Below are 57,671 nucleotides of genomic sequence, written 5' to 3' on the forward strand. Positions count from 1 at the left end.
CCCGCCACTAGCGACAGCCATCTGCCTCAATCCCCGCAAAACAAAGAAGAAACTTTACAACGCATGGAGCAGGCCACAAAAAAAGTACAGGAATGCCGCCAAGCCAAACAGGAGCTTCCGCGCTCCCCATACAGTACGGCCGATAAGGCGCGTATTGTCGATGAGGGATTAAGCGATAAGTTTATCGTGCGTGTCATTGAGTCCAAATACGCGGGTGATAGCGGTACCATTGGCTATATGCCAGAGGGAGCAACCACCGCCACCTACTGGACAACCACTTACACACAACTAGAGCATGCCGATAAGGACGCTGAACTGATTACCAAGGCCGTTGGTATTGATTACAACCCCGAGGCCGATTACACCTTATTGCTTATTGACCAAGAACAGGCCAACGCCAAAGGCGATATGGTGAGTTTTATTCCCACCTATGGCAATTTAAGCGAGTTTTCACAAAAAGAAATTGCCGATGAATTTGAAGGCCGTGAATACCTCATCGAGCCCTGCATGACACCGGAATACAGCGAAGCCTATGAGCATATTCATGGCACCGCTAAGCGTAAAGGTGTAGACCTTAATAATAAACAGCAATTTAACAAGCACGCCAAAAGCCTCGGCTTCGATGAAGATCAGACTGTGTTGCTGGATATGCGCCACCAAATGAACAAAAAGCTCGGTGCTAACGAACAGTTTTTGGGTAACGGTATGACCAAGGACAATACCGCCAATAACCCGGTTACGCCCTTTGGTGAACCTAAGACCGGCCAAGACTATGGCCCACTGGAAACCTTCACCTACGATAAAAACCCTCAAACATTGGGCAAGCTGGAAAAAGACGGCATTGTTACCCGCATTCCACTGAATAAGTCCTAAGGAACAAACATGAAGCAATTTAATGAGATAGACCCCTTAACCATTTCCCAAGACCCCCGTGTGGTTGCCAGCATTCAAGATGACCGAAACCCTAATATTACTTATTACTTCTTAATTGATGCCGATCACTTAATATTGGCAACTGCTGACTACTTCACCGACCTTGAGACACAAGAAAGTGAATGGCTGCATTACCAAATCGAATTCCCCAAGCGCGGCTTACAGTGGTACTTGGATACCTTGCAGCACAAATTCTTTAAAACCGAGGCTGAAGGCGGCCTGCCCAAAGGCCAGTTTCATGATAAAACTGAAATTGACGGTGAGCGACTAAAGCTTGGGCGTGCTTTCAACGCCGACGGTAACGGCGGGGGCGGGTATTCTTTTGTGACCCTTGATCGTAAAGAGAGCTATGGTTCGGCAAAAGAGCACACCTTCACTGACGCGTTTTTATTCAAAGGCGGGTTGATTCAGATTCTGCTAGATATTGCCGGTAAAATTAAGGCTGGTCAGCTATAAAAAGCCATAACAAACGCAAGCAGCCGGATATTTATTCTGGCGCTTGGCTTGTGCTTATCGCTACGCTAGCACAAGCCAATCCCCTCCATAAATACCGCTGTTGCGGGCGTTACTGTATTTGAGAGTTATGGAATTAAACGAAGCAATCACATCTTACAATGAGCTATTAGGCAAATACGGTGTTCGCAATTGGAGGCTTAGTGATGTTCGTTCTGCGTCATCAGCACGAACTGTACTTAAAAAGTTTGGAGGAATGGGAAGTATAAATGATTTATATATTTGTTTTGCCAATGGTCACAATATAAATCCAGATCAAGAAGCAGCAGTAAATAGTGAGCTTCATGAATTATTAGAGTGTATTTATCAGCATTGTAAAGCAAAGGCTAAGTAGTGAGAGATACATCACAAAGTTAAAAAGTTTAGGTACCCACGCACTTCGTGCTGGTCCTACGTAAACTGTTACGTTTTTTGTTTCCAAAAACACCGCCGTTGCCAAAGGCGTTATAAATCTAGGAATCATTATGAAATGGCCTACAACTGAACAATGCTATGCGGCAATGGCAAAACTCGCTGAGTATTATATGGAAGGTGAGAAGCTGGACTATTGGATGGATTTGATTTGTAGTGGAGTTGCTAAGGACGTTTTCCCTCCAGGCAAAGGCTTCCTTGTAGATGTATATGAAGCAAGGATGTCCACGGATAAGCCTGAGCTTGAAGACTACTTGGAATTGCACCAGCTTATTTGTAGCGTATGTGTGTAGCTAAGTTAGATTTATAACCAGCGTATTAAGAGTAGACGGTGAACAGATGGCTGCTTTTTTTCACTAATTTTAGTCAACTGCTTCTTTAGTCAACTGCTTTCGCTGCTTACACAGGCGTTACCACTGTCTGCAAATGGCACTGAGCTGCCATAGATATTAACTATCAACTCAGCTCTTTTATCGCGCTACTTATCCCATCTAAACTCAGCGGGTACATGCGGTTGTTCATTAGCTGCTTTATAAAGTCAATTGATTGATAGTACGGCCAATGCTCAACCGGCTGTGGGTTGAGCCACGCGACTTTATCAAAGTGATTGGTGATTCGGTTTAACCACGCACTACCAGGTTCTTCATTCCAATGTTCTACTGAGCCGCCAGGGTAGGCAATTTCATATGGGCCCATAGTGGCATCGCCAACAAATATTACTTTGTAGTCGCTGGTAAACTTGTTGATCAGCGTCATGGTGTCAATAACGTTTGAGTGGCGGCGTTGGTTATCTTGCCAAACGTGTTCGTATAAACAGTTATGAAAGTAGTAAAACTCTAAATGTTTAAACTCGCTGTGGGCGGCGCTAAATAGCTCTTCACAGGTATGAATGTAGTCATCCATTGAACCGCCAATATCAAACAGCATCAAGACTTTTACGGCGTTGTGGCGCTCGGGGGCCATTTTTACATCGAGCATGCCACCTTGTTTGGCGGTCGCGCGAATAGTCTCGTTTAAATCAAGGGTGTCGCTTGCGCCCGTGCGGGCAAATTTGCGCAGCTTTTTAAGGGCCAATTTTATGGTACGAGAGCCAATTTCGCGGTCAGAATCTAGATTACGGTATTCGCGCTTATCCCACACTTTTACCGCTTGGCGATTGCGGTTGCCGTCTTGACCAATGCGCACGCCCTCAGGGTTATAACCATACGCACCAAAAGGTGAGGTGCCACCGGTACCTACCCACTTATTGCCGCCAGCGTGGCGTTTTTGCTGTTCTTCTAAACGCTCTTTTAGGGTTTTCATTAGCTCGTCGAGCCCGCCCATGGCTTTTAGTTGGGCTTTTTCTTCATCGCTTAGGTGCTTTTCAAACTCTTTACGCAACCAATCTTCAGGTAAGTTGTGTTGCTGTTTTAAGCTCTCGAGCAGGTCTAAGTCGGCAATACCGCTAAAGTAATCGCTAAAGGCTTTATCGAAACGGTCAAAATGGGTTTCGTCTTTTACCATAATAGTGCGCGCTAAATGATAAAAGGCGTCTACATCAGCAAATACAACGCCTTGTTTTAAAGCGTTTATTAAATCGAGCAGTTCGCGCAGACTCACGGGTAAGCGGTATTTGCGTAGCGTGAAAAAAAACTGTACCAACATATTAGCGACGGCTCATAAACGCGAGCTTTTCGATTAGGCTTATGTCTTGCTCGTTTTTAAGTAGTGCGCCGAACATCGGCATTAAGCCGCCTTTTTGCGCTTTGTCGTGCAGGGTTTTGGCGTCTATGTCTTCAGCCATTAATAGTTTTAACCAATCCAGTAACTCGCTGGTAGATGGCTTCTTTTTAAGGCCGTTGGCTTCGCGTAAGTTAAAAAACACTTCAAGTGCTTGGCGAACTAAATCTTGTTTAACATGCGGGTAGTGCACATCAATAATTTGCTGCATTTCGTCGCTATTTGGAAAATCAATATAATGGAAAAAGCAGCGGCGTAAAAACGCATCAGGCAGCTCTTTTTCATTGTTTGATGTGATGATCACAATAGGGCGCTCTTTGGCCACAATGCGCTCACCGGTTTCGTATACATGAAATTCCATTTTATCGAGTTCGAGTAGTAAATCGTTTGGAAACTCAATATCGGCTTTGTCTATTTCGTCAATCAGGAGTACTGGGCGTTTTCCGTTTAGCTCAGCGTACATGAAGGCTTGCCACAGCTTACCTTTAACTATGTAGTTACTAATATTGTGAACGCGCTCATCACCTAGCTGGCTGTCGCGTAAACGCGATACTGCATCGTACTCGTACAAACCTTGCTGCGCTTTAGTGGTTGATTTTATATGCCACTGAATAAGCTCTGTATCTAAACTTTTTGCCAGCTCTTCAGCCAACATGGTTTTACCTGTGCCCGGCTCGCCTTTAATTAAAAGCGGTTTTTGCAGCATAATAGCGGCGTTTACTGCCTGTTTTAATGCTGAGCTTGCGATGTAGTTGTCGGTTGAATTAAATTGCACGGGTCATCCTCTGGTCTGAGCAGTAATTATTATGCGTTATAATGCCATAGTTAATCGGCTTCACCAAGGTAGGCAAAACGCGCAATCGTTTTACCGTCTTTTTCTACGGTTTCAGTAAACATACTTAGTGGGCGTGCCCATATGCCGTATTCACCGTATAAGGCTTGGTAAATAACCAATTGCTCGTTGGTTTCGCTGTGAGTTGCCACATGCATAACTTTGTATTGTGGGCCTTTGTAGTGTTGATATAAACCCAGTTTTAGTGCTGTAGTCATAGTCTGTTATCTTGTATAATTTGCCTTCGCTTTTTATTATGCCAAAGAATACGCCAATACTATGAATTATATTTCTCTTGATGATTACAAAAAAGCCTGGGTATTTCGCCACAAAGATATTCCGGTTTCAGATATTGATGCAGCTAATATTAAACCGATGACCAGCGAGCGTGCTGCAGTGCTATGGACAACCATGGTGAGTCGTGAACATGATCATCCTGACTTTTTTGATAAAACCGATTGGTGCGCGCAAGAGCAAAACTTTAGCCAAGAAGTAAATTGGGAAGACGCATGGGAATGCGAAGAACCCCAATTTCCTGACGCTATTTTAAACCACCTAGACTGGCAGGCTAACACCACCGTTTATTTTTGTATGGCGCGCGATAATATTATTGAAACGAGCTTTGATGTGTTTAAACGCAACTGGCAAAACTTTATGTTTTTAGCCGATGGCAGTTTATTAATTGGAAAAAAACGTAATACGGTTGTGCAATTTTTAGAATCAGGCATTGCGAAATTAGGCGAAAAGCCCTAACAATCGGTGCTTAAAAACTGTGCATTACTGTGTTATAAAACATCTATTAAGGTGTTTTTGAGTACAGCGATTGGTCAGTAAAAATAAGCAGTTTGACACAAACCAACAAGTTGAAATGTGGCAAACTGATGCACAAAAAGTGCTTTATGCACAATTATGTAATGCCTTTTATCAGCGTGAGGTGCAGCGCTTAGTGGCTGAACCTAATGGTGATCGTTTACGCAGGCAATTAAAAAGCCTGCCTTATTACATTGAACGTGCCGCAACACGGGTGGCTAATGCAACATCGCCTTTTACGCTCGATGCGCAAAATGGTGGGTGGCTTGAAAAGCAAAAACCAACTCCGCCAGAAGTTAATTCTTCAGCGAATGAACTTTTTTATCAAGTCTATGCCAAAGTTGGGCTGATTATTCCTGTATTATTACAAAATCACGGCCAAATTCGGGTTAGAATAGACAGCATTGATCAAGTAACTAAAACACAGGTTCATTGCAATGAGCTTGGCTGGTTTGATTTTTTAGGTCAAGGGCTTGAGCAGCAAAGTGCGCAATTACTCAAACCCAACAAAGCAACGCTTGCTGCGGCGTGTTGTGGCCACCAGTGGCAGTTTTCAAAGCGCAGTACGCCACGGGTATTATCGTTACGGGAAATGTTATTGGCTGCCAATATTAATTGGCGCAATGTTAAGCGGCCATTGGCGTAAAGCTTACAATTCAAAATTAAAATAAGGAGTGTTTAATGCGATTTTTTCAATTTGGCTTGTTGTGCTTAGCACTTTTTATTCAGTATAGACTTTGGTTTGGCCATAATGGTGTGCAAGACTACACCCGTCTAAAAAATGCGGTGGCATCGCATCAACAAACAAACGAAAAGCTGATCAAGCGTAATAAAGTATTAAAAGCGGATATAGAAGATTTAAAGCTCGGCCTTGAAGGTATTGAAGAGCGTGCCCGCAACGAATTAGGAATGATTAAACCGGACGAAACCTTTATTCGTGTTTTACCGGCTCAACACCATGACAAATAAATTTACTATTGCAGCTATTGTTCCTGCCGCAGGTGTTGGTAGCAGAATGCAACACACAACACCAAAGCAATATATTTCCTTAGCAGGGAAAACCATTTTAGAGCACACGCTCGCTAAGTTATCGCAGTTACCGCAGTTAAATTCTATAGTGGTGGCTTTGAGCGAAACCGACCCTTACTTTGACGACCTTACCCTAATAGACTCTCGCATTGTGCGTGCTATTGGCGGTAAAGAGCGTGCAGATTCAGTATTAAACAGTTTATTGTTTTTAGCTGCCAATCCACCGACTTGGGTTTTGGTGCATGATGCAGCAAGACCTTTAGTGGATATTGCTGATATAAAACAGTTAATAACACAATGCGTGCAATCCGATGAAGGCGGCATTTTAGCCAGTAAAGTAAAAGACACCATAAAACGCGGCCAAACACATGCACAGCACACTGTGCCGCGTGACGATTTATGGCAAGCGCTTACGCCACAGCTTTTTAAATATGACGAGCTCAAAACAGCACTGCAAAATGCGTTAGCCAATGGGGCAATTATTACTGATGAAGCCAGTGCAATGGAGTGGGCAAATAAGCCGGTAAAGCTGGTGGCAGGGCGCAGTGATAATATTAAAATTACCACCCCAGAAGATTTAGACTTAGCAGGCTTTTTACTGCAAAAACAAAATAATGAGAGTGCAACATGATACGAATAGGCCATGGTTTTGACGTGCATAAGTTTGGAGGCCAAGGGCCTTTAACCATCTGCGGCGAAAAAATTGATTACCCTCAAGGCTTTTTAGCGCACTCAGATGGTGATGTAGCTATTCATGCTTTATGTGACGCTATTTTAGGATCATTAGCGCTGGGTGATATTGGTAAGCATTTTCCGGATACGGCCAGTGAATATGAAAATATTGATAGCCGTATTTTACTTCGCCATGTAGTGAACCTAGCCAAGCAACAAGGTTATGTATTGGGCAATGCGGATGTAACTATTGTGGCACAAGCACCAAAAATGCTGCCGCACATCCAAGCCATGCGAACCAATCTTGCCAGTGATTTAAATGCCGAGCTTTCACAGGTAAATGTAAAAGCTACCACTACCGAAAAACTCGGTTTTGAGGGGCGTAAAGAAGGAATTTCAAGCCATGCTGTGGTCATTATGAGTAAACAAAACGCATGAGCGAATTAAATTATTTATATGGCGCGCCGCTTTCCAAAGCCGACTTTAAAACCACCGCAGAAGACTTTATGGTTGATGAGGAGCTCGGTATAGAGTTTACCGGCAGTGGTGAACACGTGTGTTTGCAAGTGGTTAAAAAGGGTGAAAACACCCAATATGTTGCCAAGCTGATTGCACAAAAAGCGGGTGTATCGCCACGTGATGTAAGCTATGCCGGTATGAAAGACCGCCATGGAGTATGCTCGCAGTGGTTTAGCGTAAAAGTACCGATTAAAAAGCATATTGATTTTACAGAGCTGAACAGTGAAAGCGTGTTTGTGGTATCGCAGCAGCGCCATGAGCGAAAATTGCGCACCGGTTGCCATAAAGGAAATAGATTTACTATTACCTTGCGCAATGTAACCGAGCCGCTTGATATTTTGTGCCGTATAAACGCAGTACGCGCAGGTGTGCCTAACTATTTTGGTGAACAGCGCTTTGGTCGTGATGGACACAACCTAGTGATGGCCGAAAAGATGTTTGCCGGTGAGCGTATTCGCGATAAAAAGCTGCGAGGCATTATTATTTCTGCTGCGCGTTCACATGTGTTTAATCAAATTGTTAGTTTACGCGTGGCAGAGCATGGCCTTGCTAAAACCATGCACCGCGAAGTATTTATGCTCAGTGGCAGTAATGCATTTTTTGAAGATGCGATAAGTGATGAAAATATTGCACGGCTTGCCTCAGGCGACATTATGATGTCGGCGCCCATGGTGGGCAAAAGTGAAAAAGGCTTAACCGAACAAGAAAAAACATGGTTGGCACCGTATCAAGTATGGTGTGATGGCTTAGGTGAGTTAGGGCTTAAAAACGAGCGTAGAATGCTGCGTTTAATCCCTCAAGATCTAAGCATAGAAACACTTGATGAACGCACATTAAAACTCAGCTTTGGTTTACCCAAGGGCTGCTTTGCAACGGCTTTACTGCGCGAACTGGTTAATTATACTGACGCCAGCCCTCGCGAGCGAAAAGAAAAGGATAACGCAGATGAAGATTCTATTAAGTAATGATGATGGTGTTAATGCCAAAGGTATTGCTGTTTTATATCAAGCATTAACACAAATTGCTGAGGTAACGCTGGTTGCGCCAGATAGAAATTGTAGTGGTGCTAGTAATTCACTAACGCTAATGAATCCGCTGCGTGCCACAACGCTCGACAACGGATTTATGTCGGTAAACGGTACACCCACTGATTGTGTGCACTTAGGTGTTAATCAATTAGTGGATGAAAAACCCGATTTGGTTGTTGCCGGTATCAATCATGGCGGTAATTTAGGCGACGATACACTTTACTCTGGTACAGTTGCTGCGGCGACCGAAGGTCGTCATCTGGGCCTACCAGCAATTGCAGTATCTTTGTGCTCTCATCATGGTGAGCATTTTGAAACAGCGGCAGCCGTTACTGTAAATATTATTAAAGGGCTTGCCTCACATCCGCTGCCGAAAGATCAGATCATTAATATTAATGTTCCCGATATTCCGCTCTCTGAGCTCAAAGGCGTTCAGGTAACTCGTTTAGGGGCTCGTCACAAAGCAGAAACCATGACCAAGCAAACCGATCCATGGGGACGCGATATTTTTTGGTATGGCTCACTAGGGCTTGAAAGCGATGCCGGTGAAGGCACTGACTTTTATGCGGTTAATAATGGCTATGCATCAGTGACCCCGTTAAGCGTTGATATGACTGCCAAAGACAGTATTAAAGCCGTGGGAGAATGGTTAGCCGAGTTGGAGATTAACCGTGCTGGCTAATTATACCCGCAGTGCACAAGCGCTTTCAGAGCTTTTACAGCGAGAGGGCGTAGAAGATAAAGAGGTTTTAAAAGCAATAGCGCAAATTCCTCGGCATATTTTTATTGATGATGTACTCAAGCATAAAGCGTATCAAAATACCGCGTTACCGATAGGGCAAGGGCAAACTATTTCTCAGCCTTATATTGTTGCCCGCATGACCGAGCTAATGCGATTGGCAGGTGTACAACATAAGGTGTTAGAAATAGGCACAGGGTCTGGCTATCAAACGGCGGTTTTGGCTAAAACCTTTGATAAAGTATATTCGGTAGAGCGTATTAAAGCTTTGCAATGGCAAGCTAAACGCCGATTACACCAGCTTGATTTGTACAATGTCGCCATGAAACATGGCGATGGTTGGCAAGGCTGGCAGTCACAAGCGCCATTTGATGGCATTATCGTGACCGCTGCGGCAACCACCATTCCCCCCGAGTTACTCGCACAACTTGCCGATGGAGGCGTATTACTCGCCCCTATTGGTGAGGCGGAACAAAAATTAACTATGGTTATTCGCCAAGGCGATAGCTTTACAGAGCATGTAATTGCGCCAGTAAGATTTGTACCTTTAGTCCCTGGTGATATTGAATAGGAATTCATTTTGAAGTTGTTTACCAAGTTATACGATATGGCGCTAGTGTGGGCTAAACACCGCCATGCAGAACGTTATTTAGCAGGAATGAGCTTTGCCGAATCGGTATTTTTTCCGGTCCCACCCGATGTAATGTTAGCCCCCATGTCGCTAGCGCAACCGAGTAAGGCATGGCGATTTGCAAGCTTTGCCACGGTTGCGTCTGTGCTCGGCGGCGTGCTGGGTTACCTGCTTGGATTTTGGTTGTTTGAACCGGTTGTAGAGCCCTTTATTGCGCAAATGCAATGGCAAGATAAATTTAATACGGCGCTTGCATGGTTCAAAGATTATGGTGTTTGGGTGGTATTTATAGCGGGATTTTCGCCTATTCCTTATAAAGTGTTCACCATTGGCGCTGGTGTATTACAAATGGCGTTTTTACCTTTTATTATTGCTTCTGCTGTTGGCCGTGGCGCGCGTTTCTTTTTAGTTTCTGCTTTAATGAAATGGGGCGGAGTTAAAATGGAACAAAAATTACGTCAATATATTGAAGTACTTGGCTGGGCAGTGGTTGCTTTAATCGCTGTTGCGTACCTATTGTTGCGATAATAGCCATAATATAATGATATTAAAACAGAGGGCAAAACACATTGAATAAACAAATACGCTGTTATGTTGCTTTATTTATTAGTGTTTTGCTTTGTGCATGCTCGTCTCGCCATGTTCCGGCTCCTGTAAGTAGTTTAAATAATAATATTAATGACTATCCTTCACGGATTAATATTAACGGTGGTAAGTACACAGTACAAAAAGGCGATACACTTTACTCGATTGCTTTTAGTGCCGGAAAAGATTTCAGAGAACTTGCAAAAAACAATTCAATTCCATCACCTTACACTATTGTTCCTGGTCAGGTTGTATCCCTTTTAGAACCAAGCAGGTCAAGGGTTACACAAAAAAAGCATAAAAAGAAAGCTGCTAAAAAGCCTTCTCATTTACAAAAAAGTAACAGAAAATTAAAGAAAGAGCTTGATAAGCCGAAAAAACGTAGGTATGTTCAAAAACAAGCTAACCAAAAAATTAGTCAGTCTCAAGGTTCTTCAACTAAAAAGTTGAGTTGGTTTTGGCCTGCTAAAGGTAAAATAACAAAACGCTTTTCTAACAAGGAAAATGGTTATAAAGGCCTACAGATTGCTAATAAAAAGGGTACTACCGTACTCGCCGCTGCTCAAGGAACGGTAGTCTATGCGGGTAGTGCACTAAGAGGTTACGGTAATTTAATTATTTTGAAACATAACGATGATTACCTAAGTGCTTATGCACATAATTCAACGTTACTTGTTAAAGAAAAGCAAACAGTGAAGGCGGGACAAAAAATAGCAGAAATTGGTAATTCAGAGTCTTCAGTAACGGCACTTCGTTTTGAAATTCGTTATCGAGGAAAAGCTGTTAACCCTGCTAAATACCTACCCTGAACTAAAGGTGTTGATTGATTGTTCTGGAGAAGGCTCATGGCTAATATAGCAAAAGCTAATAAAACGACTACAGACCTTAATCATAAAGTTATTGATAGCTTGCTCAGGAGAAGTCTTATGGCTGATGTAGCAAAAGCTGAGAAAACCCCCACTGATGATAAGTTTGACGATTCAAAAGTTGAAGATCCAACGCAACTACTTGATGACGTGGAAGATGAAGACGTATTTGTTAAAGAAGAAGTCACTAAAAACCTCGACGCCACTCAGTTATACCTAGGCGAAATTGGTTTTTCCCCTCTATTAAGTGCAGAAGAAGAAGTATTTTTTGCACGAAAATCGCTGAAAGGCTGTGAAGCTTCCCGTAAACGCATGATTGAAAGTAACTTACGCTTGGTTGTGAAAATTGCGCGCAGGTATAACAATCGTGGGCTTGCTCTACTCGATTTAATTGAAGAAGGTAACTTAGGACTCATTAGAGCGGTTGAAAAGTTTGATCCTGAACGTGGTTTTCGATTTTCTACTTATGCTACATGGTGGATACGTCAAACCATTGAGCGGGCGATAATGAATCAAACGCGTACGATTCGTTTGCCTATTCATGTAGTTAAGGAGCTTAACGTTTATTTACGTACAGCACGTGAGCTAACGCAAAAGCTTGATCATGAGCCTACCGCAGAAGAAATTGCAGAAAGCTTAGATAGACCGGTTGAAGACGTCACCAAAATGCTACGCCTAAATGAAAAAATAGCCTCTGTAGATATGCCCATTGGTGGCGAGAATGACAGTGCATTATTAGATGTGATTGCCGACGAAAAAAATGTAGGTCCTGAAGGTGAAGTGCAAAACAATGATATGAATACGCATATTATTGACTGGTTAGGTGAATTGAACCCTAAGCAGCGCGAAGTACTGGCACGTCGGTTTGGTTTACTCGGTTATGAGCCTTCAACGCTTGAAGATGTGGGCCGTGAAATTGGGTTAACCCGTGAGCGAGTTCGCCAAATACAGGTTGAGGCGCTACGTCGGTTAAAAGATATCTTGCAGCAAGAAGGATTAAGTACCGAAAGCTTATTTGAACAGTTCGCTTAATCTAAACACGCAATAAAATTAAATACAGCCCGACCTTTTAGTCGGGCTGTTTGCGTTTAAAGCAGTGCTTTTAATTTATAAAGCAGTTCATGCGCCTGACGCGGTGATAGGTTATCGGGATCTATTGCGGTCATTTGTTGCTCAAGCTCATTAGGCTGAATTATTTGCGGTTCACTATCAAACGGTAAAACCTGTTGCTCTGTGGTGACTGTTGTGACACTTTGATGATTTTCAAGCAAGCTTAGCTTTTGTTTTGCTTGGGCAATAACCGCTTTAGGTACGCCAGCCAGAGCTGCCACTTGCAAACCAAAACTTTTACTTGCGGCACCATCTAATACCGTGTGCATAAAGGCAATGGTATCGTTGTGTTCAATGGCATCTAAGTGCACATTAACCAATCCAGGTGTTTGTTCTGCAAGCTCTGTGAGTTCAAAGTAATGGGTTGCGAACAGAGTTTTAGCTGCTATTTTTGAAGCAAGATGATCAGCTGTCGCGTATGCCAGTGATAAACCATCGTAAGTACTGGTTCCTCGGCCTATTTCATCCATTAATACTAATGATTGTGCGGTGGCATTATTTAAAATTGCCGCAGTTTCTGTCATTTCAACCATAAAGGTAGAGCGCCCAGATGCTAAGTCGTCACTGGCGCCAATGCGGGTAAATATTCTATCGATATTACCAATTTTAGCGCTATCGGCAGGAACGTAACAGCCAATATGTGCCATAAGCACAATAAGCGCAGTTTGGCGCATGTAGGTTGATTTACCGCCCATGTTAGGGCCGGTAATAATCAACATTTTACGCTGGTTATTTAGCTCCACAGGGTTGGCAATAAACGGGTCTTTCATTACCTGCTCTACCACAGGGTGGCGGCCTTGTTTAATGCTGATATTATCGTTATCGCAAAGCTCAGGCTTGGCATAATTAAGTGTTTGAGCACGCTCTGCTAAATTGTTCAGTACATCTAGATCGGCAATGACCGAGGCCATTATTTGTAGCTGCTCAATATGCGGAGCTATAAATTCAAATAACTGTTCGTATAATTGTTTTTCAAGGGCCAGCGCTTTTGATTGGCTGCCGAGGACTTTGTCTTCGTGTTCTTTTAGTTCTGGGATTATATAGCGTTCGTTATTTTTTAATGTTTGACGACGAATGTAATCTGCAGGCACTAAGTGCGAGTTGGCGCGGCTCACTTCAATAAAAAAGCCATGCACTCGGTTATAACCAATTTTAAGTGTACTAATACCGGTGCGTTCACGTTCGCGCTGCTCTAGCTGTTCAAGCACATCGGTGGCACCTTGGCTTAAATTACGCCACTCATCGAGTTCGCTGTTATACCCTGGCGCAATAACACCGCCATCACGAATTAACACTGGCGGATTATCAATGACAGCACGTTCAAGTAATGCTTGTAGCTCAGGAAGCTCTTTAGAATGCGTAATTATATGCGAAATACGCGTATCAGTTGCATCGTTTAATAAGCTATGCAGTGGCGCCAATGCTTGAAGCGCACTGCGAAGCCGTGTTAAATCGCGTGGGCGAGCGGTATGTAATGCCAAGCGAGCAATTACACGTTCTATATCACCAATCTCTTTGAGCGCGTCATGCAGTTCACCACATAATTGTGCATCTAAAATAGCAGTAATAGCATTAAGTCGTGAGTTGAGTTCATCTTTATTACGAATAGGAGTATGAATGCGACGTTTAAGTAATCGCGAGCCCATCGCCGTTGCTGTTTTATCAAGCACTTGGGCTAAGGTGTTTTCAAAGCCGCCGGATAAATTAACCGTTAACTCAAGGTTTTTACGGGTTGGCGCATCCAAAATAACCGCGTGTTCGTTATGCTCAAGAGTGATTGCGCGGATGTGCGGTAATGCAATACGTTGGGTATCTTTTACGTACTGCATTAAACAGCCTGCTGCCACCAAGGCGCTATGTGCTTTGTCGACGCCAAATCCCACTAAATCTTTGGTCCCAAACTGCTCGCACAGTAAGTGTTGCGCGGTATCAAGGTCAAACTCCCAATCAGGGCGACGTCTTGCCCCTTTAATGTGTTCAATTAAGTGGATATTTTCAAAGTGTTCGCTATACAGTAATTCAGCAGGCGCTAAGCGTTGTAGCGTTGAGCTAAATGCTTCATCAGTGTTTACTTCAACAACATTAAAGCGTCCTGAGTTGATATCAAGATACGCAATACCGTATTGGCCTTTTTTATTTTGCCAAACACTGGTTAAAAGGTTGTCTTGGCGTTCTTGCAGTAAGGCTTCGTCAGAAATGGTACCCGGGGTGACAATACGTACTACCTTGCGCTCAACAGGACCTTTGCTGGTGGCTGGGTCGCCCACTTGCTCACAAATAGCCACCGACTCGCCCATTTGTACCAAGCGGGCTAAATAGTTTTCTACTGCATGATAAGGCACGCCCGCCATAGGAATAGGATCGCCGCCGGCTTTGCCACGATGTGTTTGTGAAATATCAAGCAATTGCGCGGCGCGTTTTGCGTCATCAAAAAAGAGTTCGTAAAAATCCCCCATCCGATAAAACAATAAAATATCGCGATGCTCTGATTTTATTTTTAGATACTGCTGCATCATAGGGGTTTGTTGTTTTATAGTGTGCGGTGCATAAAGATCAAACGACATGTATTTACCCAAAGGCTGAATATGGAATTACATCAAGAGATTAAGACACTTGCTGCGCAATTAGGCGCTATTTTAACGGATAAACGCTTATGGATCACTACCGCTGAATCATGTACTGGTGGTGGAGTGAGTTATTCGCTTACTGATACCCCCGGAAGCTCTGCATATATTGACCGCGCATTTGTCACTTATAGCAATAACGCAAAGCATGAATTACTCAATGTGAAGCGTGATACCCTCGAGGAATTTGGCGCGGTGAGCGAACAAACAGTCATTGAGATGGCAGCAGGTGCATGTAAGGCGGCTAATGCTGATATTGGCATTGCTATTTCAGGGATTGCAGGACCCGGTGGTGCCACTGAGGGCAAACCGGTAGGGCTTGTGTGGTTTGGCCTACAAATTAACGGTAAACACTGGACGTTTGAGCAAGTATTTGATGGAGATAGGGCGCAAGTTAGGCTGCAAGCTATTGTATTTTCATTGAAAAGTATAATAGAGAAGATAAAATAATAAAATTAGCTTGATACTGTGATTTTATACAGTATACTTGTCTGCATTAGCTGGATTTGGAGAATAAAATGAACGATAACAAACAAAAAGCATTGGACGCAGCTTTATCACAAATTGAACGTCAATTTGGTAAAGGCTCAATTATGAAATTGGGTGATAACAAGGCGTTAAACATTGACGCTGTATCAACAGGCTCGCTAGGTATTGATATTGCTTTAGGCATAGGCGGCTTACCAATGGGGCGTATTGTTGAAGTATATGGCCCAGAGTCATCAGGTAAAACAACGCTAACATTGCAAGTTATCGCTGAAGCTCAAAAAGAAGGTAAAACGTGTGCCTTTGTTGATGCTGAGCATGCTCTTGATCCAATTTATGCACAAAAACTAGGCGTTAACATTGATGAGTTACTGGTATCTCAACCAGATACGGGTGAGCAAGCACTGGAAATTTGTGACATGTTAGTGCGTTCAAGCGCGGTTGATGTGGTTATTGTCGATTCGGTTGCAGCATTAACGCCAAAAGCTGAAATTGAAGGCGACATGGGTGATTCACACATGGGCTTACAAGCACGTTTAATGTCACAAGCATTACGTAAGCTGACTGGTAACATTAAGCGCTCAAACACGCTATGTATTTTCATTAACCAAATCCGTATGAAAATTGGTGTAATGTTTGGTAACCCTGAAACAACAACCGGTGGTAACGCCCTGAAATTTTACGCCTCTGTACGTATTGATATTCGTCGTATTGGTTCGGTAAAAGAAGGCGACGAGGTTGTTGGTAATGAAACGCGCGTTAAAATTGTTAAAAACAAAGTTGCACCGCCGTTTAAACAAGCTGAATTTATCATTATGTATGGTGAAGGTATTTCTAAGCAGGGTGAGCTGATTGATTTAGGCGTTAAGCACAAACTTGTTGAAAAAGCAGGTGCTTGGTATAGCTACAATGGCAACAAAGTTGGCCAAGGTAAGTCTAATTCGATTAAGTTCCTTAAAGAAAACCCTGAAATTGCAGATGAAATTGAAGGTAAACTGCGTGAAATGCTATTGCTAAAAGCAACAGTTGAGCCAGAAGATGGCGAAGACATATTAGGTGATGAAGGCGACCTTTAAGCCAATTAGTTTTAAAAGCTTGATTTGACCCGAGCTTAAAAAAAGCGCTAACCAATTAGGTTAGCGCTTTTTTATTGCTTGCTATAAATTGACTTAAGCTCTGTTCATGAGAGCCCAGTACTCAGGTTTATAGCTGCCAGTTAACTGACAGTGAGTAGTTACGCGGTGCACCGTAGTAACCTTGAGCCCAATAGAGGCTGTTTATGTATTTTTCATCAGTGCCGTTATTAACATTGAAGGTAACACCGACGTTTTGAGTGATTTCGTAGGTGGCCATTAAATCTAGTAAGCCATAAGCACCTTGTTTTGTAGTAACCAATGCGTTGCCTGCTGGATCTTTTACTTGCACGCGGCTAATAGAGTCTTGCCAGCGGTAATTAGCACCTAAGGTTAAACCATCAATAAATGGCACTTGATAAGTGGCTGCCATTTTTAATTGGTTTTCTGGGGTGTAATCTTTAACGAGTTCATCACCATCAATACTTAAATTACTAAAGCTGATACTGGCACTTAAATCATCAGTTAAGCGACCGCTTAATTCAATTTCGAAACCATCACTGTTAATACCATCTGCAGCGTAATAACGCGTATCGCTTGGAAGGGAGCCCGGAAGTGCAACAGCAAGTCCATCTTGCTTAGCATCAAAATAGGCCAGTGTTACAAATACTTGCTCACCTAAAAGTTGTGCTTTTAAACCAACTTCAGCACTTTTACCAATAACAGGAGCCAGTTGTTCAGCGTTAATGTCTAACTCTTTTTGTGGTACAAACGTTTCTGTGTAGCTAGCGTAAGCTGATAATGACTCGGTAAAATCGTACACAGTACCAATATAAGGAATTAATTCTGAGTCATCACGGGTTTGCACTACATCATAAGCAGTACCTTTAGTTTCCCAGTCGGTATAGCGTACGCCAGCCAAAATGCTTAATGGTTCTGCTAGTTTTATACGAGTTGAAACATAGGCCGATCTTTGTGTATTTTGTACATCACTGCCGTTAGGTTTATCAACCAGTGTTGCTTCTGGTGCTATCCCATCCCAAGTCGCTAAATCAGGCATCGCAGGGAAACCATTTCCTGTGCTGTAGTCATAAAGAGATTGGTCATTAAAGTCCATGTTTGCTTGGCTAATGCCGAATGATAAGTCGTGCTCTAAAGAAAATAGCTCAAACTTACCGCTGGCATATAAATCAAACAAATCTTGGGTGTCTTTGTAATCATAACGACTCGCATAGCCGGTTAAACCTAAACCAGTATCTTTATCTGGGGTACCATATACATAAAATAACTCAGAATTTTGTTCATTTTTTATATGGGCATAACGGGCTTTAGCGACCCAGGTAGCCGATAAATTTTGCTCAAGTGTTACATAGATACGTTCAGCGCTATTATCCCAATACGACCAATCTGCAGCTGTACTAGTTGATTCATCATAGTTAGTGGGGGAGCCATCTGTGTAATAAAGCGGTAGCGCGCCCCATAGAGGGCTGTCGGCATCTTTTTGTTGGTTTACGTAGTTAATGTTCAGAAGTGTATCGTCGGTTAGCTTTCCTTCATAGGCAAGGTAGGCAATGGTTTTATCGGTTTCGTAGCGGTCTAGATATGACTCTTTATCTTGCTTAGTAAATACAGCACGGACAGCATGCTCGTCGTTAATCGGTGTGGAAACATCAATATCTACACGTTTGTTATTCCACGAACCATAAGAAGCCGATGCATGAACTTGTGTTGTGTAGGTTGGCTTTTTTAGCACCATATTAACAGTCGCTGATGGGTTACCTGCACCGGTCATCATGCCATTGGCACCACGTACAATTTCAACACGGTCGTAAATTGCAGTATCAAGTGTCCCTTGAATTGAACCAGAGGTTTGCGGAGTGCCTAAGCCATCGATTAAAAAGTTAGTTATTTCAAAACCACGGGCTTTAAAGTATGTACGATCGGTTTCTATTTGTTCTACTGTTACGCCTGGTGTGCTCTCTAGTACCGCATTAATATCATCAAGCGAAAAGTCATCCATTAACGCGCGTGAAACAACAGAAATTGATTGCGGAGTTTCTTTAATGGTTAAACCTAGCTTAGTCGCAGACTGTGCTTCTTCGGTAATATAGTTTTTATGATGTTGCCCATAAACAGCAATTTTTTCTAAAGGCAGGTTGTCTTGCGTGTCGTTTGCAACAGCATGCCCAGATAAAACCAGTGAAGTAAGTAGACTCAGTTTAAATGCAGAGTTTTTATGTTTGTACAGCATCATGTTTCCCATAAGATTAAATGTGGGTGGTAATTTAATCTAAATGAGAGTGATTTGCAATTGCGTTTACTGGGTATTTTACACGTCTTTAATATTTTTTAAGTAAAGCGCATGGATTTGGTTAACTTGAGCTCTGGTTAAAAACAAAAAAAGCGGCCGAAGCCGCTCAGGAAGTAAATCAGTATTTTAATTGGTTAGGAAATTAAAACGCATACTTTACAGAAAATTGTAAACGATCTAGGTCGCCATCTACACCACTTTCAAGCTCACGTTCTGCATGTTTTAATTCAGCACCAAAGGTTAAGCGTTTAACCGGTGAGTACAGAATATTTGCGCTGTAGCTTTGGCTTGATTCTGTCGGATCACCTGAGAATGAAAGTAAGTCTGTATTGTTATCTGCTGAGAAAAACGAATATAGGAATGTAGAGCGCCATTGGCTGTTCCACTTATGTTGATAAGCAATAAAACCTGATGTTGAATCAATCGCATCTAAATCATCACCATTAAGAACCGCCCCACGTGCTACGTTTAGACCCACATAACGACCTAGTCCTTTACCTTGGGTAAGCATAAATTTTAGATTGTCTTCACCAAGCTTCACCATACCCGATGCACTAACACCAAATGAGGTTTCATCGGCATCAACACCACCTACTTTGTAGGTCAGTTGACGAGCAAGGGCTGTTACTACAAAGTTACCCCAATCAGCATTATGGGTGTAGCGTGCGGTAAAGTCAGGTAATGAGGCATCATCAGTTACGGCCATGCCACCGCCGGCTGTAGTAATTGTGCTTTCTGGGTTCTCTAACGAGAATGACCATGCACCCGTAGTGTATTTAATTTGAGATTGACGAACAAACACCGTGCCTTCTGCAGGACCAACAAAATCAAGTGCTTCTGGTAATGCACCGACGTTTTGAAAGTTTGACCATGTTTGACCAAATAACCAGCCATCATATGAGATAAATGCATGGCGAATGCGCGGAGAGTATGAATTAGACACACGCTCGTTGCCGCCAGGAGCTGACAATAAAAAGTCTAGCTCTATTTTAGTTTTAACCGTTTTACCGTTATCTAATAAGGTAGCAGTTCCAAAATTAAAACGTGACTCACGAGCGTGCATATCAAATACGGCGTCTGAACTATTATCGTTACCAACGGTTAGTGTACTTGGCACATAAAAATCACGGCCAACACTGGTGCCCGCAGGAGCGCCTGCTGAGTAGTCACTCCACATTGCGTCGAGTTTAATGTATCCACCGTAGGTAAATTCTGTATCACCTATTTTTGCAGCATAAGCTGTGCTAGAAAGTGCACATAGTACAGCACTAGCTGCCAGTGTTTTAATTGGAGTAAATTTCATTGTTGCGTCCTTTTATAGGCTACTTGTTGTATGTTGTTTGCTTATGATATGTATTAATGTGTGTTACTTATATAGTACTAACAGATTGAATTTAATTATCTTTAATCTAATTTGTTAGTAAATACGAATTATTAATAAACAATCAAAGTTTTTAAATATTCAAGCTACTGTTGTATATGTACACAATTTACTCAATCAACTATTAGTCTATTAGACTAAGGTTTAATAATTATTGAGTGTTCATATACTTTTATTTAATAGTATGTTTTTTATGTAAATAGGGTGTAGCCATGAGGATTATAGATAAGATAATCGTTGTTTGAACTCAGATACAACTAATGTCTAATATTTAATAGTGCACTGCTGAGTAATCCTTGATGAAAAGCCTAAGGCAAGTAATATAAATTGGAGACTAATATGTCACAAAGTATCTATCCAGTTCCTGCGCACATTAAAAACGCAGCGCTCGTCGATAATGAAAAATATAATACGATGTATAAACAGTCTATTGAGGACCCTGAAGGGTTTTGGGCTGAGCACGGTAAGCGTCTTGACTGGTTTACTCCATATTCAAAAGTAAAAAACACTTCATTTGATAAAGGCCATATCAATATCAAATGGTATGAAGATGGCTACCTTAATGCCTCATATAACTGTATTGATCGTCACTTAAAAACAAAAGCAGATAAAGTAGCGTTAATTTGGGAAGGCGATGATCCCTCGCAAAGCGAAAATATTACCTACCAACAACTACATGATGAAGTTGCTAAATTTGCCAATGGCTTAAAAAAATTGGGTGTGAAAAAAGGTGACCGTGTTGCCATTTACATGCCAATGAGCCCACAAGCTATATATGCAATGCAGGCTTGTGCTCGTATAGGCGCAATTCATTCAGTTATTTTTGGTGGTTTTTCACCGTCAGCTATTGCGGATCGTATTAACGACTCGGGCGCTAAAGTGGTGATCACGTCAGATGAAGGCCGACGTGCAGGTAACTGTGTTCCGCTCAAAGCCAATGTAGATGAAGCCGTATTACAAGATTCAGTCACCACTGTTGAACATGTAGTGGTACATAAACTAACGTCAGGCGATGTTGATTGGCACGACCATGATATTTGGTGGCATGACTTAGTTGCAGATCAAGCGCCAGAGTGCGAACCTGAACACATGAATGCTGAAGACCCATTGTTTATTCTGTATACCTCGGGTTCTACGGGTCAGCCTAAAGGTGTGGTTCATACCACCGGTGGCTATTTAGTCTATTCATCTATGACCCACGAATACATTTTTGATTTAAAAGACGATGATATTTTTTGGTGTAGTGCTGATGTTGGCTGGATCACAGGTCACAGTTATATTGCTTATGGACCGCTCGTTAATGGGTGTACACAAGTCGTATTTGAAGGCGTACCAACTTACCCAACTGCTGGTCGTATGGGTGAAGTGGTTGATAAACATAACGTGACAATTTTATACACAGCACCTACTGCCATTCGTGCATTAATGGCCAAAGGCGAAGAGCCGATTGCCAGCTCACATCGCGACAGCTTGCGCATTTTAGGTTCTGTGGGTGAGCCAATCAACCCAGAAGCATGGACCTGGTACTATGAAAAAATTGGTAAATCTAATTGTCCAATTGTAGATACTTGGTGGCAAACTGAAACCGGTGGCATCATGATTGCGCCATTACCAGGTGCAACCGATATGAAACCTGGCTCTGCAACTCGTCCATTCTTTGGTATTGCACCGGCGTTATTTGATGCTGAAGGCAATACATTAGAAGGTGCGGTTGACGGTAACCTTGTGATTTTAGATAGCTGGCCTTCACAAGCACGAACTGTGTATGGCGACCATGAGCGCTTTGAACAAACCTACTTTAGCGCTTATCCTGGTGTGTACTTTACTGGTGACGGTTGTCGTCGCGATGAAGACGGTGATTATTGGATCACAGGACGCGTTGATGACGTACTTAATGTGTCTGGGCACCGTTTAGGTACTGCTGAAATTGAAAGCGCATTAGTTGCTCATGAAGCTGTAGCTGAAGCGGCAGTGGTAGGTTACCCACATGATATTAAAGGCCAAGGTATTTACGTTTACATAACTCCTAATGAAGGCGTTACTGTGAGTGATGAGCTGACCAAAGAGATCCGTAATTGGGTACGTAAAGAGCTAAGCCCAATAGCATCACCCGATATGATTCAATGGTCGCCAGGTTTACCAAAAACACGTTCTGGCAAAATTATGCGTCGTATTTTACGTAAAATCGCGGCAAATGAGTACCAACAGCTTGGTGATACCTCAACACTTGCTGATCCGTCAGTGGTTGATGAGCTAGTAGAAAATCGATTAAATCGTTAATTTCGCGTTAAAAGCTTGATTAGAAGTTGATTCTAAACGTAGTATATCGGCTGTTGTCTATTGGACAGCAGCCGAATTTTTGGGAGTGAACAATGAGTCAGTTTTTAATAGCGGACGATCATCCGTTATTTCGTGAAGCACTAAAGGGCGCTTTGAGTGCAAAGTTTGCAGGTTTAGAAGTATTTGAATCAGCGGATTTTGATAGCACATTGCAGGTGTTAAGCGAACAAGAAGATCTTGATATATTACTACTAGATTTACACATGCCAGGTAACGGTGACTTATACGGCTTGATCCGTATACGTGAAGATTACCCAAGCCTACCTATTGCGGTTGTGTCGGGTAGTGAAGATGTAAATATTGTTTCGAAAGTTATGGGTTATGGCGCTATGGGGTTTATTCCCAAATCATCTTCATCGGATGATATTGCTAATGCAATAAACCAAATACTTGAAGGCGACACTTGGCTGCCAACTGAACTAAAAAGTAAGGTAGCTGAAATAGAAGGCGAAGATAGGGAAATTGCCGCACAAGTTGCATCACTTACTCCACAGCAATACCGTGTATTGCAATATTTGCACGAAGGCCTACTGAATAAACAAATAGCTTACGAACTGCATATTTCAGAAGCGACCGTCAAAGCACACATTACTGCCATATTTAGAAAACTCGGTGTTTATAACCGAACTCAAGCTGTTTTAATTGCCGCAAAATTACAACTAGAACCCATAGAGTAAGTTTAAACAGGTTAAATTAGAGGCGAGAGCCTCTTTTTTGCAACTCAAGCACGCGAAACCATTCAGTTACTATGACATAACAAGTCATTCATCTTTATTACATGACCTGCTGGGTAAATAATGCTAGGTTACGGGCATTTTGTAATTAAGAGAGCATGGTATGTCAGACTCAATAGACTCACCAAACACATCCCAAGATGAAAATCAGGTCGCAAAGAACGGCTGGTTTAATCGATTTTTAGCCACTGTAGAATTTTTAGGGAACATGCTTCCCCACCCAATTACGTTATTTGCATTGTTTTGTATTGCCATTATTTTATTTAGTGGCGTTGCTGATTGGTTTGGACTCAGTGCTATCGATCCACGGCCTGAGGGCTCTGCTGGGCGCGATCCAGATGGTGTTATTGAAGTAGTAAGCTTACTCAGTGCAGAAGGCTTACAGCGTATTGTAACTGGGCTGGTGACTAACTTTACTAGCTTTGCGCCATTAGGGACGGTATTAGTTGCGCTATTAGGTGTGAGTGTAGCTGAGCATTCAGGGCTATTGTCTGCCGCTATGCGTGGCATGGTAATGGGGGCATCAAAACGCTTAGTGACCTTTATGGTGGTGTTTGCCGCTATATTATCCAATACAGCTTCTGAGCTTGGCTATGTGGTATTGATTCCGCTAGCGGCAATGATATTTCATAGCTTAGGTCGTCATCCGCTTGCCGGTCTTGCTGCAGCATTTGCTGGGGTATCTGGCGGTTACAGTGCTAATTTATTATTGGGTACTATCGATCCGTTACTAGCCGGTATTACCACACCAGCTGCACAAATGATTGACCCAACTTACCAAGTAGGCGCAGAAGCAAACTGGTATTTCATGATGATATCGGTATTTTTAATTGCCATATTAGGCACGCTAGTTACTGAGAAAATTGTAGAGCCACGTTTAGGTAAATATAACCCAGACGAAGCCAGTGAAGATTTAGCTCAAAACAACATTGCCGGTTTAACTGACAAAGAAAAGTCGGGCTTAAAATGGGCTGGATTCTCATTACTTGTTGTTTCATTACTACTCGCGTGGACGGTTGTACCCGCAGACGGTATTTTACGTAACCCAGAAACAGGCCTAGTTGCTCACTCGCCGTTTTTAAAAGGGATTGTGGTTTTTATTTTTGTCACCTTTGGTATTCCAGGTTTTGTGTATGGCCGCGTTGTTGGCACCATGAAAAATGATAAAGACGTGATTAACGCCATGAGCAAAAGTATGAGCTCTATGGGAATGTACATTGTATTAGTCTTTTTTGCTGCGCAGTTTGTGGCATTTTTTAAGTGGACTAACTTAGGTACTATTTTAGCCATTAATGGCGCTGCATTATTACAGGCACTTAGCCTAACGGGGCCGGAAGTATTTGTGTTGTTTATTTTAATGTGTGCTTTAGTGAACTTAACGCTAGGCTCATCGTCAGCGCAGTGGGCAGTAACAGCCCCTATTTTTGTTCCTATGCTGATGCTTATAGGTTATGCCCCCGAGACAATTCAAGCAGCTTATCGTATTGGTGATTCGGTAACTAACTTAATTACCCCCATGATGAGTTACTTTGGTTTAATCCTCGCGGTTGCTACTAAATACAAAAAAGACATGGGAATAGGTACTTTGGTAGCCACTATGTTGCCATACAGCTTAATCTTCTTTGTTGGCTGGGTGGTACTGTTTTACTTATGGGTATTTGTTTTAGGTATGCCAGTAGGCCCTGGGGCACCAACGTATTACACACCCTAGTTAAGTAAGGTTTATTATTTACTTATAAAAATGCCAGCTTATTAGCTGGCATTTTTAATAGCTATGTAAAGCTAATTATGAAAATACGACGGTTTTATTGTCATTAATAAACAGCTAGAGTATTACCAAATTGGTTTAATAACATGCCGCCTAAACAAAGGCTTCTTTTGGAGCTAATAATACAACTTTGGTTTTTTCTTCGCCGTGCAGTACCACTTTTGCAATCCTTCGCAAAGTTATAATAAAAAATCGCTGCGGGATTAGCCTGTGAGTTCTGCTCTCATTAAAAGCGTTGTGCATCTTTATCAACAAGGCCTAATAATATCTAAATTATGCTGATTACAGAGTTTGGTAATTTTGGCTAAGCCTAATATCGTTTGCGTATTAGTTGGTTAGTGTATTACTTATTTTCCTCATTCCCTCCCTGTCTTTACTGCGCTTGCTGGGGGGAATCACATTTATATCAAAGTGTAGAGAGGGGGATTTTAGTTTGGAAAGATGCCACCTAGTAATAAGGTGGCATATATAGATAAGCTAGTTTTTTGGCTCAGACGCTAAATCGTCTTCCTGACGTAAAAAACCAGCGGCTTCCTCATCATCTTTGGTTAAAGCTGGCTGCATAGGCATAGCCCGTGTTTGCTGGTTTAACTGGTGCAGTTGAGATGCATTGCCTAAATCGCGTTCGCTAGTGATAGAGGCAATTGATTCTCGATCTTTCAAAAATGCAATTACATCTTTTTTGATTGCTTGTAATTGACCTTCATCTTTATGCATTTCCATAATATGTCGAGGATGCTCGAGGTTTTTCATGCCTGTAGCTGCAAAGGTTGTAGAAACAATGCGCGAAACAATCACCCAAGGCGTTATGCTGCTACGTACCAAGGTATTTTCCGAGCGTGTGCTATCATGAATACCGGTGCCCGTTGATATTTTTGACTCAGTAAATGTGCCCTCGCACTTGAAGTACACGAGTAAAGATTCAAATTGCATTTCAGCAAAAAATAAATGGGCACTATTGCTCAGCAGCTGAGCAAATGCTTTAACTAATATGCCGATAAGCAATAAATGAACACTTGCCATTAACAGCTCGCTAAACTCAATAATATTTTTATTATTAAAGGCTTGTTCAATACTATTTATATTAGCAGCGTCAATATAGTGGTAAATATTAACAAAAGAGTAAGCAAGCAACACAGTAAAGGTAAGCGCTACAATGTAGAGTAAGTTACCACTAATTAACGCAACTAAACGAGAAAGGTTAAAGTGCTTACCTAAATCCATTGTGTGTAGTTTAGGCTGAATCTCTTGAATCATTTCGCCTTTAAACCCGCCTTTTCCTTCAATTTGCTCTTGTAGTTTAGGATCTAGCTCACGATAAACCCTATTAGGTACTTCTTTATAACGGCGATTAGCCATTACTAAGTTATCAAGATTTATAAAAATTTCATCTGGATGAACAGACTCTTGCCAGTTTTCACGTAGTTCTGATACTTCAGCGCTTGGTGTCACTTCGTTTAAACGCGCTTTAATCATCACAAAAACAAGTGCACAACTAAGTGCAGCTAAAATAATAATGGCAGTTAAATAGAGGCCCGCGTTAAGGTTGGGTAATTGCTCAAGCCAATTGTCTATTTGTTGTTTGCTTATGCGCTGTTCCTGCATTATCCACGACATAGACAGGCCTATAGCAATGGGCAATATAAAGGATAAAGAAATGATTTTAGCAAGAGCACCAGTACCTAAGGCTTCAATATTCTTCTCTGCATTACGTGAAATAGGTTTGCCAGAAGAGCGCCAAGAAAACAGCACATAAAACATTAATATGGCACTATATATTGGAAAAGCTAGTTCGCCAGCTTCACCGGTAAAACCAGACAGTGACACAAAGGCGACCAATGCGTAAGCGATAAGAGCAACCAGTGTGCTTATCCATGAGCCAAATAAACGTTGGGCAACATTGCGTATTGGGTAGGGTAAAAATAATAGTTTTGGTACTAAACTATGTAGCAAACGCGATAAAAAGCCATTCGGTTCTTTAAAAGTACTGTTTTTGCGACCAACAAGCATTTCTTCTAATGTTTGCGCAGTGTAGGCTACTTCGTTTTTTTCTTCTTGTGCAGTTGAGGTTTGTGACTTACTAAAATTAAACGCCAACGATGTCGGGTGGTTTCTACCTACGAAGTACTTAAGCGTTGCATAAATACCACCCGATAAAGTCCGAATTCCTAGGGCGAGTATTAACATGCCAAATATCATTAAGATCCAACCTGCTGTTGCATCTTCTTTTACAGAGCTAGACGCGATAACAAGCAAGCTGATGCCAACAACAGATTCAATAAGCCCTCTTATTGCTTTTACTTTACCTTCCAGTTTGAAAGGGTTTTTTAGTCCAAGATCTATTGATCCGTAATCAAAAGCCATCAAATGCTCCTTATAAATAGTAAACCTTAAAAAGGGAATATCAGCATAGCTAAAATAATGCATGCATTAAGACATTATTGCTTAATTTCTGATTATATATCAATAAAATTGTTCAGCTTAAGGTTACTTGAATATGATAAGTTAAATCTCTTAAAAGTTGTTATTGCTTAAAAGGGAGTGTAGTAAATAACCTGATATTTCAGCTAATCCATAAAGTGAATGGTTTGACCAAGAGGGAAATTGCATATTTTGGCCGTGAAGGTTGATAGTAAAGGCCGAGAAAAATAATGATATAAGTCTAACAAAAGTCGCTATTTTCGGTTCTAATAGAAAACAGCTGATACGTAAATTTACTTTGTTTTAATAAAGTCTCTTAACCAGTGTTTAGGTTAAGTTATATTGAATAAACAAATGCCAGCTTATTAGCTGGCATTTTTAATAGCTATGTAAAGCTAATTATGAAAACACCACTGTTTTATTGCCATTAATAAATAGCTTATGTTCTGATGCTAGTTGCAATGCTTTACAAAACACTGTTTTTTCCACGTCTTTACCCATTTTAGCCATCATTTCAGCCGTATTAGCATGAGTTACACTCGATACGTCTTGTAAAATAATAGGGCCTTCATCTAGCTCATTATTTACAAAGTGAGCCGTGGCACCAATAATTTTTACACCGCGCTCAAACGCCTGATGATACGGTTTAGCACCAATAAAAGCCGGTAAAAATGAGTGATGAATATTGATGATTTTACCCTCAAATCGACCAACAAACTCAGGGCTTAAAATACGCATGTATTTAGCTAACCCAATAATGTCAGGGTTATAGCTGGCAATTAAGTCACCGACTTTTTCGTCGTGCTCACTGCGCGTAAGTCCTTCATGAGAAACCACATGAAAAGGAATATCAAATCCCTTAACCAAAGGCTCTAATGTAGGATAATTGGCAATCACGGCAAGTATCTCTATGTTTAGGGTTTGTTCAAATTGTTTTAACAACATGCCGCCTAAACAGTGGGCTTCTTTTGTGGCTAATAAAACAACTTTGGTCTTTTCTTCACCGTGTAGCGCCACTTTTGCACCTGCGGGTAATACTTCGCGCAGCTGTGCTAAAAACTCAGTGTGGGGTTCGCCAGTGAGTTCAGTGCGCATAAAAAAGCGCTGTGCATCTTTATCTACAAACTCGTTATTACGAATAATGTTTAAGTTATGTCTGTGACACAGTCCGGTAATTTTGGCGATTAAGCCAATATCATCGGCGCATTGGGTGGTTAGTATGTAACTCATTTTCCTCATTCTTACCCAGTAGTTAGTTGCTTCATTATTTGCGTTTTAACTCAGAAAGCAAGACCTTTGTGTGATGCCCAATATTTAATTTCATTAAAGCTAAAATAGCGTTAGTCAGGTTAATTTAGCTTTAAGGAAGTTTAACAAGCTGTGTACTGGCTATTTGAAAGGCTAAATTGGTTTTGGTTCTTTATTACTGCTTATATACTATCGTCTAGTTATAAAGTGTTTTTTAGTGTGTTTTACTATTGTAAGAGTGTATTAGATTGCTAAACGATCTCGTTTGTGCTTAATTTGTATACAGGTATGCGTTGTATAGTAATGCAAACAATGAAATTTTTTAGCTAACGGGCTACAAAATAAAAAGAGCTTGATGGCTTGTAATGTTAATTGGAGAAATAATGGGTAATTTAAGCTTAAAAAACAAATTGCTACTGTTGGCTGTTTTACCATTAATTGTATTGCTAATCAGTTTTATGGCGGGTTCATATTATTTAGAGAAGCAAAATCAGCAGCAATACTTTAATGAATTCAAAACCAAACTAATAGCAGATAAACAAACGCTGCTAAAAACAGAAATTGAAATTGGTTCTCAAATAGTGCAATACCAATTAGCACAAGGTAATGAACAAGACGCAAAAAATGCGCTAAGGGATTTAAAATTTGGCGAAGATGGCTATTATTTTATTTACGATACCGATGGCGTGAGTGTTTTTCATGCATTGTTAGGCGATGCAATTGAAGGGCAAAATAAAATAGACATGACCGACCCAAACGGTAAAAAAATAGTGGTTGGTTTACTAGAGCAAGCTCGTAAAGGGGGTGGGTCTTTTACCTATCACTTTCAAAAACCCAACACGACGGGTTTGATTGAAAAAATAGGGTATGCAGCCATGATCCCAGGTACTAACTGGATGATTGGTACGGGTACTTATATGGATGACATTGAGGCTGAACTAGTTAAATACCAAGCAACCATGGCTGAGCATTTAACTGAAAAAATGACCACCTTATTTTTAATATCACTTCTGCTACTTGGTTTAGCAGCCGTGGGTGCCTTATATGCAGCGAGTAATATGGTTAAACCAATACATCGAATGGTACAAAGTTTAGATGACATAGCCAAAGGTGAAGGTGATTTAACCAGAAGATTAGTGATTGACACCCATGATGAAATTGGTCAACTAGGTGAATCGTTTAATCTGTTTGTTAGTAAGCTGCATAGTATTATTTCGGGCGTGGTCGATGTGACGAGCGATGTTAAAACGGCCTCATCAGATATCAATACGCAAACCTTATTAATTGAAGATAAATTATTGAAACATAACCATGAAACTGAACTAGTAGTCACCGCTATTACTGAAATGTCAGCAACCTCGCATGAAGTGGCACAAAATACCACACAAGTTGCGGTATCAACGCAGGCAGCAACAAAAGAAGTGGCCAATGCGCAAGATTGTGTGGATGTTTCACTCAGTGAAGTTTCAAACTTAATGGGCGAAATTAACCAAGCCGCTGAGCAAGTAAACTCGTTAAGTGAACAGTCTAAAAAGATTAATAGCGTGTTGAGTGTTATTGGGGGTATTGCTGAGCAAACGAACTTACTGGCATTAAACGCCGCTATTGAGGCTGCACGAGCGGGTGAGCAAGGTCGTGGTTTTGCCGTTGTAGCTGATGAAGTAAGAAGCTTAGCAAGCCGTACTCAAGATAGCACATTAGAAATTAATGAAATGCTTAGCGAATTACATAACTTAGTCACTGCGGCTGTAGGAGCCATGCAAGCGAGTCAACAAAGCTGTAACCGCTCTGTAGAGTCTTCACGCGCTATATCTGAAAGTTTAGGTGCGGTTACTACATCGGTAACAACAATTAACGATATGAGTACACAAATTGCCACCGCAGCTACTGAGCAAAGTAGCGTTACAGAAGAGATAAACCGTAACGTGTATGCAATTCAAGAAATTGTGAATGAATTAACGCAATCGAGTAAAACGACTTCTTCGGTAAGTCAGCACTTAGCGGGACGAGGTCAAAACTTAGGTGATTTAGTTGGTCAGTTTAAAATATAAATAACACTTAGCTATTAATTGCTTTTGGAAGCCGTGACTTATTTAGTTACGGCTTTTTTTTGCTTTATTTTTAGCTAAAGCGCAATAGTTTATAGCCTGCTACATCCATAAATATTTAACAGCACAGCGATTTTTTAATATTTTTATTAGCGACTAATGTACACTATAAGGGTCTGTTGACCTTTTTGGATTGAAACATGTTCAACCTCGAAAGATAAACAGATCCTAGCTAATCTCATTAATAAGTACTTACTTATTACAGTAAATTTATAGTGAAACGACTATTTTAGGGTTTTTAAATGATAGAGTATCCGGTTGATCAGTTACCACAACTCATAAATGACTTATTGCAGTGTGATACCACTGAGCGCAAAAATAAATTACTTATAGATGCTCAGCAAACTTTATCAACTGAGCACTTATCTTTATTGTTTGAGGCGATCCCTAAAGAGCAGCGTCTTGAAATTTGGCATTTATTAGATGAAGACACGCAGCACGAAATTTTTGTTAATTTAAGTGAAGATAGCTGTTTATGGTTACTACAAACACTAGATGACAGTGCCGGATTTAAATTATTAGACGAAGTAAATGTTGAAGAGCTACTTGAGTTAGAAGAAGTTATTCCACAACGTTTTATTGATTACGCTAAAAAACAACTCGATGAAGCACAAACTAAGCAATACGAACTGGCTCAGCAATATACACCAGAGCAATTAGGTCACTGGATTGGGTTTGATTTTTTAAAGGTGTCAGACAAACTCACTGCGGGTGGCGCTAAAAAGCTGCTACACAAAGGCTTACCGCAATACAGCGAAGTTATTTATTTGGTGAGCCGTAAAGGTAGCTTAATCGGTGAAGTTGCGGTTAATGATCTGATAAAAGCGCATGATAACGAGAGTTTAATGACGTTAGCTAATCATGACTTTACCTCATTGCACGCAGACCATGATTTATATGAAGCCGCTGAAGTGGTTATTCATAGCGAGAAAATGGCCATGCCAGTGGTTAATGCCGATAACAAATTAATAGGGCGTTTAACCATTGCATCAGCTTATGAATTACGTCAAGAAATAGCCGACGAAGCCACAGCAAAGGCCGGTGGTTTACGAGAAGACGAGGACTTATTTGCCAGTGTTCGTAAAAGTGCTAAAAACCGTGGTATTTGGTTAGGTATCAACTTAGCAACGGCATTTTTAGCCTCGTGGTTTATCGGTTTGTTTGGCGCAACTATAGAGCAAGTGGTTGCACTTGCGGTATTAATGCCTGTAGTGGCGTCAATGGGCGGTATTGCCGGTAGCCAAACCTTAACGGTTATTGTACGAGGACTGGCTCTGGGTCAGGTTACTGACTCAAACCGAAACGCATTACTTAAAAAAGAGTTGCGAGTAGGGGCGGTAAATGGCTTGGTGTGGGCATTAGTGATTGGTTTGCTAACCTTTGTATGGTTTAACGATATTATGCTCAGTATAACCATTACTGTGGCAATATTACTTAACTTAGTGGCAGCATCGTTGGCGGGCGTAGTGATCCCCTCTATTTTAGATAAAATGAAAATTGACCCTGCGTTGTCGGGTTCAGTGATTTTAACCACAGTCACTGATATTGTCGGCTTTGTGACCTTTTTAGGGTTAGGTAGTTTGTTATTACTGTAATTTTTATATAAAGATTAATCTCTTATCTACAGCATTTAAAATTAATCTAAACGCCAGTAAAGTAACTCAATTTAGTGGCTTTTAGGGTAGATATAGCGCCATGGAATGGCCTTTAATTTAAACTTTAAACAACAGTACTTATTTTATTTCTACCTTCGGTTTTTGCGCGGTACAAAGCCGTGTCTGCGGCGTACAACAGCGCCTCGTAGGTACGGTATTGACTATTGTGCTCACAGGCAATCCCTTGGCTCACACTAACTTTAACCTCTGGTGGCAGGCCTATATCTGTAAATGTCATCGCATTAATTTGTTGTTGTACATGCTTGGCAACAATCGTTGCACTTTTTATATCGCAACGCGGTAAAATAATAGCAAACTCCTCACCGCCATATCTCGCTGCCAAACACTCTCTTGACGGGATACAATGCAAAAGCATTTTTGCAATTTTTTGTAAGCATTTATCACCTTTAATATGCCCATAGGTGTCGTTGAATTTTTTAAAGTGATCTACATCAATCAATATGCTGGTTAGAGGTTGTTGGCTTTGAATACTTTCTTGCCAGTATTTTTTTAGTGACTCATCTAAAGCTAAACGATTAGCGAGCCCAGTTAAGTGATCGGTTGAAGCTTGTATTTTTAAACGGTTGTACATCGCTTTATGCGTACTGAGATCATGAAGTATGCAAACGTATAATTTTTGCGCCGATGCAATACTTTTTGGCATACTAGATATTGATAAGTCTGCTTCAATAATATCACCATTCGCTTTATTTATTTTTATTTCATTTGGGCCAAAGCTAAGGGAAGTATCTTTAATGTCTATCCAATTTAATAACGTCTGTTTATATTTATCAAGGTCTGCACCGTGTAAAAACGACAGTAAATTTTCGCCTATTAGAGATTGCTGAGAGTAACCTAATAGCTGTGCTGCTTTTGGGTTTGCAAACTCAAAACCACCGTGCTCATTAAGTACAAAAATGCCTTCGGCGGTGCCGTTAAATAATTCAATTAAAGCGCCAAATTGGGTATGAGAAAAAGGACTCGATAAAGCGCAATCGAAGGGGAGTGCTTTATCGTTTTTAACCGCTGGAGTCTCTTTTTTATTAATTTGTTTAGACACGTTTTAGCCTTAGCATGATACAGACGTTTTTGATGTCTACAAATTTACATAAAAAAGTGCAATTAAACCTTTCGGTAATCTTCTGCTTTTAAGTTTTTGATTAATAGTATTTTTTATTATGCACAGGCGTTAAAGGCCTGTGCAATTTGGAAAACAAAAATTAAATATTAAGCGTTGTTTATTAATTTTTGTCTTTATTTTCAATTTGTGGGTCGGCGCTTTCATAGGCTTTACCATTGCACTCAACATTAAATATTAAACACACAGTGCCATTATTTTCATCTGTGTCTGTGATGGTGATTGATTGGCCATCATCATTGATTTCTGATTTAAAATCACCAGCACAGTCGCCTTCTTTATCAGTGATAGTGGCTCCGGTGAATAAAAAACCTTTAGCAAGTGTTGCTTCATTTAAGCTATAAATACCTGCGGTTTCAGTTCTGACAACGCCACCGCCAGAGACTTCTTTGTTATCTTTAAAGTATGTAAAATTGGCGTTGTCGTTACTGTCTAATTCAATATTTACAGTAAAGTTAATTTGTTCTTGAGAGCTATCCATATTATTTCCTTTTGTATTCGTGGTTATAGTTTAAAGTGAGTAATGCCTAATTTAACTAGACTTGCTTTTATTTTGGGGATTTCGTTTGCTCTATTTAAGCAGGTGTATGCCTGTAACAGCGGGTGCGTTACGTGAACGCTTTGGTTTATTTTTACTGTTTCAGCAATGGCTTTAAGCGCATTTAAGCAAAATTGCTCTCGCTGTACGGTATTTTCAGCTAATTTAGCTTTAAGTAAATTTATATTCGTAAAGTCTACATTATCACCACTCTTTGCTTTATTAGCTATGTACTGTTGGTAGCTTGTATCACTTTCAAGGGCTGTTAAAAACTCATATGCTTTAAGTGGTGACTGTCTATCAATAAAGTACTGTATAAGGATCAATTGAGTATTAATTGCAAAGTTATTTTTAAAGCCCTGCACTTTCAAAAAGTTAATAATATCCTTAACTCGGTTATCAATGTTTTTATTAGGTGAAAGCATTAGCTGGTGGGCTAAAAAACGATAATAAGAATGTTGAATGTCTTTACTTTTTGGATCTTGCAATCGTGCGGTATTAACTGTTTTTGTGGCTTGCTGTGCTTTTTTGTAGGCTGGTTGTTTATTTGGCAGGTAGCTCAAAAGGTAGCTTTGTTGAATATAAGTATAAGCTAAACTGCTTGATAAACTGGCATCATCTGGATATTCAATTAATAAACTTTTTAACTCATTAGATGCATTTTCATACATGGTTAATGCGGCATTAAAGTTACCTAGCCTTTCTTCTGTCTTTGCCAGCCAACTGATGGTATCGGCTTTATCGCGCAGTAAGTTTTTGTTGCTGGGTTTAAGCTCAAGGGCTTCATTTTTAAGGGCGAGCGACTTTGTAAAGCGTTGTTTCGCGGCAGTGTAGTTAAATTGCTTTAAATACAAAGAGCCCAGCGAATTATGCGAATACGATAGCTCCATAATCGAGTTAAAACCATTCGGTGCTAATGAATACATTTTCTCGCTGTAGGCATGATATTTTTTAAATAATGGCTCAGTAGCAGCGTAATCACTTTTATCATAATGAAGCTGACCGAGCCAAAAGGCATTGGCACCGGCAAGCGTTAATAGCTCTAAATTATCTGGTTGTATTTTTAATAGTGCTTCAAGGCGAATGCGGGCGTTTTCAAAGGCAGTGAAGGCCTCAATGGTTTTACCGCGAGAATAGGCCACTTCGCCCATAGCCTCAAGAGTTTGTGCATATTGAAAGCGGTTGTTAAATTCGGCTTTTTGGTCGTTAAAACTAAAAAGAGAGCTGGGCTCATCTGCTTGATTGGTAAAATACTCAAGTGCTTTATTACTAATGCCATCGAGCAAATCCATACGCTTAACGCTGCGCAGTTTATCGGCAAAGTCACCGACCATAAAGCCAAGTAGGCTTTCGGCCTCTTGGCGCTTTTGCTGTGCAAGTTGCTGCGCTTGAAAACTGGTAACACTCATAAATAGGGCAACACAGGTAAGTAAGCAAAGCAGAGCGACCGTGCCGCGTTTTATGATTGTTTTTGTTTTACTGTGTTTAAGAGAGCTGGTTATAAGCGCGCGTTCGTCATTGTCTAGTTTGAATATATTGTCGTTTAATAACGTGAGCGCTTCTTGCAATGGTTTACCCGGTGCTAATAGGTAAGCGCTACTTTTATGTTCATTAAGCCACTGTTGCGTGTGGTGGTGCAAACGGCTTTTAATAGCAAGGGCGTCTTTATGATCGTTTATCCACTGTTTGGCACGTGGCCATTGGCGTAATAATGCCTCGTGGGCAAGGCTAAAGCAGGCTTCTTGGTTTTGTAAGTGCGATACAAATAAGCGACTGTCGACCATGGCTTGTACAAGCTCTTTTTGGCTGGTGTTGGTTAATGCTTGTAAGCGGGCCGCACGGCTAGTAATGGTTTTACCATCTGGGTTTAGCGTCACTAACTGCGATAATACGCTTTTTAGTTGCTGTTGTTGTTTTGCGCTCAGCCCAATAAAAACATCTTCTGCCTTTTTACCAATAGCGCCTTCAATACCGCCGAGTTTTTCATACACGCTGTGCAATAACTCATTATTTTCACTGCGCTGTAAATACAGCTCTTGCAGTGTGTATTGCAACATGGGCAGGGCATCAGGGTTGTTGGCGGTATCTGCAAAGAGTATTTCATCCAGCGGAGTTTTGGTTTGCGGGTCGTGTGAGAACGTTAAATTAGCGGTTAATGCCGGCAAGCGAATAATTTGTTGTAGTTCCTGGCGGTTGGGCGGGGTTAAATCATAATGGGCGCCGTTCGCTTTTGCGGCCATAAGGCTGGGTTGCTCTACCACTAAAGGGTAAAAGTCGTTACGACACGCACTAAATACGATCACCGCTTTAGAGGTGGCTAAACGTTCAATAATCGATAAAAAATGACTTCGGGTGTTGGGACTAAATAGTGGCGATGAAAGCAGCACCTCTAAGCGGTCTATAAACAAAAAAAACTGCGGTGTGTTTAGCTTTGTATTTGCCTTACTGATTGCAGTTTGTAACGTGTTTATCACTTCGTCAATTGTGTGCTCTAATTGCTGCGCCAGTGTTTGCGAGCTTAATCCTTCAAATACGGGTTGTTGGTTTATATCCCAATCAAGCATGGCTGAGGCTAAATCTAAATACAGTCTAGTTTGATGCACATCTGCAAAGTCGAGCTGAGTGTATGAAACAACGCCAATACCATCATAACCGCGCTCATCAAGTAGCTTTGGTAAAATACCCGCATTGACTAACGACGATTTACCCGTACCACTTGGGCCAAGTATTAAGCAAAAAGCACGGCCAGATTTTACTTGGTTTGATACGTTTTCGAGTAAGGTGGTGATGGCTTGGTTACGACCAAAAAATAAATGGGTATCGGTTGGGTTATACGCGCTTAAACCTAAAAAAGGAGAACCACCTTGCCACGTGTTTATAGAGCTTGATGTATCTTCTGCAAATGGAAATTCAAGTTTTGCAATAATACGGTAGCCGCGTTTACGAATGGTTTCTATGTATAGCGGGGAGCTTGCCTTATCACCCAGTGCTTTTCGCAGTTGTGTGATGGTTTTATGCAGTGGGTTATCGCCTACTTCAATGTTTTGCCAGCACTGATTGAGTAATTCGTCACTGGTGACAATTTCGCCCTTTTGTAAGCAAAGATATAATAATACATCCATTGCTTTAGGTTCTAATTGCGTTACTTTTTCAGCACATTGTATACAATTGCTGGCAGGTGTTACCTGCCAGTCGCCTAGATAAAAAGGTGATTGATGCATAAGGACTCGTTATTATTTTATTTGTAAGCACGCTTAATTAATTTAATATGATTTAAAATCATATTAAGGTTTTTATTTATTTTAGGTCGCTTTTATTAAGCGTAACAATGCGTTGTGGAAACGGAATTTCAATATTGGCATCGTTAATCGCTTTATACACACCGCCATTTATAGCGAGTTTAGTTTCAATAATTTTAGTGGTGGGCACCCAATAACGATAACTAATGGTGACGCCGCTATCAGCAAAACGTTCTATACCAATTTGTGCATTGGGTTGTTTAGCTACGAGTTCGTGATTGACTAATACGTTTTCAATAAGGCTTATCGCAGTATCACTACAGGCACTGTAGGCTATGTCTATTTCACCTTTTACCAGTGAATAATTAAATGAGTTATGTAGAATTTCGCCAACAATATGTTTGTTAGGAATGGTTATTTCTACTTTTTCTTCATTAATTAATACGGTGTGCCCCAGCTCAATTATTTTTACTTGGCCACTAACGCCTTTTACTTCTATGGTATCGCCAACCACAAATGGCCGCGTAGCAATAATAGCAAGACCCGCACCATAGTTAGAAAGCATGCCTTGTAACGCTAAGCCTGCGCCCAATGAGGCGGCACCTATTGCAGCTACGAATGGGGTCACACTAATGCCAATTTTACCAAGCGCAATAATGATCACCATAATGATCAGCAGTACTTTTACAACATTACTGACAAAATTAGTCAGGGTGATATCAATGTTGTGGCGGGTCATTAAGTTTGCTACAACTTCGGCGAGCTTTTTAGCGACCCACAGGCCAACGAGTAGAATAAAAATAGCGCCCACTATTTGCATACTGTAGGTAACTAAATACTCGGTAAGTAGGGCGTAGTACTTTTCAAATTGCTGAATTTCGGAACTGATCATGCTGGGCTCTATTTTTAGCGATACTGTTATCCGCTTACTATAACAAAGTGTTAACTAAAATTGGATATAATAGTGGTACTATCACTGCGGTTAATAATGCACTGAGTGCCATAGCCACTGATGAAAATGCGCCTATTTTTGGGTGTTCGGCAATAGCTGCCGCGGTACCAATTGCATGGCACGCGGTACCGATTGCAATTCCTTGTGCCTCAAAGTTATAAATCTTAACTAATTTGAGCAATATAAAGCCAAATAAAGCCCCCAATAAACCAATAAAAATAACCATGGCAGCGGCAAGTGAGCTAATTCCTCCTAATGAGTCAGTAACCAGCAGTGTAATAGGGGTTGTTACACTGAGTGCCGCAACAGAGGCGCTCAATTGTGAGGGCACAGCAAATAAAATACTTAATACAAAAGCCACTAGTGTGGCGTTAACAATACCTATACTGCAAGTAGCGACAATTAATAGTAAGTTTTTACGTACGTGCATAAATTGCTGATAAAGCGGCAAGGCTAAAGCAACTATGGCCGGCTCTAATAGCCAACTTAGTAACTGACTATGTGAGGCAAATTGTGAATAAGGTAATTTAAGGTTAACTAACAGTAGGGCAATAATGCCAATGCTTAAAAAAACAGGGTTGGTTAATGACTTTAAAATACTCTGGTTTATTTTAAGATTAACCGCTCTTAGCGCAATAAAGAGAATAATAATAAATGGCACGGTTAACCACCATAGGCTGGGGTTTATGCTAGTGGTTAAGTTAGTCATTATTAGCTCTGCCTTTAAAGTAGCCCACTAGGCTTGCCACTAAAATTAAACTACTGAGTGGGACTAATAAGATGACCGCAGTTAAGAAAGGCCAATGTGATTTAATCAGCCCTAAATGTTCTATAAAACCGACGCCTGCAGGAATAAAGAAAATAGGCATTACATTCAAAATAGGTGATGCGCAGGGGGCGAGTTGATGTTCTTTAACTATGCCTAATAACAGTAACGTTAGCAGCAAAACCATGGCGAGTAGAGGAGCAGGAAAACTTGCATCAAGAAGATGCATAATGAATTTGCTTGTTGCCAAGCACAATAAAATAATTGCGCTACTTAGTAGGTATTTCATTAATTTGGCTCACTAGAATAGAGGAGCCTAACTTTAACAAATAACGCTGTTTTATGCATTGTGCCTTAGTATTACCATCAATGTTACCAGCGCTTGGCGTTTGTAAACTCAATATCAGATTTCCCTTTAGCTTTAGCAATGGCTTTTTTAGTATTAGGGTTGATCAGTAAGCGAATTTGGCTCCATGTTTCTTTAGCGAGTATTTTTCGAGCAGGAGCTTTATAGCTTTGTTGAGTTACACGCTTTATTGCGGCTAATGTGTCAGGTGAGCGCGCTAGCAGTGTATCAAGCATCTCTTTAGTTGCTTTATCTGTATCGTCGGTTATTTTGGTTACTAAACCTAGTTCAAAAGCATGTTGTGCGTTTATTGGATTTGCGTGACTTGCTAACCAAAGCGCTTGGTCGCGTTTTACTAAGCCTGAAAGCATAACATTAGCGCCCATATCTGGGCATAACCCCCAGCGCGCTTCCATAATGGCGAGTTTGGCATCGTGGTGAACAATCCGGTAATCGGCACCCAGTGCTATTTGCAATCCACCCCCAAGGCAATTTCCGTTTATTTTGGCAATAACAGGCACACTCAATGATTGCCAACCAAGTACTACTTTTTGCGCTAAATTTTGATTACCAGGAAGCCATTTAAATAGGAGTTTTATAATATTCATTGGCGAGGCCATAACCGCGTTAATATCAAGCCCTGCACAAAAGTGTTCGCCTTCACCGGTTAATACAACCGCACGAATATTGGCATCTTTTTTAATATTTTTAATCACCTTGTTAAGCTCAATAAACATAGTAAAGCTTAAGGCATTTTGTTTTTCTACTCGATTTAATGTGACGGTGGCAATGCCCTGTTTTTTTTCTAGTTTTATCATCTTGCACTCCTCTGACCTGTTACTTGAGCTTATGTTTTTATTTGTGCTAAGTAAAGTGGGTGAAGATGAATAAAAAACAAAGTGAATTTTTTAATGCAATTGCGGTCTGTTATCTTTCAAGGCAAATTTAATCTTTAAAAGTCAACAGACCCTAATGCTAACCAATCCATTAATATCTATAAGTATTAGGTAAAAGTAAAAAAGTCAGTATTTAACGTGTTTTTTTTATCAAAACACTAACAACTTTTGATATTATGGCGCCAACTTAAAAGCTCAGAGGTTAACCACTCATGTCAGGTCCACGTTTATTTACGGTAGAAGAAGCAACCCATCAAGCTTATGATATTTTTTTGGAGCTGGCTCCCAACAACCTGAGTGATAAAGATGTTGAAGAATTTAACCTGCATCGTGAAGAACTTGGCTTTATTGAAGAAGATGAGCCCGATGAACAGTGGCAAGATTTTGTTGCACTAGAAATAGAGCCTGAGCATTTTATTCAAGTATTAGTGGGCCTTGAGTTTGATAACGAAGACGTCTTATTTGCGAAAATTTTAATTAGCCGTGATAAAGACGCGCCTTTTTGCCATATTTTATGGAAAGAAAGTGAATAACTTTTTCGGCCCCTTTTCATTATTACCATTTGCAAGAGAATGTATTTTGCGAAAGTACGTTGTATTACTGCTTTTATTATTTAGCTCCTACAGCTGGGCAGTGGATCCCTTTGAAGATTTTCATCAATATGGGGAGCTCTCCGATGAAGAAATTCATGAGCTACACAAAGGCGAAGTACTTTATGGTGATACCGAGTTTGGTTTTATTTTAAGTAAAGGTAATACCAACTCAACCAGTTTTAAACTCAAAGGTAATCTTTACCAAGATTTTGAAAACTGGCGTAATCAATTCAAAATAGATTCCTTATACAAACGTGACGAAAATGAAGAAACGGGCCAGTCGGATGTTACGGCTAATCGCGTGTTTGTTTCTGCGCAGGGTAACTATAAAGTTGGTGTTAAAAATTCGTCTTTCTTTATTTATGGCGATTATGAAGAGGATGAATTTAGCGGTCTGGATTTTAAAAGTACGGTGGCAACCGGCTATGGTGCACGTATTTATCAAGGGGTTAAAAACAAAGTAGATATAGATATTGGCCCTGGTTTATATCGCTCCGTTGCTGATGATGAGTCAACAATAAGCGAAGACGATAAAGACAAAATGGGTTACTTGTTACGTATTGCCATGCAATGGGAGCGATTAGTATCTAAGCGCACCCGATTTAACCAAGACATTAGTATAGAGCAGTCTTTATCTGGGCTTAACTCACGGTTAAAGTCAGAAACCGCCTTAATTAGCCAAGTGGTTGGGGCTGTATCGCTCAAGTTTGCTTATATGTACCGTTATAACTCTAAGCCTGAAGAAGATAAGCTTAAATATGATTCAGAGCTCAGCGCAACGTTAGTATACAGTTTTTAATTTTTTAACTTTTTAATTGAGAGTGTTATGTATCAGCATAAGCAGTATGCGGTATTTATATTTGTAGTATTGGCATGGATAGGTGGTTTTGTTGCACTTGCATGGAATTTAATGGGTGCCGATGTGCCGTTAATGGTATTTGCAGGTATTTTATTGCTGGTGGGTTTTTTATTTCATGGTTTAACCATTAAAGTTGATGAAGCCCATATTAGCTGGGCATTTGGTCCAGGCGTTGCGGGTCAAAAATTAGCACTAGAGGACATAGTTGACGTAAAAGCAGTACAAAACTCATACCGTCACGGTATTGGTATTCGCATTACACATGATGGTTGGATTTATTCAGTATCAGGCTTTAGTGCCGTGCAATTAACGCTTAAAGATGGCAGCCAATACCGCTTAGGGACTAATGACCAAGCAGGATTAGTTGCTGCGCTTGAAGATAAAATAACCCCTGGCGAAGCACCTGCAGCAGAGCCTCAAGTTAAATTACGTACGCATAATAATATGCTATAAAAAAAGCGCCTGAGGCGCTTTTTTTATTACTGGGTTAGGGTTTAGTGATCGTGACCACAACCGCCTTCACCATGTACATGGCCATGCTCAAGCTCTTCAGCCGTTGCATCGCGTACTTCTAAAATCTCTACATCAAAATTGAGCGTAATACCAGCGAGTGGGTTGTTACCATCAACAATCACTTCTTCGTCTTGAATATCGATGATCATGACTGACTGGTCGCCGTCATCGGTGGTTGCACGAAATTGCATGCCCACTTCAATGTCCATGCCTTCAAACATTGATTTTGGCACGGCTTGCATGAGGTGATCATGACGCTCACCGTAACCTTCTTCAGGTTCAACTTTTACACTTAGTGTATCGCCAGCTTGTTTGCCTTGCAGCGCGTTTTCAAGTCCTGAGATCAGGTAACCCGTACCAACGATAAAAATTAATGGCTCACCGCCAAATGAGTTATCAATGGTATTGCCGTCATTATCTAGTACAGAGTAATGCATTTTTACCACTTTATTTGCTGCAACGATCATAGTCATTCCTATTATTCATCTTCAAGAGAGTAAGGTAGAGGCAGAATGTTTAGCTCTACCGAAGGGGTATGTTTTGCACGAAGAACCTGAGCGGTGTCAGTATCGTTTGGCAACACAACTAAGCCAGTTAAAGTGTGTGTTTTTTCATTAAAGCTTTGCGCAATAAGTTTGCCCGCGCGGCGCCAGTTTTCACCTAACTGGGTTTCGATATCGGGTGCATCGAGCAATCCTTCACTTTGCCCTGTAACGATATACATGGCACGTTTATTTTTACCTAAGTATTTCATACGTGCGACGGTTTCTTGGCCGGTGTAGCAACCCTTTTTAAAACTGATGCCATTGATGGCTTGAAGGTTAACCATTTGCGGCACATATTCATCAATTGCATCAACGCTTAACTGAGGCTCACCAGCTAGCAGTGAGGCCTGTTGCCACATAGCGTCGTTGTCGAGGGTAGATACTTCATCAGGTAAGCAAAATTGGCTATCAACCATAAGTAAAACGCGGTTTGGCGCAAGTTTAAGGGCTTTGCCGTTAGCAAAGTCGCATGCTGTGGCATCGTCACTAAAGTGAATATCAAGTTGCGTAAGCAAATCAGTTAGGTCATCACCTAATAAACCAATTAATCGCTCTGGGGCTTTATTAATTTCAACTTTTGCAAATACAGCGTATTTTTTTAACTCAGCCAGTGAGCGTTCTACTTCAGCACTTGATCCGGTTAAATAATAGTTTTGCTGGTAAGAAAATAGCTTAAATACACCCCACAGCTTACCTTTTGCGCTACAGTGACCTGTCCACAAAAAGTTGTTGTTGTTGATTTTATTGAGATCTTGAGTGATTTGTCCGTGTAGGTAAGATAATTTATCTGTGCCTGAGAGGCTAATAACCTGATGTGATAAAGGACATGCATAAACCAGAGACATAAACACCTTCTTTGCAATAACAAATGAAACCACATAATAACGTAGTTAAAGCCGATGGTACAGCCACCAACAAGCGTTGTTTTTTTATAATTTAGTGCTGTTAAATTAACGTGCATTTGTTAAACTCGAATTAATTAAATATGAGGTTTAAAATGGTTGAAATACATAGTAAAGCACGTATCCGTTGGGCTTGCCGCCGTGGCATGTTAGAACTAGATGTTTTGTTTATGCCGTTTGTTGAAGAAGCTTATGATTCGTTAGATGCTAAACAGCAGGCGACTTTTCAGCGCTTATTAACACAAGAAGACCCAGATTTATTTGCTTGGTTTATGGGCCATGAAAAATGTAAAGACGTTGAGCTAAACAGTATGGTTGAGCTAATTTTAGACCGAGTTCGTGTATAGGTTTACCGTCACAAATAATCAGACAGACCACAAACAGATTGTGGTCTTTTTTTGTGTGCTAACTTTAATATTATGCTTATTTACCACTTCTATTTTGGCAACTCTTTTTTGCATTGCGCTTAATATCGTTGCTGGCATTATCGTTTGGCGAAAAATCGTGGCTGCTCAGCCAGAGCAGGGCGTTATATTATTAGAGCCAAATCAATTTCGTTTTGAGAATGAAAAGCTGCTAATTCAAGGGGTTATTGGTAAGCAAAGCCGATTACTTGGTCGCAGTGTGTGGTTGTATATTAATGGCTTTAGTGAAAACTATTGGCTGATTATCTCAGCCAATAGTGTTGATGAGCAAAGCTATGCGCGTTTAAAACGGGCAACACTTGCGGCAATTAATTGCGCTTTGGAGTCAAAATAGTTGGCGTTGGATTTTCGTTTTGCTCTGGGTAGTCAATGGTAAAGTGCAGTCCGCGACTTTCTTTACGTTCCATAGCACTTCTAATTATAAGCTCGGCTACTTGAACTAAGTTACGTAACTCAAGTAAGTTATTACTCACTCTAAAGTTCGCGTAGTAATCGTGGATTTCTTGCTGTAATAGTTCAACACGATGAAGCGCGCGTTCAAGTCGTTTGGTTGAGCGCACAATCCCAACATAATCCCACATAAATAATCGCAGCTCATGCCAGTTATGGGTGATCACGATTTCTTCATCTGAGTTAGATACGCGGCTTTCATCCCAACTAGGTAACTCAACCAGTGCAGGAGCGGTCTCTATTTTACTCAAAATGTCTTTTGCTGCTGCATGGGCAAATACAATGCACTCTAATAATGAGTTACTTGCCATACGGTTAGCACCGTGCAGCCCAGTGTAAGCCACTTCACCTACAGCGTATAAATTAGCTAAGTCGGTTTTGCCATTAAAGTCGGTCATAACGCCGCCACAGGTATAATGCGCAGCAGGGACAACAGGAATTGCCTCCTTGGTGATATCAAGCCCTACGCTTAAACATTTGGCGTAAATCGTTGGGAAGTGTTCAATAATAAAATCTTTGTCTTTGTGGCTAATATCTAAATATAAGCAATTTGCACCAAGGCGCTTCATTTCAAAATCGATAGCGCGCGCGACTATGTCGCGCGGGGCGAGTTCTTCTCGCTCATCAAACTCTTTCATGAATCGCGTGCCATCTGGGCGTTTTAAATAGGCTCCCTCACCACGCATTGCTTCGGTAATTAAAAAGTTTTGCAACTCAGGGTGATAAAGACTGGTTGGATGAAATTGATTAAATTCCATATTAGCAACGCGACACCCTGCACGCCATGCCATGGCAATACCATCACCGCTAGAAACATCAGGGTTAGAGGTATAAAGGTATACTTTACTTGCGCCACCCGTTGCTAGGGCAACAAATTTTGCGCCAATTGTTTCTACTTTTTTGGCTTTTTTATTCCACACATACATGCCATGAACATGTGAACCCGTTTTGCCGATACTTTTATCGGTAATTAAATCAATCGCGTTGTAATGCTCTAACAAGGTGATATTGCTATGCGCTTGAACTTGGCTAATCAAGGTTGTTTGCACAGCTTTGCCTGTGGCATCGGCTGCATGCAAAATGCGTCGGTGGCTATGCCCACCTTCACGAGTTAAATGAAAGCGCTCTTTACCTTTGCTATCAAACTCCATATCAAAAGGCACGCCTTGGTCAATCAGCCATTGCAGGCAGTCATGAGCATTGCTGGCAGTGTAATGAACCGCCTCTCTGTCGCATAAACCGCCACCGGCGTCTAAGGTATCTTCAACGTGAGACTCTATACTGTCATTTTTTTTATCAAAAACAGCGGCAATTCCGCCTTGGGCATAAAGAGTAGAACCTTCGGTTAATTCACCTTTACTAATTACGGTAACGTTACAGTAATTAGCCAAAGATAAAGCAAGTGATAAGCCTGCTGCGCCGCTACCAATAATAGCGACATCGGTAATGTGATGTTTATTTTGGTTCATCTGTGAGGTACTTTGCGGTTACAATGCTCAGATAGAGCAATATTTATTTTTAATACTTATAGTTGTACCATATTTGTAGCACTACCACGAAGTGGTTTTAGCGTATAAATACGTAATTTTTTAGCTATTTTATAAAAAAACAATATGAAGCAGAACTTTTTATTCATCTAAGGGTCAGAGTAGGTGTGAACAATGGCGACACTATGAATAATAAGCAAGAATCAATCAGAGGAGTACCGGCTCGAATGAGCGAGCAGGAATTAGATTTAGCGTTAGTGAAAAGGGTCCAGCAGGGAGATAAAAACGCCTTTAACCTATTAGTTAAGAAGTATCAGAACAAAATAGCCGGTTTGATCTCACGTTATGTATCAAATCAGGGTGACATTGCTGATGTAGCACAAGAGGCGTTTATTAAAGCGTATCGTGCCCTTCCAAACTTTCGTGGTGATAGTGCTTTTTATACTTGGCTTTACCGTATCGCCGTTAATTGTGCTAAAAATTATTTAGTGGCTCAAGGGCGTAAACCGCCAGCAAATGATATAGATGCTGACGATGCCGAGTTTTATGAAGGTGCAGATTCAATGCGTTCTAACGCGTCACCTGAAAATTTACTATTAAGCGAAGAAGTACGCGCTGTTATTTTTAATACGATTGATAGTTTGCCTGAAGATCTAAAAACCGCGATTACCCTTAGAGAAATTGAGGGGATGAGCTATGAAGAAATAGCCGTGGTGATGGATTGCCCAGTCGGGACGGTGCGTTCGCGTATTTTTCGTGCCCGTGAAGCAATTGATAACAAATTAAACCCATTAATAGGCGAGTCTTAGTATGACAAAAGCACACGTTAACCGCTTAGATAACGAATCGTTATCAGCATTACTTGACGGTGAGCAAGCATTAAATGATGCCGAGATTGCATCTGCTGATGTAGCTACATTTGGCCGTTACGCGTTAATCGGTGATGCAATGCGAGCTAAAGAAAACAACAAAAATATGGATTTTGATATTAGCGATCGCATTTCGTTAGCACTTGATAGTGAGCCGGTTTATGCAGACTTTAGCCAGTCTGAAAGTGTGGCAAAGCCGGTAAATACTGAAGCCGATAATAAAATCGTGGCGTTTAATTGGCGCAAGCCGGTTGCGCAGTTAGCAATTGCAGCTAGCGTGGCAATGTTTACTATTGTTGGCGTGAACACCTTGCCGCAAGGTGAAGATGCTGTGCAAAACGAAATTCCTTTATTACAAACCACGCCGTTAACCGGCATGGCATCGCCAGTGAGTTATTCATCAGCACCGGCGCTAGAGAACGCAGAGAAAGGCTTACGAGAGCTTCAACAGCAACGTATTGGCGCTCTAGTACTTGAACACCAGCGTCAAGCACGTGTGGCTCATTCGTTGAAAACTGCGAAAACAGATGAAACGTCACAAGAGGAAAAAAACTAATTAGATGAAAGTAATAACTTTTGTTATGTCGTTGGTGTTAAGTTTTAATGCTTTCGCCAATGACACAAACCCCGCTAAAGATTTACTGCTTGAAATGGCCAGTGCAGTTCATACACGTAATTTTGATGCCTCTTTTGTTGTTGTTAAAGGCAAAAGTATGGAGCCCTACCGTTGGGTGCATGCTAAACAGGGGGACGTTGAGCTTGAGCATTTGAGTTTACTCAACGGTGCTGGCCTTGAAATGATCCGCATTGACAACCAAGTTACCTATTTTGAGCCACAATCAGAGCCGTATTCATTAACAACCGACTCAATTGCCGGCCCTATTCCTGAAGTGCTTTTTAAAGATATTAACCGCTTAAGTGCGCATTATGATTTTGTGCTTGGTGGTAAAGGCCGTATTGCTGGGCGTCCCGCGCAATTAGTTCGAATTGAATCTAAAAACGAAGACAAATACAACTATTGGATATGGATTGATACTGAGTCGTCGTTATTATTAAAAGCGGCGTATGTTAATCATCAAGGTGAAGCGCTTGAGCAATTACAGCTCACTCATATTAGCGTGACTGAGCAACCGGCAAACTTATTATTAGAAGTGCTTAATCGTAACTTTCCAACCCCATTACCTGCCAATTCAATTGATGAACAAACTAAAGCGAATGCCATGAATTGGACTATTGGCTGGTTACCTGAGGGGTTTGAATTACTTAAGTCAGACAGGCATAAGCTCGACTTAAATAATGAATTAACAGACTATTATTTATTTTCTGATGGGTTTGTTGAAGTATCTGTGTTTGTACAACGACCACTACCGGGTAAGCGTTTAAGCGGTGCCCTCACCTCAGGGGCAACTACGATTTATGTACACAACGGCGGAAATTTTGATGTCTCTGTGGTGGGAAACATTCCAACCATGAGTGCCAAAGCCATTGCTGAGTCTGTATCGCGGGCATTATAAGTAACTAAACTATGATTGAACAAACGTTAACCGTCGTGGCCCTTAGTGGCCACGTTGCGCATTTAGAAGCCCAACAAAAACAGGCCTGTGAAGGCTGTAATGGACGTTGTGGCTCACAAGTGTTTAGTAAGTTATTTGGTACCGCCAAAAAAACATTACCTTATAAATTTGAAACACAGTTAGAAATAGGCCAAAAAGTAACTTTGTCATTGGATGATAGCCATGTTGTAAAGCATGCCTTTGCAGTTTACATGCTGCCTTTGTTTTTGAGTTTAATATTCGCTTTAATAGCCAGTGAATTGATATTGTTAGCCGAAGGCTGGCAAATTTTAGCCGCGATATTGGGTGGGATCACCGGCTTTTTAATTGCTAAAACATGGGTGAAATCATTAAGACATGAGATAAAAGTGATAAAAATTCATCCAATTAGCCTCCCTTTAACTCAAATAGATGGTGATTGACGCCAATTAAATGTAAAATTGCGTTTTTATGCCACAGTAACTTGAAAATACACAGCAAGTATTTTCAAGTTATTTAGGCATGCGACCTTAGTCCTTTAAAATAGAAGTTTAGAATCCAGTTTATGAAGCATATCCGTAATTTTTCGATCATCGCCCACATTGACCATGGTAAATCGACCCTTTCTGACCGTTTGATCCAAGTTTGTGGTGGTTTAACCGACCGTGAAATGCAGAAGCAGGTTCTGGATTCAATGGATATTGAACGTGAGCGTGGCATTACCATCAAGGCGCAAAGTGTAACGTTAAACTACAAAGCAAACGATGGTGAAACCTACCAGCTCAACTTTATCGACACTCCAGGTCACGTTGACTTTACTTATGAAGTATCACGTTCATTAGCCGCGTGTGAAGGTGCATTATTGGTTGTTGATGCTGGCCAAGGTGTTGAAGCACAAACATTGGCTAACTGTTATACCGCCATCGAAATGGACTTAGAAGTTATACCGGTTCTAAATAAAATTGATTTACCACAAGCTGACCCATTACGTGTAGCCGAAGAAATTGAAGACATCATTGGTATTGATGCCCTTGATGCCGTGCAATGTAGTGCTAAAACAGGTGTGGGTATTGCCGAAGTACTTGAAATGATCGTTAAAGATGTACCGCCACCAGTTGGTGATAAAGACGAGCCATTACAAGCGCTAATTATCGATTCTTGGTTTGACCCGTACCAAGGCGTTGTATCGCTAGTGCGTATTAAGCATGGTGAACTTCGCGCGGGCGACAAAATTAAAATTATGTCGAATGAGCATATTCATACTGCAGATCATGTAGGTATTTTCACACCTAAACAAACTAATACCGGTATTTTACGTACAGGTGAAGTAGGGTTTGTTATTGCCGGTATTAAAGAAATACACGGTGCACCGGTGGGCGATACTATTACTCATCAAAAAAATGCGGCACCTGAGCGCTTACCTGGTTTTCAAAAAATTAAACCACAAGTTTATGCGGGTATGTTCCCAATTGCGTCAGATGATTACGAGTCGTTCCGCGATGCACTTAACAAACTAAGCTTAAACGATGCGTCGTTATTCTTTGAACCAGAAAATTCAACCGCATTAGGGTTTGGTTTCCGTTGTGGCTTCTTAGGTATGCTGCACATGGAAATTATCCAAGAGCGTTTAGAGCGTGAATACGACATTGATTTAATCACCACGGCGCCGACGGTTATTTACGAGGTAGTGACTAAAGAAGGCACGACACAAATAGATAACCCGTCTGATCTTCCGCCAGTAAACGATATTTTAGAGATACGTGAGCCGGTTGTAGAAGCTAATATTTTAGTTCCACAAGAGTACTTAGGCAGCGTAATCACTTTATGTGTTGATAAGCGCGGTATGCAAACTAAAATGAGTTATCACGGTAAGCAAGTTGCAGTAACGTATGAACTGCCAATGGCTGAAGTGGTAATGGACTTCTTTGATAAGCTAAAATCAACAAGCCGTGGTTTTGCTTCGCTTGATTATAACTTTAAGCATTTCCAAACCTCAGACATGGTGCGTGTAGATATACTTATCAATGGCGAGCGTGTTGATGCCCTGGCTATTATTGTTCACCGCGACAGCGCGCAATCACGCGGTCGTCAGCTTGCTGATGCGTTAAAAGAACTTATACCACGTCAAATGTTTGATATTGCGATTCAGGCAGCGATTGGACAACACGTAATCGCTCGAACGACTGTTAAGCAACTACGTAAAAACGTAATCGCTAAATGTTACGGTGGTGACGTGAGCCGTAAGAAAAAACTACTTCAAAAACAAAAAGATGGTAAAAAGCGAATGAAGCAACTTGGTAACGTTGAAGTGCCTCAAGAAGCGTTCTTAGCCATTTTGAAAGTTGGTAAATAAAAATAAAGGATAATAAATGGCTGGCTACTTTTCAGTTTTATTGGTGTTGTTAACTTTAGGCTCAGGTCTAATATGGTTAATAGATCACTTAATGTTTGCCCCTAAAAGGCAGGAACGTTTAGCAATTGCTCAAACTTCTGCCGGTGGTCAACTTGATGAAGAAACCGCAGCATTGATTGCGCCTGAGCCAATGATTACTGAAACAGCAAAGTCGATTTTTCCGATGATTGCTGCTATCACTATTTTTAGATCATTTATTTTTGAGCCGTTTCAGATCCCATCGGGTTCAATGATGCCCACCTTATTAGTGGGTGATTTTATTTTAGTGCAAAAGTATTCTTATGGGATTAAAGACCCAGTATGGCGCAGCCAATTAGTGGATGTAAGCGAACCAGAGCGTGGCGATATTGTTGTTTTTAAATACCCGTTAGATGAGAGAGTGGACTATATTAAACGTGCTATAGGTTTACCTGGCGATAAAATTGTTTATCGTGATAAGCGTTTATATATTCAACCAAAATGCGAAGAAGGTGAAGTTCAAAAGGGCGCACTTCTTTGTAATGAATTCAATAAAATTGATTTTAAATTAATTAATGATAATGAATTTAAGCAAGGCCCAATGGATTTAGCGCGTTTAAATGAAGATTTAACCACGACTAACCATGACATTTTAATCAACCCAAAATCGCCTGAACGTAAGGGGCGTTACTACCAGCAATTGGGCACACCTGCGGATGAGTGGGTGGTTCCAGCTGATCATTACTTTATGATGGGTGATAATCGCGATAACAGCCAAGATAGTCGCTTTTGGGGCTTTGTACCAAAAGAAAACTTGGTGGGTAAAGCTGTCTTTATATGGATGAGTTTTGAATTTGATAATGGCCCAGATGACATTTTACCAGGATGGGTTCCAACTGGTGTTCGTTTTGAACGCCTAGGTAATATTCAGTAACAATGAAAAAAAATGTAACAGAGTTATACAAAAGAATTGGCTACACATTTGCTGATCAAGGGTTACTTGAGCAAGCAATGACGCATCGCAGCCACAAAGGTCAACATAACGAGCGACTCGAATTTTTGGGCGACTCAATTTTGAGCTTTGTCATTGCCAATGCACTGTACGCTAAATTTCCTAAAGCACGCGAAGGCGATTTAAGCCGCATGCGTTCGACTTTAGTTCGCGGCCAGACTTTAGCTGAATTTGGCCTTGAATTTGAGCTTGGTGATTACCTACGCTTAGGTCCTGGCGAGCTAAAAAGTGGTGGTTTTAGACGCGAGTCAACCCTAGCGGATGCAGTTGAAGCTATTATTGGCGCTGTATTTTTAGATTCAGACATAGATCGCTGCGGCGAGCTTATTTTAGCGTGGTATGAATCACGTTTAGATGCTATTTCACCAGGGCTTAACCAAAAAGATCCTAAGACCCAGCTGCAAGAGTATTTGCAAGCTCGTAAGCTATCATTACCAGGCTACACCGTAGTTGATACTAAAGGTCAGGCACACAATCAAACATTCACGGTTGAATGTATTGTTGATGGAATGGATAGCATTATTTCTGTTGGCAGCTCACGGCGTAAAGCCGAACAAAAAGCGGCCGAAAAAGCATTGAAGATACTTAAAAATGAATCTTGATACCTTAATACAGCCTCATGAAGGCGAGATAGACACATTTTGTGGCATGGTTGCGATTGTTGGCCGTCCTAACGTGGGTAAATCAACACTGCTTAATGAAATTATTGAGCAAAAAGTCAGTATTACCTCACGTAAGCCACAAACCACGCGCCATCGTATTATGGGTATTCATACTGAGGGTAAGCACCAAGCGGTGTACGTCGATACCCCAGGCCTGCACGTTGAAGAAAAGCGTGCTATTAACCGTTTAATGAACCGTGCAGCGTCTAGCTCAATTGGTGATGTTGAGCTGATCATTTTTGTGGTTGAAGGCACTCATTGGAATGCCGATGACGACATGGTACTTAACAAAGTAAGCCAAAGTGGCAAGCCGGTATTGTTAGTTATTAACAAAATTGACCAAGTGAAAGATCGCGACCTTGTACTTCCACATATGAAGTTTTTAGGCGATAAGTTTGATTTTGTCGGTATTATGCCCGTATCTGCGACTCAGGGTAAAAACATTAACCTGATCAAAGAAGAAGTGACTAAGCGCTTACCACCGTGCGAATTTTACTTTCCTGATGACTACGTAACTGACCGCTCAATGCGCTTTATGGCGGCTGAAGTTATCCGTGAAAAGCTAATGCGCTTTATGGGTGAAGAGTTACCGTATTCAGTGACTGTGGAAATAGAGCAGTTTAAATGGCAAGAAAACGGTATTTGGCATATTAATGGCCTGATACTAGTTGAGCGTGAAACGCAAAAGCGCATGGTAATTGGTAACAAAGGCGAAAAGCTAAAAGTAATCGGCCGTGAAGCGCGTAAAGACTTAGAGGAAATGCTTGAAAATAAAGTGTTTTTAGAACTGTGGGTTAAAGTTAAATCGGGCTGGGCTGACGATGAGCGTGCCTTAAGAAGCTTAGGTTACGGTGAAGATTAACATTTTATACGCAGCATAGTTTATGGACAGCGATTTCTATAAAGCTTATTTATTACATCGGCGTCCATATAGCGACTCGCAAGTAATGCTCGATATGCTAGTAGAAGGCGTTGGCCAGCTTAGAATGCTCGCACGAGTTAGTGGCCGCCAGGCCACTAAATACAAAGCCCAACTCCAACCATTTCAAGCCTTACTAGTCCATTACAATGGCAAATACGATTTAAAGTACATCAATAAATTTGAGCTTCATGGTAATCCGTTATTTTTAACCGGTGATAATCTTTACTGTGGCTTTTATTTAAATGAATTAACCAACCGAATTGTGCCGATTAATGAACCCATTGATCAGGTTTTTCAACTTTATAAAACTCACCTAGAAAACCTTAATAGCGGGACTGACATGCAAGCGGTACTGCGCTCTTATGAGTTTCAATTGCTAGAGCTACTAGGTTATGGGGTTGATTTTAGTTTTGATGCGGATGGTGAGCCAATTGATGACACGCAAACGTATAGCTACTTTGCAGAAGTGGGCTTTGCGGTGCAACACGACTCGCGTTCTGGGTTTACTGGTTCACAACTCAATGCCATAGCAAATCATGACTTTAGCCAAGCGGATGTGTTATATATGGCAAAGCAATTAAGTCGTTATTTATTAAAACCATTGTTGGGCAACAAGCCATTAAAAAGTCGTGAATTATTTACGGCCTCTCAATAAACAAATTTCACAGGTACAAAAATGAAAGATATTCTTCTAGGCGTGAACGTAGATCATATTGCAACGCTTCGCCAAGCACGAGGCACTTCTTATCCTGATCCTGCCCATGCAGCCAGTGTTGCAGAGCATGCCGGTGCTGATGGCATTACTATTCATTTACGCGAAGACCGCAGACACATTCAAGACCGCGATGTGTATGTAATGGCTAAAACCATTCAAACACGTATGAACCTTGAAACCGCAGTAACCGATGAAATGATTGCTATTGCACTTGAGGTTAAACCTGAATATGTATGCTTAGTGCCTGAAAAACGTGAAGAGCTTACCACTGAAGGGGGCTTAGATGTGGCAGGCAATATCGATAAAATAGCCGCTGCAACTAAAACATTAACGCAAGCTGGAATTAAAGTATCACTGTTTATTGATGCTGATAAAGCGCAGTTAGATGCAGCAAAAGCGTGTGGTGCACCTTATGTTGAAATTCACACTGGGGCTTACGCAGATGCCACCAACGATGAAGACACTGCCAAAGAGCTTGAGCACATTCGCCAAGGGGTGAAATATGCAGCCAGTATTGGTTTAATTGTTAATGCTGGCCATGGTCTGCATTATCACAATGTAAAACCAATTGCGGCGATGCCAGAGATTTATGAGCTAAACATTGGCCACGCTATTATTGCCCGCGCAGCCATTGACGGTTTAGATAAAGCGGTTCGTGATATGAAACGCTTAATGCTTGAAGCTCGCGCGTAGAGTTATAATTAACAATATTAAAGACGAGCTTATTTATTAGTGATATCAATGTTGGCATCAACGAGTAAGTTTTCAAGCTCGTCTTGCAGCTCAAATAACTCAGGCTCTATGTTCTCAAGTGCGCACTTATTTTTAAGTGAGGTTTCAATAACCTCAGCCAACGCTTTTAATTTGGGCACACCTGTATAGCAGCATGCGCCATGGAACTTATGAATAACGCTCAATACTTGTTGGCAATCTTCGTTACTTATTGCTTGATTTAGTAAGTTCAGGGTTTCGGGCACGCTTAGCAGTAACATATTAAGCATTTCATTGGCCAGTTCTGCTTTACCGCCTGCACGTTGCAATGCCAGCGTCCAGTCAAGGCGAGTGCTATCAAAAGGAGCAGGGCTATGTTCAAATGTGCTTTTTGACTTATCACGACTCACTGGTAATTGCGGGCTATGATCGCAAATAATCTGGTTTAGCATATCTTCATCGATAGGCTTAGTTAAATAACCTTCAAAACCATCTTTTAATAACTGTTCTTTTTCACTATTAAGTGCATGCGCCGTCACGGCAATAATAGGCGTATCTTCATTCAAAGATGACTCTTTAATGAGTTTACAGGCTGTAATACCATCCATTATAGGCATTTGAATATCCATAAAAATCACACCATATTTATGGCTTTTGCTTAAACTATACGCTTGTGACCCATTATGTGCGGTGTCAATTAATTCAACTTGCTCGTTGAGTAGGGTGTAAATTAATTTTAAATTAGCGTCATTATCATCCACCACTAACACTTTTAGTGGCAGCAGGGTTTGTTCATGCTGTTCTATATTATGTGCCGGGTGGTCGAGTCGATAAGGCGCAGCTAATAGCTCACATAGCTTTCGGTGATTAAGAGGTTTACTCAAACAGGCGTCAGCGCCGCTGCCGATGAAGGCTTCGCGCATGTTGTGCGATACGGTATTGAGCATTAAATATAAATAATCGGTTGATTCTCTAACCGCTTTTACATAGCTTTTTAAACGCTGCATATCGTCAACTGATGCCATGTGACCAATAAGACAAATATCAAAATTGATCTCTGAATTTTTTATGCACTCTAAAAATTCGGTTTCGTTATAGCAAGGAGTGACACTGACTTTCCACTCTTGTAATAATGAGGCAACAGCATGATGGGTATGCTTATGCGGCTCTAAATAAAGAACACGTTTACCAATTAATGACTGGGTAGGCAAATCGTTGATAAGTACATGATTTGGTAATCTAAATATGCCATTAAAGGTAAAACAAGTACCGCTACCAGGGGCTGAATTTAAGGTAATACGGCCGCTCATTGCTTCAACGATATGTTTAGTAATAATAAGCCCTAAGCCGGTACCGCCAAATTTGCGGGTAATACTGGAGTCGGCTTGACCAAAGGCGGTGAATAGCGCGTCTTGTTTATCTGCTGGAATACCTACCCCAGTATCTGCGACTGACACTAAGACAGAGGTGCGCTCTTCATCAAGCAAACGATGGCTAATATCAACTTTTATCGCGCCTTTTTCAGTAAATTTAATTGCGTTACTTAACAAGTTAATCAGCACTTGTTTAAACCGTGTGGGGTCGCCGGTTAAGTGGTCGGGCACCTGAGGATTAATATAAATAGAAAGCTCAAGTTGTTTGTCGTGTGCGCTAGGTGCTAGTAATGTCATTACTTCGTTTACGCTATCGCGCAGTTGAAACTGAATAGACTCAAGCTCCATGGCTCCTGCTTCTAACTTGGAGAAATCTAATATGTCACTAATAATAGTCATTAAGCTGTTAGCCGAAAGCTCTATGGTATCAAGGTAATCTTTTTGGTTTTTATTCAGAGGCGTTTTATAAAGCTGACGGGTAAATCCAATAACCCCGTTAAGTGGGGTGCGTAACTCATGACTCATTTTAGCTAAAAAGTCAGATTTAACACGGTTAGCATCCTGTGCTTCTTTTTTAGCCATGGTGAGCTGGATATTTTGTGTTTCGTATTGTTCAAGCGTTTCGCGGTAATCGCTGGTTGCTTGATCAATATTTTTTTGCATTTCATCTTTTTGCATCACCATAGAATGCGAGATGGTATTGAGCCCCTCACGTAATAACTCAAACTCGCCATTCATGGGTTCAGTTAATCCGGTTTGACTTTTACCTTCAATTAATCTGTCGGTAGCAAGTACTAACTTATTAAGTGGGGTCATAAACATCCGACTAAGTCTTAGCGCTAAAATAGCGGCTAATACTAAGGCGAGAATAATAATAATACCGCTGACCAATAATGCTCGTTGTTGGCCAATAACAGCTTTGTCGCGGTTAAGCTGAATCACAACGGTGCCCAACGAGGTTTGGAACTCAGAAGTATTCCAGTCGCTATTGGGGGTTGTATGGTTAATGATAGGGGTGAAAAAGGTTACTAAGTCTTCACTTTGCTGAACATAGGTGGCTTTAAAGCCATTTAATTGCGTTTGCTCAATTAAAGTGTCGAATGAGCGATGATAATTACTGGTTATAATAAGTTGGTTGTTATCATTAAAGATGGCAATCGATTTAATCGAAGGGGAGTGTTTGTTGTGTGTATAGCGAATGATGCGATTAAGCAGTTTTTTATTTTTTTCCAGTAAAGGCTGTTCAAGTGAAATAGCCAGAGGTTCAGCAATCGTTGTGCCTTGTTGATATAAAATTTCATCAAGCTCA

The 57,671-nt window shown here is 41.0% G+C and carries 55 protein-coding genes and 1 pseudogene (1 of these 56 running past the window's edge); 37 read left to right on the top strand and 19 right to left on the bottom strand.

What is annotated here, in order from left to right; genetic code table 11:
- The 4 genes and pseudogenes from L641_RS23305 to L641_RS0114890 all read left to right on the top strand — a co-directional run.
- Positions 1 to 873: pseudogene (locus L641_RS23305) on the top strand (hypothetical protein); the annotation flags it as partial.
- 9 nt (positions 874 to 882) lie between these two features.
- Positions 883 to 1,389 carry a hypothetical protein gene (locus L641_RS0114880; RefSeq protein WP_024602319.1) on the top strand — a complete coding sequence of 169 codons (507 nt, stop codon included), beginning with the start codon at positions 883 to 885 and terminating at the stop codon, positions 1,387 to 1,389.
- A gap of 127 nt (positions 1,390 to 1,516) precedes the next feature.
- Positions 1,517 to 1,780, top strand: coding sequence for a hypothetical protein (locus L641_RS0114885; RefSeq protein WP_024602320.1), 264 nt, complete (start codon positions 1,517 to 1,519; stop codon positions 1,778 to 1,780).
- Positions 1,781 to 1,910: 130 nt separating this feature from the next.
- Positions 1,911 to 2,150 (top strand): hypothetical protein, encoded by a 240-nt coding sequence (locus L641_RS0114890; RefSeq protein WP_024602321.1) that lies wholly within the window; start codon positions 1,911 to 1,913, stop codon positions 2,148 to 2,150.
- Positions 2,151 to 2,313: 163 nt separating this feature from the next.
- Here the strand turns inward: L641_RS0114890 and L641_RS0114895 are convergent, their stop codons facing one another.
- The 3 genes from L641_RS0114895 to L641_RS0114905 are packed head-to-tail and all read right to left on the bottom strand — an operon-like array spanning position 2,314 to position 4,626.
- Entirely contained in the window at positions 2,314 to 3,501 is a 1,188-nt protein-coding gene (locus tag L641_RS0114895; protein WP_024602322.1) for a VWA domain-containing protein, read from the bottom strand.
- 1 nt (position 3,502) lies between these two features.
- Positions 3,503 to 4,351 (bottom strand): MoxR family ATPase, encoded by an 849-nt coding sequence (locus L641_RS0114900; RefSeq protein WP_008464234.1) that lies wholly within the window; start codon positions 4,349 to 4,351, stop codon positions 3,503 to 3,505.
- Between the two features lie 50 nt (positions 4,352 to 4,401).
- A complete protein-coding gene (locus L641_RS0114905) occupies positions 4,402 to 4,626 on the bottom strand; it encodes a DUF1653 domain-containing protein (protein WP_008110327.1) in 225 nt (74 codons plus the stop codon).
- 61 nt (positions 4,627 to 4,687) lie between these two features.
- Here L641_RS0114905 and L641_RS0114910 point away from each other — a divergent pair, with 61 nt between their 5' ends.
- The 11 genes from L641_RS0114910 to rpoS all read left to right on the top strand — a co-directional run bounded on the left by L641_RS0114910 (position 4,688) and on the right by rpoS (position 12,319).
- Positions 4,688 to 5,161 carry a DUF2947 domain-containing protein gene (locus tag L641_RS0114910; RefSeq protein ID WP_024602323.1) on the top strand — a complete coding sequence of 158 codons (474 nt, stop codon included), beginning with the start codon at positions 4,688 to 4,690 and terminating at the stop codon, positions 5,159 to 5,161.
- 70 nt (positions 5,162 to 5,231) lie between these two features.
- Positions 5,232 to 5,864 (top strand): hypothetical protein, encoded by a 633-nt coding sequence (locus L641_RS0114915; RefSeq protein WP_016899656.1) that lies wholly within the window; start codon positions 5,232 to 5,234, stop codon positions 5,862 to 5,864.
- Between the two features lie 35 nt (positions 5,865 to 5,899).
- The gene (gene ftsB / locus L641_RS0114920; protein WP_013465673.1) at positions 5,900 to 6,187 is read left to right on the top strand and encodes a cell division protein FtsB; all 288 of its coding nucleotides are present in this window, start codon (positions 5,900 to 5,902) and stop codon (positions 6,185 to 6,187) included.
- On the top strand, positions 6,177 to 6,878 hold the full coding sequence (gene ispD / locus L641_RS0114925) for a 2-C-methyl-D-erythritol 4-phosphate cytidylyltransferase (RefSeq protein WP_024602324.1): 702 nt from the start codon (positions 6,177 to 6,179) through the stop codon (positions 6,876 to 6,878). The genes ftsB and ispD overlap by 11 nt, the downstream gene beginning before the upstream one ends.
- Positions 6,875 to 7,357, top strand: a complete 483-nt coding sequence (gene ispF, locus L641_RS0114930) for a 2-C-methyl-D-erythritol 2,4-cyclodiphosphate synthase (RefSeq protein WP_013465671.1) — start codon at positions 6,875 to 6,877, stop codon at positions 7,355 to 7,357. Before ispD ends, ispF begins: the two co-directional genes overlap by 4 nt.
- A complete protein-coding gene (locus L641_RS0114935) occupies positions 7,354 to 8,403 on the top strand; it encodes a tRNA pseudouridine(13) synthase TruD (protein WP_024602325.1) in 1,050 nt (349 codons plus the stop codon). Before ispF ends, L641_RS0114935 begins: the two co-directional genes overlap by 4 nt.
- Positions 8,384 to 9,148 (top strand): 5'/3'-nucleotidase SurE, encoded by a 765-nt coding sequence (gene surE, locus L641_RS0114940; RefSeq protein WP_010387748.1) that lies wholly within the window; start codon positions 8,384 to 8,386, stop codon positions 9,146 to 9,148. The genes L641_RS0114935 and surE overlap by 20 nt, the downstream gene beginning before the upstream one ends.
- On the top strand, positions 9,138 to 9,776 hold the full coding sequence (locus tag L641_RS0114945; protein WP_024602326.1) for a protein-L-isoaspartate(D-aspartate) O-methyltransferase: 639 nt from the start codon (positions 9,138 to 9,140) through the stop codon (positions 9,774 to 9,776). The genes surE and L641_RS0114945 overlap by 11 nt, the downstream gene beginning before the upstream one ends.
- A 9-nt stretch (positions 9,777 to 9,785) precedes the next feature.
- Positions 9,786 to 10,364: a YqaA family protein gene (locus tag L641_RS0114950; RefSeq protein ID WP_008464217.1), complete on the top strand. Its 579-nt coding sequence runs from the start codon at positions 9,786 to 9,788 to the stop codon at positions 10,362 to 10,364.
- 41 nt (positions 10,365 to 10,405) lie between these two features.
- Positions 10,406 to 11,230, top strand: a complete 825-nt coding sequence (locus L641_RS0114955; RefSeq protein WP_024602327.1) for a peptidoglycan DD-metalloendopeptidase family protein — start codon at positions 10,406 to 10,408, stop codon at positions 11,228 to 11,230.
- Between the two features lie 117 nt (positions 11,231 to 11,347).
- Positions 11,348 to 12,319 (top strand): RNA polymerase sigma factor RpoS, encoded by a 972-nt coding sequence (rpoS, locus tag L641_RS0114960; protein WP_024602328.1) that lies wholly within the window; start codon positions 11,348 to 11,350, stop codon positions 12,317 to 12,319.
- A gap of 56 nt (positions 12,320 to 12,375) precedes the next feature.
- Here the strand turns inward: rpoS and mutS are convergent, their stop codons facing one another.
- On the bottom strand, positions 12,376 to 14,961 hold the full coding sequence (gene mutS / locus L641_RS0114965) for a DNA mismatch repair protein MutS (RefSeq protein ID WP_024602329.1): 2,586 nt from the start codon (positions 14,959 to 14,961) through the stop codon (positions 12,376 to 12,378).
- Positions 14,962 to 14,982: 21 nt separating this feature from the next.
- Between mutS and L641_RS0114970 the strand changes: the two genes are divergently transcribed.
- Complete coding sequence (locus L641_RS0114970) at positions 14,983 to 15,471, top strand: CinA family protein (protein ID WP_024602330.1); 489 nt, start codon at positions 14,983 to 14,985, stop codon at positions 15,469 to 15,471.
- A gap of 68 nt (positions 15,472 to 15,539) precedes the next feature.
- Entirely contained in the window at positions 15,540 to 16,583 is a 1,044-nt protein-coding gene (gene recA, locus L641_RS0114975; RefSeq protein ID WP_024602331.1) for a recombinase RecA, read from the top strand.
- A 127-nt stretch (positions 16,584 to 16,710) separates the two neighbouring features.
- Here recA and L641_RS0114980 read toward each other — a convergent pair whose 3' ends face one another.
- Both L641_RS0114980 and L641_RS0114985 read right to left on the bottom strand, forming a co-directional pair.
- Positions 16,711 to 18,831, bottom strand: coding sequence for a TonB-dependent siderophore receptor (locus L641_RS0114980; RefSeq protein WP_029750396.1), 2,121 nt, complete (start codon positions 18,829 to 18,831; stop codon positions 16,711 to 16,713).
- 202 nt (positions 18,832 to 19,033) lie between these two features.
- Positions 19,034 to 20,194, bottom strand: a complete 1,161-nt coding sequence (locus L641_RS0114985; protein ID WP_024602333.1) for a DcaP family trimeric outer membrane transporter — start codon at positions 20,192 to 20,194, stop codon at positions 19,034 to 19,036.
- 417 nt (positions 20,195 to 20,611) lie between these two features.
- Between L641_RS0114985 and acs the strand changes: the two genes are divergently transcribed.
- The 3 genes from acs to L641_RS0115000 all read left to right on the top strand — a co-directional run bounded on the left by acs (position 20,612) and on the right by L641_RS0115000 (position 25,057).
- Positions 20,612 to 22,552 (top strand): acetate--CoA ligase, encoded by a 1,941-nt coding sequence (gene acs / locus L641_RS0114990; RefSeq protein ID WP_008464207.1) that lies wholly within the window; start codon positions 20,612 to 20,614, stop codon positions 22,550 to 22,552.
- A 92-nt stretch (positions 22,553 to 22,644) separates the two neighbouring features.
- A complete protein-coding gene (locus L641_RS0114995) occupies positions 22,645 to 23,289 on the top strand; it encodes a response regulator transcription factor (protein ID WP_029750397.1) in 645 nt (214 codons plus the stop codon).
- Between the two features lie 160 nt (positions 23,290 to 23,449).
- Complete coding sequence (locus tag L641_RS0115000; protein ID WP_024602334.1) at positions 23,450 to 25,057, top strand: AbgT family transporter; 1,608 nt, start codon at positions 23,450 to 23,452, stop codon at positions 25,055 to 25,057.
- A 534-nt stretch (positions 25,058 to 25,591) separates the two neighbouring features.
- Here the strand turns inward: L641_RS0115000 and L641_RS0115010 are convergent.
- Both L641_RS0115010 and purU read right to left on the bottom strand, forming a co-directional pair.
- Positions 25,592 to 27,478, bottom strand: a complete 1,887-nt coding sequence (locus L641_RS0115010; protein WP_024602335.1) for a hypothetical protein — start codon at positions 27,476 to 27,478, stop codon at positions 25,592 to 25,594.
- A gap of 456 nt (positions 27,479 to 27,934) precedes the next feature.
- On the bottom strand, positions 27,935 to 28,765 hold the full coding sequence (purU, locus tag L641_RS0115015) for a formyltetrahydrofolate deformylase (protein WP_013465657.1): 831 nt from the start codon (positions 28,763 to 28,765) through the stop codon (positions 27,935 to 27,937).
- 401 nt (positions 28,766 to 29,166) lie between these two features.
- Between purU and L641_RS0115020 the strand changes: the two genes are divergently transcribed.
- Both L641_RS0115020 and L641_RS0115025 read left to right on the top strand, forming a co-directional pair.
- Positions 29,167 to 30,834 carry a methyl-accepting chemotaxis protein gene (locus L641_RS0115020; protein WP_024602336.1) on the top strand — a complete coding sequence of 556 codons (1,668 nt, stop codon included), beginning with the start codon at positions 29,167 to 29,169 and terminating at the stop codon, positions 30,832 to 30,834.
- Positions 30,835 to 31,133: 299 nt separating this feature from the next.
- Complete coding sequence (locus L641_RS0115025; protein WP_013465655.1) at positions 31,134 to 32,486, top strand: magnesium transporter; 1,353 nt, start codon at positions 31,134 to 31,136, stop codon at positions 32,484 to 32,486.
- A 124-nt stretch (positions 32,487 to 32,610) separates the two neighbouring features.
- Here the strand turns inward: L641_RS0115025 and L641_RS0115030 are convergent, their stop codons facing one another.
- The 7 genes from L641_RS0115030 to L641_RS0115060 all read right to left on the bottom strand — a co-directional run bounded on the left by L641_RS0115030 (position 32,611) and on the right by L641_RS0115060 (position 40,343).
- Complete coding sequence (locus L641_RS0115030) at positions 32,611 to 33,606, bottom strand: GGDEF domain-containing protein (protein WP_024602337.1); 996 nt, start codon at positions 33,604 to 33,606, stop codon at positions 32,611 to 32,613.
- Between the two features lie 181 nt (positions 33,607 to 33,787).
- Positions 33,788 to 34,165 (bottom strand): DP-EP family protein, encoded by a 378-nt coding sequence (locus L641_RS0115035; protein WP_016899671.1) that lies wholly within the window; start codon positions 34,163 to 34,165, stop codon positions 33,788 to 33,790.
- A gap of 23 nt (positions 34,166 to 34,188) precedes the next feature.
- Entirely contained in the window at positions 34,189 to 37,443 is a 3,255-nt protein-coding gene (locus L641_RS0115040) for a winged helix-turn-helix domain-containing protein (RefSeq protein ID WP_024602338.1), read from the bottom strand.
- Positions 37,444 to 37,519: 76 nt separating this feature from the next.
- Complete coding sequence (locus L641_RS0115045) at positions 37,520 to 38,353, bottom strand: mechanosensitive ion channel family protein (RefSeq protein WP_024602339.1); 834 nt, start codon at positions 38,351 to 38,353, stop codon at positions 37,520 to 37,522.
- A 37-nt stretch (positions 38,354 to 38,390) separates the two neighbouring features.
- Positions 38,391 to 39,122 carry an LrgB family protein gene (locus tag L641_RS0115050; RefSeq protein ID WP_013465650.1) on the bottom strand — a complete coding sequence of 244 codons (732 nt, stop codon included), beginning with the start codon at positions 39,120 to 39,122 and terminating at the stop codon, positions 38,391 to 38,393.
- Positions 39,115 to 39,468 carry a CidA/LrgA family protein gene (locus L641_RS0115055; RefSeq protein ID WP_013465649.1) on the bottom strand — a complete coding sequence of 118 codons (354 nt, stop codon included), beginning with the start codon at positions 39,466 to 39,468 and terminating at the stop codon, positions 39,115 to 39,117. Before L641_RS0115055 ends, L641_RS0115050 begins: the two co-directional genes overlap by 8 nt.
- 83 nt (positions 39,469 to 39,551) lie before the next feature.
- A complete protein-coding gene (locus L641_RS0115060; RefSeq protein ID WP_024602340.1) occupies positions 39,552 to 40,343 on the bottom strand; it encodes a crotonase/enoyl-CoA hydratase family protein in 792 nt (263 codons plus the stop codon).
- A 290-nt stretch (positions 40,344 to 40,633) separates the two neighbouring features.
- On the opposite strand from L641_RS0115060, the gene L641_RS0115065 reads away from it, so the two are divergent.
- Genes L641_RS0115065 through L641_RS0115075 form a run of 3 tightly spaced genes read left to right on the top strand, consistent with a single transcriptional unit; the run spans position 40,634 to position 42,326 of the window.
- The gene (locus tag L641_RS0115065) at positions 40,634 to 40,954 is read left to right on the top strand and encodes an HI1450 family dsDNA-mimic protein (RefSeq protein WP_013465646.1); all 321 of its coding nucleotides are present in this window, start codon (positions 40,634 to 40,636) and stop codon (positions 40,952 to 40,954) included.
- Positions 40,955 to 41,000: 46 nt separating this feature from the next.
- On the top strand, positions 41,001 to 41,813 hold the full coding sequence (locus tag L641_RS0115070) for a DUF481 domain-containing protein (RefSeq protein WP_013465645.1): 813 nt from the start codon (positions 41,001 to 41,003) through the stop codon (positions 41,811 to 41,813).
- A gap of 27 nt (positions 41,814 to 41,840) precedes the next feature.
- Entirely contained in the window at positions 41,841 to 42,326 is a 486-nt protein-coding gene (locus L641_RS0115075; protein WP_013465644.1) for a hypothetical protein, read from the top strand.
- Positions 42,327 to 42,367: 41 nt separating this feature from the next.
- Here the strand turns inward: L641_RS0115075 and L641_RS0115080 are convergent, their stop codons facing one another.
- On the bottom strand, positions 42,368 to 42,853 hold the full coding sequence (locus L641_RS0115080; RefSeq protein WP_013465643.1) for a peptidylprolyl isomerase: 486 nt from the start codon (positions 42,851 to 42,853) through the stop codon (positions 42,368 to 42,370).
- 11 nt (positions 42,854 to 42,864) lie between these two features.
- Complete coding sequence (locus tag L641_RS0115085; protein ID WP_016899678.1) at positions 42,865 to 43,776, bottom strand: folate-binding protein YgfZ; 912 nt, start codon at positions 43,774 to 43,776, stop codon at positions 42,865 to 42,867.
- Between the two features lie 152 nt (positions 43,777 to 43,928).
- Here L641_RS0115085 and L641_RS0115090 point away from each other — a divergent pair, with 152 nt between their 5' ends.
- Together L641_RS0115090 and L641_RS0115095 are read left to right on the top strand one after the other, a co-directional pair.
- Positions 43,929 to 44,180 carry a succinate dehydrogenase assembly factor 2 gene (locus L641_RS0115090; protein ID WP_013465640.1) on the top strand — a complete coding sequence of 84 codons (252 nt, stop codon included), beginning with the start codon at positions 43,929 to 43,931 and terminating at the stop codon, positions 44,178 to 44,180.
- A 55-nt stretch (positions 44,181 to 44,235) separates the two neighbouring features.
- Positions 44,236 to 44,592: a hypothetical protein gene (locus tag L641_RS0115095; RefSeq protein ID WP_013465639.1), complete on the top strand. Its 357-nt coding sequence runs from the start codon at positions 44,236 to 44,238 to the stop codon at positions 44,590 to 44,592.
- Here L641_RS0115095 and nadB read toward each other — a convergent pair.
- On the bottom strand, positions 44,567 to 46,177 hold the full coding sequence (gene nadB, locus L641_RS0115100) for an L-aspartate oxidase (protein ID WP_013465638.1): 1,611 nt from the start codon (positions 46,175 to 46,177) through the stop codon (positions 44,567 to 44,569). The genes L641_RS0115095 and nadB overlap by 26 nt on opposite strands.
- Positions 46,178 to 46,422: 245 nt before the next feature.
- On the opposite strand from nadB, the gene rpoE reads away from it, so the two are divergent.
- The 10 genes from rpoE to pdxJ all read left to right on the top strand — a co-directional run bounded on the left by rpoE (position 46,423) and on the right by pdxJ (position 54,971).
- Positions 46,423 to 47,004 carry an RNA polymerase sigma factor RpoE gene (gene rpoE, locus L641_RS0115105; protein WP_010387792.1) on the top strand — a complete coding sequence of 194 codons (582 nt, stop codon included), beginning with the start codon at positions 46,423 to 46,425 and terminating at the stop codon, positions 47,002 to 47,004.
- A gap of 1 nt (position 47,005) precedes the next feature.
- Complete coding sequence (locus tag L641_RS0115110; RefSeq protein WP_024602341.1) at positions 47,006 to 47,620, top strand: RseA family anti-sigma factor; 615 nt, start codon at positions 47,006 to 47,008, stop codon at positions 47,618 to 47,620.
- A gap of 4 nt (positions 47,621 to 47,624) precedes the next feature.
- The gene (locus tag L641_RS0115115) at positions 47,625 to 48,578 is read left to right on the top strand and encodes a MucB/RseB C-terminal domain-containing protein (protein WP_016899682.1); all 954 of its coding nucleotides are present in this window, start codon (positions 47,625 to 47,627) and stop codon (positions 48,576 to 48,578) included.
- A gap of 11 nt (positions 48,579 to 48,589) precedes the next feature.
- The gene (locus tag L641_RS0115120) at positions 48,590 to 49,039 is read left to right on the top strand and encodes a SoxR reducing system RseC family protein (RefSeq protein ID WP_013465635.1); all 450 of its coding nucleotides are present in this window, start codon (positions 48,590 to 48,592) and stop codon (positions 49,037 to 49,039) included.
- A 122-nt stretch (positions 49,040 to 49,161) separates the two neighbouring features.
- On the top strand, positions 49,162 to 50,949 hold the full coding sequence (lepA, locus tag L641_RS0115125; protein ID WP_024602342.1) for a translation elongation factor 4: 1,788 nt from the start codon (positions 49,162 to 49,164) through the stop codon (positions 50,947 to 50,949).
- Positions 50,950 to 50,965: 16 nt separating this feature from the next.
- Positions 50,966 to 51,901: a signal peptidase I gene (lepB, locus tag L641_RS0115130; RefSeq protein ID WP_013465633.1), complete on the top strand. Its 936-nt coding sequence runs from the start codon at positions 50,966 to 50,968 to the stop codon at positions 51,899 to 51,901.
- Between the two features lie 2 nt (positions 51,902 to 51,903).
- On the top strand, positions 51,904 to 52,581 hold the full coding sequence (rnc, locus tag L641_RS0115135; protein WP_024602343.1) for a ribonuclease III: 678 nt from the start codon (positions 51,904 to 51,906) through the stop codon (positions 52,579 to 52,581).
- Positions 52,571 to 53,503, top strand: coding sequence for a GTPase Era (gene era, locus L641_RS0115140; protein ID WP_013465632.1), 933 nt, complete (start codon positions 52,571 to 52,573; stop codon positions 53,501 to 53,503). The genes rnc and era overlap by 11 nt, the downstream gene beginning before the upstream one ends.
- Before the next feature lie 22 nt (positions 53,504 to 53,525).
- On the top strand, positions 53,526 to 54,218 hold the full coding sequence (gene recO, locus L641_RS0115145; protein WP_024602344.1) for a DNA repair protein RecO: 693 nt from the start codon (positions 53,526 to 53,528) through the stop codon (positions 54,216 to 54,218).
- 21 nt (positions 54,219 to 54,239) lie between these two features.
- Positions 54,240 to 54,971: a pyridoxine 5'-phosphate synthase gene (gene pdxJ, locus L641_RS0115150; RefSeq protein WP_010387803.1), complete on the top strand. Its 732-nt coding sequence runs from the start codon at positions 54,240 to 54,242 to the stop codon at positions 54,969 to 54,971.
- 29 nt (positions 54,972 to 55,000) lie between these two features.
- Here pdxJ and barA read toward each other — a convergent pair whose 3' ends face one another.
- Positions 55,001 to 57,671, bottom strand: partial view of a two-component sensor histidine kinase BarA gene (barA, locus tag L641_RS0115155; protein ID WP_024602345.1) — the 3' portion only. It continues 104 nt past the right edge of the window; the window shows 2,671 of its 2,775 coding nt (coding positions 105-2,775); its start codon lies beyond the right edge, outside the window; it ends in the stop codon at positions 55,001 to 55,003.

The sequence above is a fragment of the Pseudoalteromonas sp. TB41 genome, from assembly GCF_000497975.1.
Lineage (GTDB): Bacteria > Pseudomonadota > Gammaproteobacteria > Enterobacterales > Alteromonadaceae > Pseudoalteromonas > Pseudoalteromonas tetraodonis.

What these genes read in the sequence shown, in the direction of transcription:
- purU (WP_013465657.1), bottom strand. Translation starts at nt 28,765, where the DNA reads ATGAGTTACATACTAACCACCCAATGCGCCGATGATATTGGCTTAATC.
- mutS (WP_024602329.1), bottom strand. Translation starts at nt 14,961, where the DNA reads ATGTCGTTTGATCTTTATGCACCGCACACTATAAAACAACAAACCCCT.
- L641_RS0114910 (WP_024602323.1), top strand. Translation starts at nt 4,688, where the DNA reads ATGAATTATATTTCTCTTGATGATTACAAAAAAGCCTGGGTATTTCGC.
- L641_RS0114895 (WP_024602322.1), bottom strand. Translation starts at nt 3,501, where the DNA reads ATGTTGGTACAGTTTTTTTTCACGCTACGCAAATACCGCTTACCCGTG.
- L641_RS0115110 (WP_024602341.1), top strand. Translation starts at nt 47,006, where the DNA reads ATGACAAAAGCACACGTTAACCGCTTAGATAACGAATCGTTATCAGCA.
- nadB (WP_013465638.1), bottom strand. Translation starts at nt 46,177, where the DNA reads ATGAACCAAAATAAACATCACATTACCGATGTCGCTATTATTGGTAGC.
- L641_RS0115045 (WP_024602339.1), bottom strand. Translation starts at nt 38,353, where the DNA reads ATGATCAGTTCCGAAATTCAGCAATTTGAAAAGTACTACGCCCTACTT.
- L641_RS0115115 (WP_016899682.1), top strand. Translation starts at nt 47,625, where the DNA reads ATGAAAGTAATAACTTTTGTTATGTCGTTGGTGTTAAGTTTTAATGCT.
- L641_RS0115010 (WP_024602335.1), bottom strand. Translation starts at nt 27,478, where the DNA reads ATGGCTTTTGATTACGGATCAATAGATCTTGGACTAAAAAACCCTTTC.
- L641_RS0114885 (WP_024602320.1), top strand. Translation starts at nt 1,517, where the DNA reads ATGGAATTAAACGAAGCAATCACATCTTACAATGAGCTATTAGGCAAA.
- L641_RS0115080 (WP_013465643.1), bottom strand. Translation starts at nt 42,853, where the DNA reads ATGATCGTTGCAGCAAATAAAGTGGTAAAAATGCATTACTCTGTACTA.
- L641_RS0115000 (WP_024602334.1), top strand. Translation starts at nt 23,450, where the DNA reads ATGTCAGACTCAATAGACTCACCAAACACATCCCAAGATGAAAATCAG.
- L641_RS0115035 (WP_016899671.1), bottom strand. Translation starts at nt 34,165, where the DNA reads ATGGATAGCTCTCAAGAACAAATTAACTTTACTGTAAATATTGAATTA.
- L641_RS0114995 (WP_029750397.1), top strand. Translation starts at nt 22,645, where the DNA reads ATGAGTCAGTTTTTAATAGCGGACGATCATCCGTTATTTCGTGAAGCA.
- rpoS (WP_024602328.1), top strand. Translation starts at nt 11,348, where the DNA reads ATGGCTGATGTAGCAAAAGCTGAGAAAACCCCCACTGATGATAAGTTT.
- L641_RS0115090 (WP_013465640.1), top strand. Translation starts at nt 43,929, where the DNA reads ATGGTTGAAATACATAGTAAAGCACGTATCCGTTGGGCTTGCCGCCGT.
- ftsB (WP_013465673.1), top strand. Translation starts at nt 5,900, where the DNA reads ATGCGATTTTTTCAATTTGGCTTGTTGTGCTTAGCACTTTTTATTCAG.
- surE (WP_010387748.1), top strand. Translation starts at nt 8,384, where the DNA reads ATGAAGATTCTATTAAGTAATGATGATGGTGTTAATGCCAAAGGTATT.
- lepB (WP_013465633.1), top strand. Translation starts at nt 50,966, where the DNA reads ATGGCTGGCTACTTTTCAGTTTTATTGGTGTTGTTAACTTTAGGCTCA.
- L641_RS0115020 (WP_024602336.1), top strand. Translation starts at nt 29,167, where the DNA reads ATGGGTAATTTAAGCTTAAAAAACAAATTGCTACTGTTGGCTGTTTTA.
- recA (WP_024602331.1), top strand. Translation starts at nt 15,540, where the DNA reads ATGAACGATAACAAACAAAAAGCATTGGACGCAGCTTTATCACAAATT.
- L641_RS0115060 (WP_024602340.1), bottom strand. Translation starts at nt 40,343, where the DNA reads ATGATAAAACTAGAAAAAAAACAGGGCATTGCCACCGTCACATTAAAT.
- L641_RS0115025 (WP_013465655.1), top strand. Translation starts at nt 31,134, where the DNA reads ATGATAGAGTATCCGGTTGATCAGTTACCACAACTCATAAATGACTTA.
- L641_RS0114985 (WP_024602333.1), bottom strand. Translation starts at nt 20,194, where the DNA reads ATGAAATTTACTCCAATTAAAACACTGGCAGCTAGTGCTGTACTATGT.
- L641_RS0114890 (WP_024602321.1), top strand. Translation starts at nt 1,911, where the DNA reads ATGAAATGGCCTACAACTGAACAATGCTATGCGGCAATGGCAAAACTC.
- L641_RS0115050 (WP_013465650.1), bottom strand. Translation starts at nt 39,122, where the DNA reads ATGACTAACTTAACCACTAGCATAAACCCCAGCCTATGGTGGTTAACC.
- ispF (WP_013465671.1), top strand. Translation starts at nt 6,875, where the DNA reads ATGATACGAATAGGCCATGGTTTTGACGTGCATAAGTTTGGAGGCCAA.
- L641_RS0114970 (WP_024602330.1), top strand. Translation starts at nt 14,983, where the DNA reads ATGGAATTACATCAAGAGATTAAGACACTTGCTGCGCAATTAGGCGCT.
- ispD (WP_024602324.1), top strand. Translation starts at nt 6,177, where the DNA reads ATGACAAATAAATTTACTATTGCAGCTATTGTTCCTGCCGCAGGTGTT.
- L641_RS0115075 (WP_013465644.1), top strand. Translation starts at nt 41,841, where the DNA reads ATGTATCAGCATAAGCAGTATGCGGTATTTATATTTGTAGTATTGGCA.
- L641_RS0115055 (WP_013465649.1), bottom strand. Translation starts at nt 39,468, where the DNA reads ATGAAATACCTACTAAGTAGCGCAATTATTTTATTGTGCTTGGCAACA.
- L641_RS0114880 (WP_024602319.1), top strand. Translation starts at nt 883, where the DNA reads ATGAAGCAATTTAATGAGATAGACCCCTTAACCATTTCCCAAGACCCC.
- L641_RS0115040 (WP_024602338.1), bottom strand. Translation starts at nt 37,443, where the DNA reads ATGCATCAATCACCTTTTTATCTAGGCGACTGGCAGGTAACACCTGCC.
- L641_RS0114980 (WP_029750396.1), bottom strand. Translation starts at nt 18,831, where the DNA reads ATGCTGTACAAACATAAAAACTCTGCATTTAAACTGAGTCTACTTACT.
- pdxJ (WP_010387803.1), top strand. Translation starts at nt 54,240, where the DNA reads ATGAAAGATATTCTTCTAGGCGTGAACGTAGATCATATTGCAACGCTT.
- rpoE (WP_010387792.1), top strand. Translation starts at nt 46,423, where the DNA reads ATGAGCGAGCAGGAATTAGATTTAGCGTTAGTGAAAAGGGTCCAGCAG.
- lepA (WP_024602342.1), top strand. Translation starts at nt 49,162, where the DNA reads ATGAAGCATATCCGTAATTTTTCGATCATCGCCCACATTGACCATGGT.
- acs (WP_008464207.1), top strand. Translation starts at nt 20,612, where the DNA reads ATGTCACAAAGTATCTATCCAGTTCCTGCGCACATTAAAAACGCAGCG.
- rnc (WP_024602343.1), top strand. Translation starts at nt 51,904, where the DNA reads ATGAAAAAAAATGTAACAGAGTTATACAAAAGAATTGGCTACACATTT.
- L641_RS0115065 (WP_013465646.1), top strand. Translation starts at nt 40,634, where the DNA reads ATGTCAGGTCCACGTTTATTTACGGTAGAAGAAGCAACCCATCAAGCT.
- L641_RS0115085 (WP_016899678.1), bottom strand. Translation starts at nt 43,776, where the DNA reads ATGTCTCTGGTTTATGCATGTCCTTTATCACATCAGGTTATTAGCCTC.
- L641_RS0115120 (WP_013465635.1), top strand. Translation starts at nt 48,590, where the DNA reads ATGATTGAACAAACGTTAACCGTCGTGGCCCTTAGTGGCCACGTTGCG.
- L641_RS0114935 (WP_024602325.1), top strand. Translation starts at nt 7,354, where the DNA reads ATGAGCGAATTAAATTATTTATATGGCGCGCCGCTTTCCAAAGCCGAC.
- recO (WP_024602344.1), top strand. Translation starts at nt 53,526, where the DNA reads ATGGACAGCGATTTCTATAAAGCTTATTTATTACATCGGCGTCCATAT.
- L641_RS0114905 (WP_008110327.1), bottom strand. Translation starts at nt 4,626, where the DNA reads ATGACTACAGCACTAAAACTGGGTTTATATCAACACTACAAAGGCCCA.
- era (WP_013465632.1), top strand. Translation starts at nt 52,571, where the DNA reads ATGAATCTTGATACCTTAATACAGCCTCATGAAGGCGAGATAGACACA.